Below are 57,671 nucleotides of genomic sequence, written 5' to 3'. Positions count from 1 at the left end.
GGTACAGGCCGTTCGCTTGACCACATTCACTTGTTCAAAAAAGGCGGATCTTCCCGCTCAAAACGATAATAGAACCAGAGCGGTTAGGATATGGAACGGGCAGGTGATTAAAACTGTTTAAGCTGCTAAGAAATAAGCGGTTGTTTATGCTTATGATCGGATTGATCCTTTTCATTGCGGTTATCGGCTTCTCACTAAGCGACCGCAAGGAGCTGACTTGGCCCGAGAAATTTCTCGGCGATTCTGTTGGATTCGCGCAGCAATGGTTCTACAAGCCCGCTGGATTAGTAGCGGGCTTCTTTGAGGACATTCGCGAACTCAAGACACTGCATGAGGAGAACGAACAGCTAAAGTTGACGGCTGCTGCTTATGCGCGGGACAAGATTAATTATAATTTTGTTCAGAAGGAGAATGAGCGGCTTCAAAAAGAGCTTCACTTTACGGAACGTCAGAAGAATATGTACAAATACAATTATTTGATTGCTCAAGTTATTGCAATTGATAACGATCCTTACAATCATACGATGGTTATTAACCTAGGTTCAAAGAACGGAATCAAACCCAATATGGCCGTAACGACAATTGACGGACTTGTTGGACTTGTGAGCAATGTCCGTCCGTACACGGCAACAGTAACTCCGCTTACGGAACTGGATGATACCTCGCCAACGTCAAACGGCATTGCGGCAACGGTTCTCGGCAGGGAGAACGAGTCATTTGGTATTGTCGGCAGCTATGATAAGGAAACAGATCGTCTCATTATGACCAAAATTGCCGAGAACGACAAAATGATCGTTGACGATACGGTTATTACTTCCGGTCTTGGCAATGTCTATCCGCGTGGTCTCGTGATCGGTACGGTAGAAACAAGACAGGTCGGCGATTTTGGCCTTACCCATACCGCTACGATTAAAATGGCAGCCAAATTCGATCACCTGACCGAAGTTTTTGTCGTTCAGCCATCGGAATCGGGAGATGAATAGGATGGGCGATAAAGGCATCAACCGTCTTATTCTAGTCATGCTGCTCTTGTTTATCGTAGAGGGCGCCATAATGCCTTGGCTTATTCCGTTTGAGTTGACTGGAAGACTCGTTCCTCACTTTATGTTCGTTTTTGTTGTTTTTGCCGCATTGTACAGCGGACGGCATCGGGCTTTATTTTTCGGGATAAGCTTTGGCTTTCTGCAGGATGTCGTCTACTTCGGACATTTAATGGGCGTTAACGCGTTTGCCATGGGACTTATCGGATACTATGCCGGCGTACTGCTGGAACGCCGGCGCAGCACGCTGCTCACGGCGTTGTCCGTGGTTGGCCTTGGCTCTATTCTGTATGACACGATTGTATATTTTGTTAACATGGTCTTCCGGATTACGAATGAAACGTATGCCTGGGCGCTGATGGATCATATTTTGCCAAGCCTGTTCCTTCAGCTGGTCTTTGCTCTGGCGGTTTACGTACCGGCAAGGCGTCTTTTTGATAGCCATTTGAGGCCGAATGCGGAAGAAGAATAATTTATAGGCAGGAAGCAGGAATTTGCACACCGCGAAAAGAATGGATTACGTTGGGGAGGGACAGACGTGACCGAGAAGCAGCATATTATGATAAAAGGTGTCAAGGAAGGTCTCGTGTTCCTTCTCGACGATAAGTGCGAATTTGCGGTTTTGCTTGACGAGCTGCAGTATAAGCTGGAGAAAACGCATCAGCAGCTGCTGACCGGCCCGCTGGTTCACGTGCATGTGAAATTGGGGACAAGGCAGCTTGGCGAGGATGATAAGGAACGGATCAAATCGGTTATTCGCTCGCAGGGCAATTTAATGGTTCAGTCGATTGAATCTTCCTCTTCGGTGCAGGATGGGACCAATGCGGCTCCTGCCGGTCCTCATGTTATAACGGGAATTGTCCGTTCCGGTCAAACAATCGAGCATGACGGTGACCTGCTGCTTGCCGGGGATGTCAATCCGGGCGGTACAATTTTGTGCAGCGGTGATATATACGTAATGGGCGCACTGAGAGGTGTCGCCCATGCAGGCGTAAACGGCCGGACGGATGTCATTATCGCCGCTTCGCTTATGCGTCCAACCCAGCTTCGAATTGCCGATGTCATCAGCCGTCCGCCGGAGGAGTGGATGTCCGGAGATGCAGCGATGGAATTCGCTTATTTGTATGAGGGAAGCATGCAGATTGACAAAATGACGCAATTATTCCGTTTACGCAATAATCCGATTAAGGTATAAGGGGTGTTCATGCATGGGAGAGGCGATTGTTGTAACATCAGGCAAAGGTGGAGTCGGTAAAACGACGACCTCGGCTAATTTAGGTACGGCACTTGCTTTGCTTGGCAAAAAGGTTTGTATGGTCGATACCGACATCGGATTGCGTAATTTGGATGTTGTAATGGGACTTGAGAATCGAATCATATATGATCTGATTGACGTAGCTGAAGGACGCTGCCGCCTTAACCAGGCTTTAATTAAAGACAAGCGCTTTGAAGAACTATATATGCTGCCTGCTGCCCAAACAAAGGATAAGCAGGATGTATCCCCGGAGCAGGTCCGGGATATGGTGCTCGAGCTTAAGAAGGATTTCGATTATGTAATCATTGACTGCCCGGCAGGCATTGAGCATGGCTTCCGCAATGCGATTGCGGGCGCGGACCGCGCGATCGTTGTAACTACGCCGGAAAATGCGGCCGTTCGGGATGCGGACCGTGTTATCGGATTGCTCGAGAAGGAACAGATCCCATCCAAAATTATTATTAACCGGATTCGCCAGAATATGGTGAAGAGCGGTGAAATGCTTGATATTGATGAAATTTGCCAGGTGCTTGCCGTTGATTTGCTTGGTATTGTCCCTGATGACGAGAAGGTCATAAAGGCTGCCAATTCCGGCGAACCAACCGTAATGGATCCGTCCTCGCGAGCGGCTATTGCTTACCGCAATATTGCGCGCCGGATTCTTGGCGATATGGTTCCGCTTATGCTGCTCGATGAGAAGGCCGGTGCCTTCAAACGCTTTCGCAAGTTTCTTGGAATAGGATGATTGCCTTGTGCTAAACAAGCTGAAAAAGATAGACTGGGGCATCGTGGCTATTCTGGTCTGCCTGATGGGGATTAGCACCATTCTGGTCAGGAGCGCTACGCATAACAACCCGCTTTATCACAACTATGATTTGAAAACAGTCGTATTTTTCGTAGCCGGTTTTTTTGTAGCTATAATAGCAACCGTATTCGACTATCGTATCCTTCTGAAAAGCTGGTATGTCATATACGGTATCGGAAATGCGCTGTTAATAGCGGTCTTCTTCTTTGGAGCTAATATTAACGGCGCGTCCGGTTGGTTCAAACTGCCGGGAGGCTTCTTGTTTCAGCCTGCAGAGTTTATGAAAATTATTATTATAATCGGTATCGCTTATATTATGGGCCGTCGGCAGGGTGAACGACTGACCTTAATCGAGGATTTGCTCCCGATTGCAGCCTTTGCGTTCCTGCCGTTCCTGCTCGTCATGATCCAGCCTGACCTTGGCAATGCGATTATTTACATCGTTATCGTTCTTGGAATGCTCTGGATCGGCAACGTCAAGTATACCCATGTAATGGTTGGTCTGACGGTCGTTGTTGCGGCGGTCGTATTGGCGATCTCCTTGTTTTCGATGTTTAACACCGAGATTGAGACATACCTGAAAGATCATCACAAGGAACACTGGTACAAACGGATCAACACGTTTCTCGATCCCAGCCAAGCATCAGCCGACGACAAGCATCAATCCGAAAATGCCAAGATAGCGATTGGTTCAGGCGGTCTCAGCGGCGATGGCTATATGAAGGGCGATATGCTTAACGGAAAGTTTATTCCGTATCCTTATTCCGATTCGATCTTTGTCGTAATCGGGGAGGAGTTTGGCTTCCAGGGCTCGGCGATCCTGCTGCTCCTGTACTTCCTATTGATATACAGGATGATACTTATAGCCTTCCGATGTTATGATAACCGGGCTGCGTTTATCGTGATCGGGATCGCTTCCATGTACGTCTTTCAGATCTTCCAAAATATCGGGATGATGATCGGGCTAATGCCGATTACCGGCATTACGCTGCCATTCATCAGCTACGGCGGTACATCGCTGCTGCTCAACATGCTGTGTATCGGTATTTTGTTTAGTATTAACGCCCACCAAGAGAAGTACGAGCTGGCCGAGTAGGCCAGCTTTTTTGTTTTACAGGTTAATTGGTCGCGCGCTGCGCCTCAAATGTTCTTCCGATCGCCATTGCTCTGGGATTCCTTCGGAACTATTCCAATAGGATTGGAATCCCCTCACAAAAGCGACCGCTTAAAAGCTTTCTGAAAGAAAGCTGCTTCGTAAGCATAAGCTAACGTTTCTCCAGAATCATTTGATGCTCCGCCCTTGCCCTCAACCTGCAACTCAAAAAGAGCTGAAGCCTTTCGCCCAGCTCGTGAAGAAACCGCCATGTCCGAGCAGACATAAACCTGCTCGGTCTTTTTTTTCGCCCTCAAGCCAAAACGGAGCAGTTGAATGATTCTGAAGAAGCGGTAGCGTTCGCCTTTGTTCTCCGGATTCCAACCATCGACCAGTAAATTCAAGGAATCCGGGAACAACAGCGATCGAAGAACATTCAACTGCGCAGTTTCTGGCGCAGCATACTTGTCGGCTTGGCCACATATTTATGTAGAAAGGAAATGTGGGCTGCGCCAATGGCAGCCGGCTTGTCTTGCGAGAGGGAGGCTATTCGATGAGTAAAAAAGACGGTATCAGAGAGCGGCGTCAGGAAAAAATCAGGCAGCTGCTGGAGCAGCAGGAGAAGCAAGCCAAGCTGTGGCAGCAGCAGGAGCGTATGCAAGAGCAGAAGCATCAGGCGATGCCGGCAAAAAAAAGGCCAGTCCAGGAGAAGCAGAATGCGAGATACGAGGAGGAGTCCTTTTTGCCTGTGCCGTATCACATGGATACGGGCGGAGGGGACGAGCTCGACCCGGAGAAGCTTTGGAAAACGAATCCGCATCCGTGGCTGGGCTGGGAGTCCGGAGATGGAAAGGCCGGACGCTTTGGAGGAGACTTTGCCTCGATATACGAGTCGGATAACGAAGGCGGAGGGCGCAGGCCCTTTTTCCGCAGTGAACTGAAATGGAAAACAATCATAGCCGCCCTTCTGTTTGCCGCGATCTGGGGTGTCTTTCATAGTGAGTCGCCGCTGGCGCAAAAAGGACAAACTATCGTCAAAAATGCGTTAACGGACCAAATGGATTTTACGGCTGTCGCGACCTGGTACAAGGAGACCTTTTCCGGCGCGCCGTCTTTTATTCCGATCTTTAACCATAATACCAAGGAAGCGGAATCCGCTAACGGTTCGGTGAAGCTGCCTGTTGTATCGCCGCTTCCGGATGGAGCAATCGTCCGTACCTTCGCTGAATTATTGAACGGAATTGAGCTGGCGGGCACCTCCAAGGAAGAGGTAACGGCCATCGAGACGGGCAGAGTACTTGTTGTATCGGAGGCGGAGAACGGAAGCGGCTTTACGGTTGTGATCGCGCATGCGAACGGCCGCGATTCGGTATACGGAAAGCTGGGGACTGCAACCGTTAAACAAAATGATTGGGTCGAAGCGGGCGACGGGATCGGGACGCTGAAAGAAACGTCAAATGAGGAGCCAAGTCTTCTTTATTTCGCTGTGCGGCAAAATAACCAATACGTCGATCCCGTGGGCGTGATTCCGATTGATTAAATGGAAGGGCATCCGCTGGTCCGTTCATCCGTTGTTTGTGCTTGTCATGATTGGTTCTGTTGCGACCGGTTATTTCGCCGAGCTCTTCACTTTGTTTTTGATCGTTCTGGTCCACGAGATTGGACATGTTGTAGTTGCTAGAGGCTTTGGTCTGACGGTCCGCGAAGTAAAGCTGCTTCCCTTTGGCGGCGTCGCGGAGATCGAAGATGCCGGCAGCATTCCGGCAAGGCAGGATGCGCTAATTGCCATTGCCGGGCCTCTGCAAAACGTTTGGATGGGGCTTGCCGCTTGGGGGTGCGGCCAGCTTGGCTGGTGGGACCCGGAATGGGCCGCTTATGTGTGGCAGGCGAATCTCATGATCGGCCTATTTAACCTGCTGCCTATTTATCCGCTGGACGGAGGCAAGCTGATGCAGGCGGCATTCAGCTATGGCTTTAATTATTATTCCATGATGAAATGGACCTCGCGGATTAGCCTGGTCCTAAGTTTTCTGATGATAGGCTATGCCTTGTCCGCGGCGTTCCGCCCGGATGCGGGCATCCAGCTTAATCTGCTGGTAGTTGGCTTGTTCCTGCTCATGACGAACTGGACTTATTACCGCAACATTCCGTACTTGTTTGTCCGATTCCTGATGCACCGCGACCGGGTTGCGGTCCGTGCCATTGCCCGTGGCACGCTGGCTCGCCCAATAATTGTAAGTTTGAAGCAACCAATTATTGGTGTTGTTCGTCTATTATGGCGTGAACAGTACCATCTCTTTTATTTGATGGAACTGGAAGGACGTGTCGTCAAGGTTGTTCCCGAGAAAGAAATCGTTGACCGCTATTTGACCGAGCCTGATCCGAACCGGGCTGTTATCGAGCTTTTTCGATAGAGGTAAAATAGACCACTTTTTCACTTAGAAGCCTTGGTGTAGAATAGAGTAGATGACAAAAAGTAAGGCGGTTGATATTCGGGAATGAAGCGGATGTTAATGCACGGACACGGCGAGCTGCTGCAGACCGCCGTGCTGATGGGCGGTCGGCTTATTGATTTTTTTATGGAGCAGTCGGAGAGCAGCGGTTTAGTCGGTAATGTATACAAGGGACGAGTAGTTAATGTTCTGCCAGGCATGCAGGCCGCTTTCGTAGATATTGGCCTCGGAAAAAACGCGTTTCTATACATAGATGATCTGCTGCATCCGCATTTGGAGAAACAGCCGGAGCACAAACCCTCCATTACGGAGCTGGTTAAGCCCGGACAAGAGCTTATTGTACAAGTGATGAAAGAACCGATGGGCAGCAAAGGCGCCCGGGTAACGACGCATTTTACGCTGCCTGGCCGTTGGCTCGTCTATATGCCAATCGCCGGTTATGTCGGAGTATCGAAGAAAATTATGGCCGAAAGCGAACGTTCGCGGATTCGGATGATTGGCGAGCGGCTAAGGCAAGGCGAAGAAGGCATTATTATGCGTACTGCAGCCGAAGGCGAATGCGAGGAATCGCTTGGAGCCGACGTTGATCAGCTGCGGCAGCTGTGGACAAGCGTGCTGCAGCGCTCCGAACATGCCAAGGCGCCTGCGGAGCTGCACCGCGAAGCGGGGCTGCTGCGGCGGGCGGTAAGAGATACGCTGACGGACGATATGGATGAGGTGTGGCTGGACGATCCTTCCCGTTACAGCGAAGCAGTGTCCCTACTGAAAGAGATGACACCGCATCTTGCCGGGCGGCTGAAGCTGTTTGACCCACGGAAGGAAAAAGCTTCTTTATTCGACCGATTCGGGGTTAGCGATCAGATTGAGACAGCCTTCTCGTCCCGCATCCGGCTGGAAAGCGGCGGCTCTCTCGTCTGGGATGAGACGGAGGCTTTAACCGTAATCGACGTAAATACGGCAAAGTACATTGGAGCTACAGGACTTGAGGATACGGTTTTCAAGACAAACATGGAAGCGGCGGACGAGATCGCAAGGCTGCTTCGGATTCGTGACGTAGGCGGCATTATCGTTATCGATTTTATTGATATGGAAAATGAGTCCAACCGGGAGAAGGTTATGGCCAGACTGTCGGAATGGGCGAAAAAGGACCGGACCAAATGCACGGTGTTCGGCTGGACAAGACTTGGACTTCTTGAATTGACGAGACGGAAAGCCCGGGACAATGCCGCGCGGCAGTTAACCGAGCGATGCCCGGCATGCGGAGGCACGGGAAAGAAATCTTCGATTCATTCCTAGGTAATAGTTGATTGGTTAGGCATAGTGTGATAGAATGTTCTAGTATGTCTCATCCTATAACTGTGTGGACATGCATGAACCGCTCCAATCGGGTATAAGTGCCGCGGCTTTTTGCTGCAGCCACCTGGATTAGGCGAGTCTTCGACAATAAGGAGGTGCAACTCATGTTCGCAATTATCGAAACTGGCGGCAAGCAATACAAAGTTCAAGAGGGCGATGTAATCTACATCGAAAAACTGAACGTAACTGAAGGCGAAAGCGTAACGTTTGATCGTGTATTGGCAGTATCTAACGGCGAAGGTCTCGTAACTGGTACTCCAGTTGTTTCCGGCGCTACGGTTTCCGGCAAAGTCGAGAAACAAGGTAAAGGCCAAAAGATCATCGTTTACAAATACAAAGCCAAAAAGAACTACCGCCGCAAGCAAGGTCATCGTCAACCGTTCACTAAAGTAACAATCGAGAAAATCCAAGCGTAAGAGGACTTTCTTATGATTTCCGTTACAGTGAAACGTAGAGCCGCTGACAGACGGATTGTATCTTTCGCGATCTCCGGACACGCTAAATATGCAGACCGCGGCAAGGATATTATCTGCGCCGGGGTGTCGGCCGTTTCGGTCGGAACCGTCAACGCTATCGAGGCTTTGGCGACAGTGGAATTACCCGCTAAGATGAAGAATGGCTGGCTATCGTCGGACATTCCGGAGCAGCCGGATAAGGAAACTGACGACAAAGTGCAGCTTTTGCTCGAATCGATGGTCGTTATGCTCGGCACAATCGAAAAAACTTACGGCAAATACGTCGTAATTCATGAACAACTTCTTTAACGAAGGAGGGAAACACCATGTTGAAATTAGATCTTCAGCTTTTCGCATCGAAGAAAGGTGTAGGTTCTACTAAGAACGGCCGCGACAGCCATTCGAAACGTCTTGGCGCTAAACGCGCTGACGGTCAAGTCGTATCCGCTGGCAGCATCTTGTTCCGCCAACGCGGTACGAAGATTCACCCAGGTACTAACGTGGGTATCGGTAAAGACGACACGCTGTTCGCACTGGTTGAAGGCGTAGTGAAGTTCGAACGTCTGGGACGCGATCGCAAAAAAGTGAGCGTGTACCCTGTTGATCTGGCTCCGGTAGCCGCAGCAGTAGAAGCTTAATAGCACCAAGTGCCCCGGCCTGATGAACAGGCCGGGGTTTTTGTTTTAAGAGCTTGATAAGTTTTTTCTTATCGCGCTATCCGCCCAAGGGTAGCGAAGATGTTTTACCTTGGTTTTAGATCTTTCGGCTACCGAATTCGCATGCTATACTGGTTTAGCTAGGAATCAAGCAGAAAGTGGGAACGATCAGGATGGATCGCATTAGAATGGCGAGACAGTCGGCAGCGGCTTCCGTTGTGCTGCCCGGTGCGGCTGTGCTCATTTGGCCTTCTTCGGTATGGCTGGTTGCACTTTTTCTCTTATGGACAATAGCGGCTGCGGTATTTTGGATCAGGACAGAACGCAAGGAGCAGGAACAAAGACTGGCACGGACCGTGTATATGCTGCAGTCGGCCAGCGTAAAGACGCTGAATCACCACCGGCATGATTGGATGAACGATCTTCAGGTATTGTTTGGTTACATACGGATGAACAAGCTGGATAAAACCGTGGAATACGTGGAGAAAATAAGGGTTAGAATGACGGAAGAGAGCCAAATCGCAAAGCTTGGCGTTCCGTCGCTGATCAGCTATATACAATCCTTCCGTACCCTCACCAATGCCATGCAGCTTGAGGTGAAGCTGGACGAAGGAATTTATCTGAACGAACTGGAAGACGGGGGCAAGCCGATTGCGGAATCCTTGATCAATTTGATCAACGCCTATAGATTTTCGGTGAAGACGGGATACGGCGATCCGGCAGTGCTTACTGTGAAGCTCTCCCGCGAAGAGGAGATGCTGATTGCAGCTTTTTATTACGAGGGCGACTTAACCAGCGAGCAGCAGCTTGCGGATAAAATAAAACAGCAGTTGGAAGGCGCGTCTTTATTGCCGGTCGATGTGGAGCATCCGCAGCGGAAATTGGTATTAAAAGCGGAATGGCGCGCTTGAACGGGGGCAAAACATGTTTGTCGATAAAGCGAAAATATTTGTAAAAGGCGGCAACGGGGGCAACGGGATCGTGTCTTACCGCCGCGAGAAATACGTACCTGAAGGCGGACCTGCGGGCGGCGACGGCGGAAATGGCGGAGACGTTATTTTCCGGGTGGACGAGGGCCTCAGAACGCTGATGGACTTCCGTTACCAGAAGCATTTCAAAGGACCGGCAGGCGAGCGCGGCAAAGTAAAATCGATGCACGGCGCAAGCGCGGACGACATGATCATCCGCATCCCTCCGGGTACTGTCATTGTGGATGACGATACGCAGGAAATTATCGCCGACATGACGCGCCACGGGCAAGAAGTTGTCGTGGCGCGCGGCGGTCGCGGCGGCCGCGGCAACATCCGGTTCGCAACGATTAACAATCCTGCCCCGGATATTTGCGAGAATGGGGAAGAAGGACAAGAGCGCTGGGTAACGCTGGAGCTCAAAGTGATGGCGGACGTTGGTCTTGTGGGCTTTCCGAGCGTAGGCAAATCGACGCTTCTCTCGGTTGTGTCCGGTGCCAAGCCCAAGATTGGCGCGTACCATTTCACAACGATTACGCCCAACCTTGGCGTCGTAGACGTTGGTGACGGACGCAGCTTTGTAATGGCCGATTTGCCGGGCTTGATCGAAGGCGCGCATGAGGGCGTAGGACTTGGCCATGAGTTTTTGCGACACGTAGAACGCACAAGAGTTATTGTGCATGTCGTGGACATGGCGGGTACGGAAGGCCGCGATCCGTTCGAGGATTGGGTCAAAATCAACGAAGAGCTCGTGAAATACAACGAGAAGCTGTCGGAACGTCCGCAGATCATTGCGGCAAATAAGATGGACATGCCGGAAGCGGCCGATAATCTGGAGCTGTTCAAGCAGCAGCTGGATGAGGTTCGCGGTGACCGGGAATATCTTATCGTCCCGATCTCCTCGCTGACGAAGCAAGGCGTGCAGGAGCTGCTGTACAAAGCGGCGGATACGCTCGATTCCGTTCCGGAGGAAGTATCGGTTGAAGAAGTGAAGGATGTCGCAGAACGCAAAGTATTCACGTACGAGAAGCGTGAGGACGACAGCTTTACGATTCACCGCGAAGACGAGATCTTTGTGGTGCAGGGCGCAAGAATCGAGAATTATCTGAAGCGCATGAACATGAACTCGTACGACGCGATTATGCGTTTTGCGCAAATGATGCGCAAAATGGGCGTTGACGCCGCGCTTCGCCGTGAAGGCGCAAGGGATGGGGATACGGTTCAGATTGCCGACTTTACATTCGAATTCTTCGAGGGCAGCGACTATAACGGTTGATGAAATAAAGCAAAAAAGCGGAAAGACGGCCATTGGCCGTCTTTTTTCATTGAAAAGCATCGCAGTTACCTATTGCCGCATTTCTATTCTTCCGATATAATGTCCATTATAGAAGAACATCTGTCTTTGTAGGGAGGACGAAATAGTGACGCAACGTTATTATGTCGTTCGCGAGGATATGCTCCCGGAAGCGATCGTGAAGACGATCCAGGTCAAAGAGATGCTTGGCCGGGGCGAGGCGTCCACGGTGCATGAGGCGGTGGAGAAGGTAGGACTCAGCCGAAGCGCCTTTTATAAGTATAAAGATGGCGTCTATGCGCTTCAGGAGCTGGAAAGAGAACGGATCGTGACGATATCGATGGATTTGGAGCATCGATCCGGTGTATTATCTAAGGTATTGGCTCTTGTGGCAAGCCTTGAGGGAAATGTGCTGACGATGAATCAGAGCATTCCTCTGCAGGGGTTAGCCAATGTCGTTATATCCGTAGATATTTCACAGCTGAATGAGGAACTGACAACGCTGATTGAAGTCATTCGCAGCCAGGAAGGCGTGCGTAAAGCTGCCGTTATCGGACAAGGTTGATTAGATGGAGGGAAATGTATGAAGCCAGTAAAGGTAGGTTTGCTTGGTCTCGGCACAGTCGGGACTGGCGTAGTGCGTATTGTTGAAGGACATCAGGAAGATTTGCAAAGCCAGGTCGGTTCCCCGATCGTTATCGAGAAAATTCTCGTGCAAAATAAAAGCAAAGCCCGCAGCATTTCGATTGACGCAAGCAAGCTGACGGAAGATCCTTGGGAAATTATCGGCAATCCGGATATCGACGTTATCGTGGAAGTGATGGGCGGTATTGGATCTACAAAAGAATACATCATGGAAGCTCTCTCCCGCGGTAAGCATGTCGTAACCGCGAATAAGGATCTAATGGCGCTGCACGGCCCGGAGATTCTGGCAAAAGCGCAGGAGCATGGCTGCGACGTCCTGTACGAAGCAAGCGTTGCCGGCGGTATTCCGATTATCCGTACGCTGGTGGAAGGTTTCTCTTCCGACCGGATTACGAAGATTATGGGTATCGTAAACGGTACGACGAACTACATTTTGTCCAAGATGAGCCTTGAAGGCGCGTCTTATGACGACGTGCTCAAAGAAGCGCAGGAGCTTGGTTACGCAGAAGCGGATCCAACCTCCGACGTAGAAGGCCTGGATGCAGCGCGCAAGATGACGATTCTCGCAACGCTTGGCTTCCGCGCGAAGGTAGCGCTCGACGATGTGTCCGTACAAGGCATGTCAAAGGTATCGAAAGAAGATATCCTGTATGCGAAGCGTCTTGGCTACGAAGTGAAGCTGCTTGGCATCGCCGAGCGTCAAGATGACCAGTTCAGCATCAGCGTACAGCCGACAATGGTGAAGAAATCGCATCCTATCGCATCGGTTAACGGCGTATATAACGCGGTTTACGTGTATGGCGAAGCGGTAGGCGAGACCATGTTCTACGGCCCTGGCGCAGGCGAGCTGCCAACTGCCACTTCGATCGTGTCCGATCTTGTAGCGGTAGTGAAAAACCTGAAGCTTGGCGTTAACGGCAAGCAAGGCGTGCTTACTTACAAAGAGAAAAAGCTCAAATCCGACGAGCAGATCTCTTCGAAATATTTCCTGCTGCTGCATGTGGATGACCGCGCAGGCGTACTCGCGCAAATTACGCAAATTTTCGCCGAGTATGAAGTCAGCCTGGAATCGGTGCTTCAGCAGCCAAATCCGAATAATCCGGATGCCGAAATTATCGTGATTACGCATGATGCGAATAAAGCTGCAATCCAAAAAGTTCTGCAGAAGTTTGAGTCGCTGGACGTTATTCGCAAGGTGAAGAGCGTATACCGCGTAGAAGGCTAAGCCGCCCGTACTTAAGCAGGATTTATTGCAAAAGCAAACAAAGGAGCTTTATCCGTCATGAATAATCGTCGAGTAATTGTGAAAGTGCCGGCCAGCACGGCGAATTTGGGTCCTGGCTTCGATACGCTTGGCATGGCGCTTTCGCTCTATGCATGGATCGAGATGTCGGCAGCGGAGACTACAACCTTCCGGCTGTACGGCGATCAAATGCAGGGCATACCAACCGATAAATCGAACCTGTTGTACAAAGTGGCTCAGCTTGTATTTGAAGAAGCGGGCGTGAGCGTTCCGGAGCTGGATGTTGCCATGTACAGCGACATTCCCCTTGCGAGAGGCCTCGGCAGCAGCGCGTCCGCTATTGTTGCAGCATTGGTTGCGGCAAACGCGCTGATTGGCAGTCCGCTGTCCGATCATAAGCTGTTCCAGCTTGCGACGAAGCTCGAGGGACATCCGGACAATGTCGGAGCCTCCTTGTTTGGCGGCATCGTTGTATCCGCTTGGGACGGTGAGCGTGCGGATTACGTGAGACTGGAGCCGCATGCAAAGCTTCAGACGCTTGTTGCGATCCCGGCATTCCAGCTGGCCACGGAAAAAGCACGTCATGCCTTGCCATCTGAGATCAGCATGGCTGACGCCGTATTTAATGTCGGACGCAGCTCCCTTCTTGTTGCGGCGCTGGCTAGCGGCGAGCTTGGCTTGATCCGCCATGCGATGCGCGACCGGCTTCATCAGCCATACCGGGCACCTCTTATTCCCGGCATGTCGACGATTCTGGAGCGGGCCGTCGAATACGGCGCGCTTGGAGCTGCGCTTAGCGGAGCGGGTCCTACGCTTATCGCGTTTGTTGACGCTGACAGCAAGAGCAAATCCGAACTGGAGCAATTCCTGCTTGCCACATTGAAGCAGGAGGGTATCGAAGCGGAGACCATGTGGCTCAAGCCAGGCGGAGAAGGCCCGGCAGTTACGGTCGAGGATGCGGCAGCCCCTGCACCGGGTCTAATGGAACGGATCAAAGGAGAAGTTGTTCGATGAAGACAATTGCAGTCCTTCCGGCCGGTTCCGTATCGGACGAAGCAGTGAAACGGCTATTTGCCGGAGAATCCATGAATTGGAAGCATCACCGCCTGATTGCGGACGTGTTCATGTCGACCGTAAACGGTGTTAGCGATTATAGCGTTGTTCCCATAGAAAATACGATTGAAGGCTCCGTTAATCTGCATGTGGATTGGCTTGTTCATGAGGTGGATTTGCCCATCCGGGCGGAATGGGTATACCCTTCGATCCAGAATTTGATCGGACGCAGCTCCGAAGCGGCCGGTGAAGACGGTAAGGTTGATTTCAGCAAGATCAACAAAGTGATCAGCCATCCCGTTGCGATTGCGCAATGCCTCCAGTTTTTGCGGAGCGAGCTTCCGCACGCAGAGATTGAGACGGCTGGCAGCACGTCGGAGGGCGTCAAGATCGTGAAGGAAAATCCCGGCCAAGGCTGGGCGGCGATTGGCACGATGACCGCTGCGGGCAATAACGGGCTTGATGTGCTGAGCCAGGGGATTACAGACCACGATAATAACTTTACCCGTTTCCTGCTGGTTGGGAGCGAGCCGTTTACGGCACGGCAATCGGATAAGCAGAAGACGAGCATTCTGATTACGCTGCCTGAAGACTACCCGGGCGCCCTGCATCAAGTGCTTGCCGCGTTTGCTTGGCGGAAGATCAACCTGTCGAAGATCGAATCCCGCCCGACGAAGAAAAAGCTGGGCAATTATTATTTTTATATCGATATCGACATGGCGCTGGATACGGTGCTATTGCCTTCGGCGCTGGAAGAAATTGAAGCGCTTGGTTGCCAGGTGCGGATTCTCGGCAGCTATCCTAGCTTTACTTACGAGCAGCTTTTGTAACGAAATCATCAGCCATAGCGTTGCCCTTTTGCGGGCAGCGCTATTTTTTTTGCGTGAAGGTGGAGACACCAGCCTAGGTTCTGCATAGGATGTAATGATTGATAGCAGGCATTCGCCGTGCCGTTACACAAAGAACGTGACAGGAGGTTTTTTGCTAGTGAAAATTCATGTTGTTAAGAAAGGCGATACATTGTACTTCATTGCCCAAAAACATAATGTATCGATTGAAGACATTTTAAAGCTGAACCCTTCCATTACGAATCCGGATCTGCTGGATGTTGGAATGAAGCTGAAGGTTCCATCGGCAAATGAGGTTGGCGGCGGAACAGGAGGGATGGACATTATGCATCAGCATGTAGTGAAACAAGGGGATACGCTCTGGAAGCTGTCGAAAGCTTGGGGAGTGCCTCTGGCAGACATGATTAAAGCGAACCCGCAGCTTAAAAACCCTAATGTGCTCCTGACCGGCGAAATTGTCAACATTCCGAAAACAGCTACTCCCACAGAGGTACAGGGTGACGGCGGCTTTACCGCACAGGGCACGGGACATGGGCATCATACGGGACATGGGCATCATACGGGACATGGGCATCATCCGCTTCATCCGATGTCGCTGATGCACGGCGTGCAAAACTGGGTTGGAAAAAAGCCAACCGGCCAAATGCCGGCAGCTCAAGCACCGGTTCAAAAAACGCCAACCGCTCCAATAGCTCCGGTAGCCCCGATCGAGAAAACGCCAACGGCGCCGATTGTTACTCCCGTAGCTCCGGCAGCGAAAGAGCAGCCTGCGAAGAAGGCTCTGCCTGTTCAAAAATCGCCGGGCAAAAAAGAGAAGCATGCTGAGGAAGCAGCAAACGTGAAGCCGAATATGAAGCCAAATACGAAGCCTGCTATGGAAGCTAACGTTCAACCTAATATGAAGCCGAATGTAGCGCCGATTACGCAATCCAAAGCGGAGAATGCGAACCTGCAGCCAAGCGTAGATTTGTTTAAGCAATTTGGCATTCCAGCGGTAGAAGCGGCTTCCCATCAGCACCATGGCTATGGCAACATGGCGCCAATGGTGTCGCCGATGCAGGTTGGCCCTGGTTTCGGTTACGGTCATGGCGGTTGGCCGGGATCGAATGTAAGCCCTGCAAGCGAAGGACCGTGGTGTCCTCCTGGAACAATGCCAATCGCGGCTGGTCCTGGCTACGGTTACGGCATGGGTAACGTATCGCCGGCTGTATTTGGTTCCGAAAATGCGTCTCCGGTATTTGGCGCGGAAAATGTAAGTCCGGCAGCCGTAGGGAATAATGCCGCTCCTGCTGCGCTAGGCAACAATGCTGCTCCAACTAATGTAAGCCCTGCTGCAGTTGGCCCAACGCAAGGCTACGGCTTTGTATCTCCTGCTAATATCGGTCCAGAGCATGGTTACGGCTACGGTCCAACAGCCGTATCGCCAGCAGAGATGGGACCTGGTTACGGTTGGCCAGGGGCAGTATCCCCGGCAGAAATGGGACCTAGTCACGGCGGTTACGGCTGGCCGGGGGCAGTGTCCCCGGCAGAGATGGGACCTAGTCACGGCGGTTACGGTTGGCCAGGGGCAGTATCCCCGGCAGAAATGGGACCTAGTCACGGCGGTTACGGCTGGCCAGGGGCAGTATCCCCGGCAGAAATGGGACCTAGTCACGGCGGTTACGGCTGGCCGGGGGCAGTGTCACCGGCAGAAATGGGACCTAGTCACGGCGGTTACGGATGGCCGGGGGCAGTATCCCCGGCAGAGATGGGACCTGGTTACGGCTACGGCCCAACGGCAGTGTCCCCGGCAGAGATGGGACCTGGTTACGGCTACGGCCCAACGGCAGTGTCCCCGGCAGAGATGGGACCTGGTTACGGCTACGGCCCAACGGGAGTGTCCCCAGCAGAGATGGGACCTGGTCACGGCTGGCCAGGGGCAGTGTCCCCGGCAGAGATGGGACCTGGTCACGGCTGGCCAGGGGCAGTGTCCCCGGCAGAGATGGGACCTGGTCACGGCTGGCCAGGGGCAGTGTCCCCGGCAGAGATGGGACCTGGTTACGGCTGGCCAGGAGCGGTATCTCCCGCAAGCTTTGGTCCCGAGAACGTATCTCCTGCCGCTCTGGGAGAAAATAGTGCCCCAACGGCCGTCAGCCCTGAAATGACAGGACCTGCTGGTGGTTACGGACACGGCTGGCCGGGAGCTGTATCACCGGCAAGCATGGGCCCGGAATATGGATACGGCTATGGCGGAATGGTGTCGCCGGTTAACGTTGGCCCGGAATATGGTTATGGCTACGGTCATCCAGGCATGGTTTCTCCGGCTGCAATGGGACCTAACGTATCTCCTGCAGCGTTAGGCTCCAATGTATCTCCAACTGCGCTTGGATCTAATGTATCGCCTGAAGCATTTGGTTCGAACGTATCGCCGCTTGCGCTTGGATCTAATGTATCGCCTGAAGCATTTGGTTCGAACGTATCGCCGCTTGCCCTTGGACCAAATGCAGCCCCGGCAGCGTTAGGCTCGAATGTATCCCCGGTCAGCATGGGACCTGGCGGTTACGGCTATTACGGCAACCAAGTAGCAGGCGCTCAAGGCTTCACTCCTTATTCCTACTGGCCTGGCCAAACGGCCGGTGCGCAGAATGATCCATGCGGCTGCGGCGGTAAACGCACGGAAGAAGAGTTGATTGAAGCGGTTACCGAAGCGGTAATCAAAAAAACAAAGCCTCGCAAAGTAGCCAAAATCCGTTCGGTTGCTCCAAAATCGTCGAAAAAAACAGACCGGAACAGCAAACCTTGGATTAATCGCTAATGCATAAATCAATGACAGCCTTTTGCCTTTCATAAGGGCAGGAGGCTGTCTGCTTTTTCTAATAAATTTGCGGCAAAGGCCATTTCGCTTTATCCATACATATTTATGGAAGCAATGAGTTAAACTAGGTCAAAAAGAAATACAAGGGGCTATTATTATGATGATGAAGTTCAGCTTATGGAAGCAATTGAAAAAAAGACTGCGACGAGGACGTCGTCCGATGTGGACCTTAGGATCATTCCTGATTGGAGTTGCTGCGCTTGGCCAAGCGGTTTGCGGCATGCCGGCTGCCGCCGCGGCGGGAGCTGCCGTTATGGAGCCGGGAGAAGGAACTCCCGGGCTGATTCGTATTTTACAGGAGCATAAGGAGCCGCTGGCCGTACAGCTGCACCGCCAGTACATTTGCGGAGAAGAGACGCAGCCGCTTGGCCAGTTGACCTCCGCCGAGGTCATCCGCATGCTGATGTCTCACCCGGAATGGACGGCTATGCTGTCGCAGGATGGACAAACCGTTCTGCTTGAGCAGAACATTGAAGATTTCTCGCAATCTTGCAAAGGCAACATATATATCGGTCTCGATAAGCAAGGTTACCTCTCTCTCTTTGAAGGAGCTCCAAAGAAAGAGAAGGTCGTAAAAACTTTCTTCCAGCTGGATGTGAAATATATGGAGAGCAGCCTGCCGCAGGACAAAGTAGACCGTCTATCGGAAGGAATTAAAGTAACCGATATGGATGAATACAATAGCGTTCTGTCTACTTACAGCGATTTTGCCTTACCTGCCAACCAAAAAGTGATGAAGCCGACGTATTGACCGGGTATCAGCCTTCCGCTTTCAGCGGAAGGCTTTTTTATGTAATGGCGATTACCTGCAGCCACTCGGCGATCTCGGGGATCTCAAACGCGTGTTCTCATACGGTCCATCTTTTGCTATAATGGACGGATAAGAAGCGGTAACGACTGCCGCAAAGGAGTTGGCGGATTGCGCGTTCTTGGTATAGACCCCGGCATTGCGATCGCGGGATTTGGTTTTATTGATAAGGATGGCCATAAGCTGAAGCCGGTGCAATACGGCTGTATTCAGACGGCTGCCCATACGCCTCAGGAAGAGAGGCTAGTGCAGATTTACGACTCCGCGGCTGCGCTGATGGATAAGTATAAGCCGGATACCGTTGCCGTTGAGAAGCTGTTCTTCAACCGCAACGTAACCACGGCATTTGCCGTAGGGCAGGCGAGAGGGGTTATTATTCTGGCCGCTGCCCAGCGGGGACTGCCGGTAGCGGAGTATACGCCGCTTCAGGTAAAGCAGGCCGTTGTAGGTTACGGCAAAGCAGAGAAGCGCCAGGTGCAGGAAATGGTCAAAATGTTTCTTAAGCTGTCGGCCATACCGAAGCCGGATGATGTCGCGGATGCGCTTGCGGTAGCGATCTGTCATGCCCATTCTTCGGGAATGTCGCAAAAAATTAACGAGGTGCTTCGATGATCGATTTTTTACGCGGACTTATTTCTCATGTAGAATCCGAATATGTCGTATTGGATGTCAGAGATGTCGGCTACCGGGTGTTTACGCCTAATCCTTATGCCTTCGCGGGCAAGGAAGGTACCGTTACCATTTATATTCACCATCATGTCCGCGAGGATGCGATCCTTCTGTACGGCTTCGAGTCGAGGGAGGAGCAGACCTTGTTCCGCAAGCTGCTGGAGGTGTCGGGCATCGGTCCGAGAGTGGCGCTTGGCATTCTGGCCGGCGGGCGTCCGGATGCCGTTATCGGCGCGATTCAGCAGGAGAATATCGCGTTCCTGACGAGACTTCCGGGCATTGGCAAAAAGACGGCCCAGCGCATGATTCTTGACCTTAAGGATAAGCTGGCCGGCTTTGCCACGGATGCCGGGCTTCTGGCCGCAGCGGGGCTTGCGCCTCATCAGCCTGTTTCCGCGGCAAGCGCCCAGCAAGGCGCCGGAACAGCCTGGGAAGAAGCGCGCGACGGGCTTGCCGCGCTTGGTTATACGGCTGCCGAGCTGGATAAGGCGTGGAATACTCTCGCTCCGTCGGTAACCGCGGACGAAACGGTAGATTCATTAATGAAACGTGCCTTGCAGCAGCTGTTTAAAGGCTAACATAAAGGAGCTGAGCGAGGGTGGAAGATCGGATTATATCCGCTAACCTGATGATGGATGAGCAGGCGATGGAATTAAGCCTGCGCCCCCGGTATTTGGCCGAATATATCGGGCAGTCCAAAGCAAAGGAAAATTTGAAGATTTATATAGACGCGGCCAAGATGCGGAAGGAAGCGCTGGATCACGTTCTGCTGTACGGCCCTCCCGGCCTCGGGAAAACAACGCTGTCGAACATTATCGCCAATGAGCTTGGCGTTAATTTGCGCACAACGTCGGGCCCGGCAATCGAACGTCCCGGCGACCTTGCCGCCCTGCTGACCAATCTGCAGGAGGGCGATGTGCTGTTCATTGACGAAATCCACCGCCTTCATCGGACGGTTGAGGAAGTGCTCTATCCGGCGATGGAGGATTTCGCGCTGGACATTATGATCGGCAAAGGGCCCAGCGCGCGTTCTGTGCGTCTCGACCTGCCGCCGTTCACGTTAATTGGCGCTACGACAAGAGCGGGTCTTCTGTCGGCGCCGCTGCGCGACCGGTTTGGCGTAATCAGCCGATTGGAGTTTTATACGGTGGATGAGCTGGCTTACATCGTATCCCGCTCGGCCGAAATTTTTGACATTGCTATAATCGGCGAAGCATCGGAAGAAATCGCCATGCGTTCCCGGGGAACGCCGCGTATTGCGAACCGCCTCTTGAAGCGGGTACGCGATTATGCGCAGGTGCGAGGAGACGGCATTATTACGCATGAGATTGCAAAGTCTGCGCTGGAGCTGCAGCAGGTCGATCCGATGGGACTCGATAGTATCGACCATAAGATGCTGCTGGCGATGATGACGACGTTTGCCGGCCGTCCTGTCGGCCTGGATACGATTGCCGCATCCATCGGCGAAGAGAGCCAGACGATTGAGGATGTGTACGAGCCTTATTTGATGCAGATCGGCTTCCTGCAGCGGACGCCGCGGGGCCGGATCGCTACGGATCAGGCTTACCGTCATCTCGGGATGCCTATACCGGAAAGGTGAGGACAATGAAGAGCGAGCGGGAGAAGCTGTATGTCGTATATGACGGAACCTGCAATCTGTGTACGGGGACGGTGAGCAAGCTGAAAGAGCTGCGTTCCAACGCGGATCTGATTTTTGTTCCCATTCAATCGCTTGATGGGGCAGGTAACCATGTTCCGGGAATTGAAAAGGCCGCAGAGACGGACCTATACGAGAAGATGCATGTCGCGGACGAAAAGGGCCGGCTGTATGCCGGCGCTGACGGCGTTGTCCGGATTTTGCGCACCATAAAAGGCTTCCGCCTGCTTGCTTCGCTTTACCGATTGCCCGGTTTAAGCCGGGTTGGCGACTTGTTGTACCGTTATATTGCGAAACGAAGATATGACTGGTTTGGACGTACGGAGCAAAGCTGTTCCGTGAATGGCTGCACCTTGCCGCCGCAACATGAGAGGGAAAAGGGGAATCTTTGATGAATTTTCAACGCTGGTCGTTCAAGCGGTTATCCCTGCTTACGATCGCCGGACTTTTGTTTGTATCGACTTGGTCGGTGAGGCCGTCGCTTGGCGCCGTTCCGCAGCTTGATACGATTCGTGTTGCTATCTATCTGCAGCTGCCGGGGAAATATCAGGCAAACACGGCTGCGGCTACATTTTCTTCCGCCGGCGGTTTGACAATTGGCATGAGCGATCCTTCGGGTACGGTACCGTGGATCAATGCCGGGGCGAATGTGCAGTCCCGCATTGCTAAGGACGACTACAAGGTAAAAGTTATCGAGACGGAAAGCTTCGATACGGCTCTTGCCGTTTATAAAAGGCTGCAGGCTTTGTCGGGCAGCGGGTTTATTACATCCCTGAAGAAAAAAGGCAAGACGGTTTATCAGGTAGCGGAAGGTACATACGGCAATGCGGCAGATGCAACGGCTGCCATGACCAAATGGACGGCGGACAGCACGATCAGCAAGCTGATCGGCAGTGCCACAGCGGCCATTCAAGGGCCGTTCCACTTGGAGAGCGCGACGGCTTATGCTTCCGAAGCAGAGGCGGTTAAAGCTTCCGAAGCCTTTAGCGCAGCCGGAGTGGATGCATTCGTAGGCGTACGCAAAGCTAACGGCAGCGCTAATGCGCGCTATTCCGTGTTTGTTGGCGCCGCAGCCAGCACGGCTGAGCTTAATGTAGTCAAGACGGCTGCCGGCGCAGCGGGCAGCGGGCTGAAGACAGCGGATGATTCCGCTTATCTTCTGGAACGCAATGACCATACGTTAAGCGGCAAAGCGGACAGCCCGGTTACGCTTTACGCGTTCCCTGTCAACAATGCAAAGGTACGGATTATGCCGGCCGGCGACAGCACGATCAAGCTGACGGAGCGCAGCGGCCGGACTTACCGGGGGCAATTCGAGGTTAGCGAATTTAATGGCAAGCTCGCCGTTGTTAACGAGCTGCCGTTCGAGCAATATTTGTACTCGGTAGTTGGCGGGGAGATGATCGCGTCATGGCCGCTTGAAGCGCTTAAAGCACAGGCGGTAGCAGCGCGCACGTATGCGTTGTATCAGGGTGCCGGCTTCCAAATCGCCAACGTGGTGGATACCGTAAGCAGCCAGGAATATCAGGGCACTGTAACCGAGAAGCCTTCTACTATTCAAGCGGTAGACGAGACGGCCGGCGAAGTGATGCTGTACAAAGGCAAACTGATTGAGGCGCTGTTCTCGTCGAGCGGCGGCGGCAAAACAGCCGATGCTTCAGAGGTTTGGGGTAATTCCGTTGCCTATCTGAAGAGCGTTTCCAGTCCGACGGACAACTCCTCGGAGAAGGGCTTGTATTCCTGGTATCGCGTTGTTCTTCCGAACAATGAGACCGGTTATATCCGCGAGGATCTGCTGACCGATTCGGGTCAGACGAATGCGGCGGGCGTAAAGCTTATGACCGTAAACACGGACGGCTCGAAGGTCCGGAAAAATCCGAAGGTGGAAGATTCCGTCGCGTTGGTGGGACAAGCGAACAAAGGGACGGTTGTTGCCGTTCTGGACAAAGCGGTCGAGAATAATGCGATGTCGTGGGTGAAAGGACCGTTTACGTCTTCGGAGCTTCTCGCTACGATGACAAAGCAGGCGAGCGTTACGGGTCCGATAACTTCCTTGCAGGTCGGAACAACAGGTCCTTCCGGCCGTGTTACGCAATTGCTTGTCAATGGACAGTCCTACAATGTAAAATATCCAGATGTGCTTCGTTCGGCGCTTGGCGGTTTGCCTAGCACGCTGTTTAAGGTAGACGAGACGGGGAAGGTGACCATGCTTGGCGCTAACGGTTCGACCCGCACGAAGACTTCTTCCGCGCAGCGCGTGTATATGATTCAGGCCGGCGGTCAAGTCACGCAGGCGGACGGCAATGTTGTTGTCATGAACGGGGACAGCCAGATCCGCGCGACAACCAAGGATCCTTCCTTCCGGTTTGCCGGATCGGGTTACGGCCACGGAATCGGATTATCCCAATATGGAGCATTAGGTCTCGCTCAGCAAGGGTATGACTACTCTTATATCTTGCAATACTACTATAAAGATGTAACCATCGCTAAGGAATGATTGATTCATGAACGTAGATTGGTTTGATTTTGAACTGCCCGAGCATCTGATCGCCCAAACGCCTCTTGCGGAACGTACGGCATCGAGACTTCTCGCGCTTAACAAAAAGACGGGCGAAATCGCGCACCGTACCTTTACGGATCTTGCCGAGTATTTGAAAGAGGGCGATGTGCTTGTTCTGAACAACACGCGCGTTATCCCGGCCCGTCTCACAGGCGTAAAGCCCGATACAGGCGGGAAGATTGAGCTCTTGCTTCTGAAACAGCTGGAGGGAGACCGCTGGGAGACTTTGGCCAAGCCGGCTAAACGTCTAAAGGCAGGCTCGGAGCTGTGGTTCGGCGACAACGGCAGCGGCGAGCCGCTGCTCCGCGCGGTCGTCGAGGATGAAGGAGATATGGGCTCGCGGACGATCCGCTTCCAGTATGAAGGCATCTTCCAGGAGCTGCTTGACCGTCTCGGGGAAATGCCTCTGCCTCCTTATATCAAGGAGCGACTGGAGGAGCGGGAACGCTACCAGACCGTGTATGCCAAGCATGAAGGCTCGGCGGCAGCTCCTACGGCAGGGCTTCATTTTACGAAGGAGTTTCTGCAGAAGCTGGTCGACAAAGGGGTTAAGCTTGCCTACATTACCCTGCATGTCGGGCTTGGCACGTTCCGGCCTATGTCCGTTGATAAGGTTGAAGAGCATGAGATGCATTCGGAGTATTACGAGCTGGATGAACAAAATGCCGCAATAATAAATGAAGCCAAATCGTCGGGAGCCCGTATAATAGCTGTGGGCACAACATCTTCGAGAACGCTCGAGACGGTAGCGGCAAGATTTGAAGGCGGACCTATTGAGGCATGCAACGGGTGGACGGATATTTTTATTTTCCCGGGATACAACTTTAAGCTGGTAGACGCCTTGCTGACAAACTTCCATTTGCCGAAATCGACGCTTGTTATGCTGGTCAGCGCACTGGCCGGACGGGATGCGATTATGAAGGCTTACGGGGAAGCTGTCCGCGAAGAATACCGGTTCTTCAGCTTCGGCGACGCCATGTTTATCTATTAGCACCAGCTTGCGCAAGCACGATAATTCCAAGTAGACAGGAAGAATGACTAGTGGCTGTAAAATACGAATTAATTAAAGTTTGCAAGCAGTCCGGCGCGCGTCTTGGACGGGTCCACACTCCGCACGGCGTTATCGAGACGCCAACGTTTATGCCGGTAGGGACTCAGGCAACCGTTAAGACGATGAGTCCGGAAGAATTAAAAACGATGGACGCTCAAATTATTTTGAGCAACACGTACCATTTGTTCCTTCGCCCTGGCCATGACATTGTCGGCCGGGCAGGAGGCCTTCACAAATTCATGAACTGGGACCGTCCGATTCTTACCGACAGCGGCGGCTTCCAAGTATTCAGCTTAAGCGACATGCGCAAAATTACGGAAGAGGGCGTTCAATTCCGCTCCCATCTGAACGGGGACAGGCTGTTTATCTCTCCGGAGAAGGCGATGGAGATCCAGAACGCGCTTGGCTCGGATATTATGATGGCCTTTGACGAATGCCCGCCGTATCCGGCTGATTATGATTACGTGAAGCAATCTCTTGAGCGCACTACGCGTTGGGCGGAGAGATGCCTTAACTCCCATGCCCGCAAACATGACCAAGGATTGTTTGCAATCGTCCAGGGCGGCATGTATAAAGACCTGCGGATCCAAAGCGCTAAGGATTTGACTTCCATGGATTTCCCGGGGTATGCTATTGGTGGACTGAGTGTAGGCGAGCCTAAGCATTTGATGTATGAAGTGCTTGATTACACGGTACCTGAGCTGCCAACAACCAAACCAAGATATTTGATGGGCGTTGGTTCGCCGGACGCATTGATTGAGGGCTCGATCCGCGGTGTGGATATGTTCGACTGCGTATTGCCGACGCGTATTGCCCGTAACGGGACAACAATGACAAGCCAAGGCCGTCTCGTTGTACGCAACGCGAAATTCGCCGAGGATTTTGGGCCGCTTGATCCGGAATGCTCCTGCTACACTTGCCAAAACTACTCGAGAGCGTATATCCGTCATTTGCTCAAAGCAGACGAAACGTTCGGCATCCGGCTTACGACCTATCACAACTTGCATTTCTTATTACAGCTCATGCGTGATGTGCGTCAGGCGATTATGGAAGACAGGCTTCTTGATTTCCGCGACGAATTTTTCACCAAGTATGGACTGTTTGATAACGAGAAGGGCTTTTAAGCTTAGATTTTAGGGAAAGGGGGGAATTTCCATGACGACATTTTTAGCAGCAGGCGATGCAGGCAGCACGAATATTTTCCAAATGATTTGGCCTTTTATTCTGATGTTTGCGGTGTTCTATTTCTTGCTTATCCGTCCGCAACAGAAGAAAACGAAACAGCGGAACTCGCTTCTCAGCCAGCTGAAGAAGGGCGATAAAATTCAAACGATTGGCGGCCTTCACGGCACGATCGTTGAGCTGACGGACGACACTGTTGTTCTTCGCGTGAATGATACAACAAAGATGACGTTCGACCGCAGCGCAATCAGCTCCGTACTGAACAGCGCACCGGCAGCAACGGAATAACTTCAAATGGAAAGAAGCTGAACCTTATGGTCAGCTTCTTTTTTGCTTGTATGTAGTATGTGCAGCGGCAAGGTCGTTCATTACCGTTATTTTTTAAGATTAACCCCGATCATTCCGCCGAATGCTCCAGCCAGCATGGCGGCAAGCAGCATAATGGCGCTTTTGCCGGACAATCCGCTGTTGGCTGCAAGGAAACCGATGGTCAGAACGGTAATGCCGTAAATTAAACCAAGCATGGCGCCATAATACCAGCCTTTCATGCCGGAGCGTTTGCCCGATACAAAACCGCCGGCTAACGCGGAGAAGCCATGAACGGTAAGCGCGTATTGAGGAAGGTTGTTTTCCTTCATACTGCTGAAATACAGCAGAAACGAAAGCAATAGCGCGCCTATCGCAAGCCAAATAATCGAATACATAACGCCTGCAATAAGCGGAGAGCCGATACGCGGCGGCCGGGCGATCGATTTAATCGAATTCATTTTATCCCCCCTTGTACAAGACTATTAGTACACCTTATGGTCAAGCTGGCCCGATTAGACCTAACGTTTGGATTAGACTGGACGTTATTTACAGTTTTTTTGTATAATGTGCATTGCTGTTTGAATTGCTTAAACAAGGAGTTGTTGGTTTGGAACCGATATACCATCCTGCCGCCTGGCAGGTTACTGCGGCTGTCGTTATTTTCCTCGTGACGTATGCCATCATTATTACGGAGAAAATAAACCGTACCGTCATCGCTTTATTTGGCGCGGTCATTATGATTGTGCTTGGCGTACTGGATATGAAGCTTGCCTTCACCGAGCACATCGAATGGGGAACGATCTTCTTGTTAATCGGGATGATGATCCTGGTTGGCATAACGAATAAGACGGGCGTGTTTCAGTATGCGGCAGTTAAAGCGGCACAGACCGCAAAAGGCGATCCGGTTAAGATTTTTATCATCTTGTCTTTGCTTACGGGGATTGGCTCTGCTTTTCTCGATAATGTTACGACCGTGCTTCTGATCGTTCCGATTACGTTTTCAATTACCCGGATACTGAAGATCACGCCGATTCCTTTCCTCTTGGCTGAAATTTTATCATGCAATATTGGAGGAACGGCTACTTTGATTGGAGATCCGCCCAACATTATGATTGGTTCGGCCAACGAAAATTTAACGTTCAACGATTTTCTCGTCAATCTCGCTCCGGTTATTATCGTTATCCTTGTCGTTACAATCGCCTTGCTTGTCTGGATTTACCGGAAGAAGCTGATCGTGACGGATGAATCCAAAAAGGAGCTTATGAATTTAAAAGCGGAGGATAACATCAAAGATCGTGTTTTGATGATCAAGTCCTTGACGATCCTGCTGCTTACGATTGCCGGTTTTGCTCTACACTCGGTTATCCGAATAGAACCGGCGGTTATCGCGCTTGGCGGTGCCACTCTTCTTATGTTGATTGGGGTGAAGCGGGAAGACGCGGAAGCAGCTTTCGATATGGTGGAGTGGGAAACGATCTTTTTCTTTATCGGATTGTTTATGCTTGTTGGCGGGCTGGTGGAGACAAACATTATTTCCGATCTTGCGAATGTCACGCTGCAGATTACTTCCGGGGATACAACAAAAACCTCCATGCTCATTTTGTGGGTGTCCGGTATTGCTTCCGCGACAATTGACAATATCCCGTTTGTGGCCACGATGATTCCGCTTATTCAAGATCTGGGCGTGCAGATGAATATTGCGAATCCCGATGATCTGAATCCGCTATGGTGGTCGTTGTCGCTTGGCGCATGCCTCGGCGGAAACGGGACGCTGATCGGAGCATCGGCCAATGTTGTCGTTGCCGGTCTAGCCATGCGGGAAGGCAAAGGCTTCAGCTACTTGGATTACTTGAAAATCGGAGCGCCGTTGACGCTGCTTGCTCTTGTTATTTCAACCATATATATCTATTTTATTATACTGCCATAGGTTATAAACCCATATATTCGTTACTCCTTCGTTCGCATGATGTGTCATGTCAAAGGCTAGAATAGCTGTACGGGCTGTTCCGATGTTGGCATGACAAAAACGAGGAGGCGGTTAGGATGGAATATGGGAGCATGCTGCTCCGAACCGTATTGATTTACTTCGTCGTATTTCTGATCATGCGTTTTATGGGGAAAAGGGAAATTGGCAAACTTTCCGTATTTGACCTGGTGATTTCCGTAATGATCGCCGAAATTGCCGTTATCGTAATCGAAGATGTGGAACGTTCGATGTGGGAAGGCATTTTGCCCATGGTCGTGCTGCTTATTATTCAGGTAGCAATTGCGTTTATTGCCTTAAAAAATCGCAAGCTGAGGTTATGGTTTGACGGAAAACCAAGCGTCATAATAGCAAAAGGGAAGCTGAACCGCGATGTCATGCGGAAACAGCGCTATAATCTGGACGATCTGCTGCTCCAATTAAGGGAGAACAAGATCAGTACGGTTGCCGATGTTGAGTTTGCCATTCTCGAGACAACAGGGAAATTATCGGTTTTAGAGAAAGAAAAAGAAGCAAACAAGGCACAGGAGGAACCAAAGGACCAAAAGGCCGATGCGGAAGAGAAGACAATCCTAAAACCGCAGTCTCAGACGCAGGGGCGCTTCCGGTTCGAAATGGTTCCGATTCCGCTCATTATGGACGGAAAGGTGCAGGATGAGAATTTGGCCAAAATGGACAAAACCAGATTCTGGTTGAAAAATGTGCTGCAGGAACAGGGCGTGCACGATTTCAAGGAAGTCTTTCTATGCACGATTGACCATAAAGGAAAGCTGTTTATCGATACCGACAGAAAGCCGCGCTTCTAGCCGGGAACGAACCCCTGTAACCGATGCAGGGGTTCGCTTCCGGACAAGGAAGCACGGCTTTTTGATGCTTATTTTTTATTTAAACCATTGTCCAAGAACCGGGATGCGGGCGATATCGTAGCGGTCAATGATTTTCATCCACACCATTAAGAGCAGATACAGGATTACGCTGATCATGCAAGCCAGCATCAGATTGATCCACTCCAGCGATAATGGCTTGGCGTTCATCAACCATCTTGCGGCGGCGCCCATTATCACCATGGCTGCTCCAACCTTTACAAAATCCAGCACTTGCATATGGAAGCCAATAAAGCGCAATACGCTGATGCCATGGAGGACCGTAACGAGCACGATATTGACGTTAATGGCAATAAGCGCTCCGTATATGCCAAGCTCGGGCTTTGAGGCGAGCATAACGATTAGTACAAGTTTGACGGCAGCTCCGATAAAGGTGTTCATTAGCGCTGTCCCAGGCTTGTTCAACGCTTGAAGCGCGGCTTGCAGGGGAGCTTGCAAATAAATAAAAATGCCGATCGGAGCAATCAACTGAAGCATCGGAGCGATATCTGCCTGATTGTAGAGCAAACGGCAGATCGGTTCGGCAAACAGCCACATCACAACAACAAACGGAGCTCCCGCGACAAGAGCAAGCCGCATCGATTGATGCATTCGGATATGGATCATCGCTTTATCACCCTTGGCCGCCGCTTCGGACAAAGAAGGAACGAGGGAAGAAGCAAGCGAGAAGGTTAACGCTGTTGGCAATAGCAGCAGCGGAATGATCATCCCTTGAAGGGCGCCGTATTGGGCAGTGGCGGCACCGGTTGCAATTCCCGCGGCAGCAAGGCTTCGGGCGGTCAGAATCGATTCCAGCAAATAGGACAAGGAGCCGACCATGCGGCTTCCGGTTACCGGAATGGACAAGCCAAGCAGGCGGCGAAGCACAGGGGTGTTTTCTTCTGGCAAAGCATCGGATGTGCGTTTGGGAGAGGGTTTTTGCTTACCGCGTTCTTGAGCATACGTCCAGAGCAGAACGGCAAGAGCGCCAATCTCTCCCGCAACAACCCCTAGCATGGCACCGGCGGCAGCCCATTCGATCCCTTTAGGAAGCAGCATGGAAGCAAAGGCCAGGGAGCCGATAATTCGGATGATGGTTTCAATGATTTGCGAGGCTGCGGACGGTATCATATTTTGCATGCCCTGGAAATAACCCCGATAGACCGAAGAAATTCCTATGATAAGCATCAAAGGCGTCATGACCATAAACGTCTGATAGACTCTGGAGTCGGTAAGCAAATGGGTCGTAATCCATTTCGCAAAGAGGAGCAGCGCAGCGGTCATTAAGACAGCTAGTACGATTGTAAGGCCCATGGCCGTCCGAAAAATCTGTTTGACCCGCTTAGAGTCGCCGCGGGATACGGCTTCCGCCGTCCATTTGGTAATGGCGAGCGGAATGCCGCCTGTAATAACGGTCAGCATAACGGTCAGGAACGGGTAGCTGAGCTGATACAGCCCGACGCCTTCCGCTCCGATAATTCTCGGAAGAGCAATACGCGGAACAAAACCGAGCAGCCGGTTGATGATGCCGGCAGCCAGCAGAATCATAGCCCCTTTTATAAACGTTTGCTTCGTCATTCTTCGCCCTCATCTCTTCAATAATCCCACCTACTGTATCCTTACATCTTTATGCGCGGCATGTCCGAATCATGAATCATCCAAATTTATCAATTCGAAAGTTTCGGCAGGAAAAGCGACGGGCAGTAGCGAATAGGTAAGAGGACAGTTACCGCTATCGGGGATAGGGCATTTGCAAGGCCAGAAGGAGGAGACAGCCGTGGGAGATGAGGATCTGAACAACGCGATCGAACAGTTATGCAACAGCAAGGCGGAAGAATTTCATCTCATCGGATATGAACATGTAACGGGAAAAGAAATTTGGGAATGCGTAAGCGAGAAATACAACAAGACCGGTCAGCCGGAGCTACATCAGATCGTAAACGATATCTTGTCCTTAAAAGTGACAAAATTTATGAATTTTATGACGCTGAGCGCTTTTCGGGGAAACCATTTCTAACGGAAGGGTTTTCTTTTTTTTTCGCGCAATTTTACACGCAAGTACAACCTAAGTATAATAGGAATATTGAGATCTTAAGGGGGACTATGTACGTATGAACTGGAAGAGATTAACTGCCTTCCTTGCGGTCGTTGTCATCATGTTTGGCGCTATCGCATGGACGAGCCCGGCTCTTGTCAAAGATATCCGGCTCGGTCTTGATTTGAAAGGCGGGTTCGAGGTTTTGTACGAAGCCTCGCCACTTGAAGGCGGCGAACAGGTAACGCCTGAATCGCTCAAGGAAACGGCAAAAAGCCTGGAGCAGCGGATTGACGCGAACGGGATTGCCGAGCCTGAAATTACGCGTGAAGGCAGCAACCGGATTCGCGTAAAGATCGCTGGCGTTACGGATGAAACGGCAATCAGAGAAATGCTGAAAAAGCCGGTTAATCTGACATTCCGCGGTCCGGACGGCACGGTCGAGCTGCAAGGCAATGACTTCGTGCAAAATGGTGCAAAGGTCGAGTTTGACCAATTGGGTAAACCGATGATCACCATTAAATTGAAAGACGCTAAGAAATTCGAAGACGTTACGACAAAGCTGACAGGCAAAACGTTGTCGATTTACCTTGACGACAAATTGTTGTCCAGCCCATCGGTCAACTATCCAATCACAGGCGGTACGGCACAAATCTCGGGTAACTATTCCCTTGACGAGGCTAATAACCTAAAAGACACGATCAACCTCGGCGCATTGCCGCTGAAGCTGACGGAGAAATATACGCAAAGCGTAGGCGCAAAGCTTGGTCAAAAATCTCTTGAGGATACAGTAGGCGCTGGCGTTATCGGCACAATTATCATTTTGATTTTGCTAGTCGTCTTGTTCCGTGTTCCTGGCTTTGTGGCCGGTATTACGGTTATTTCCTACACTTGGCTGCTCGTTGTGGTGTTTGAGCTGATGAACGCTACGCTAACCTTGCCGGGCATCGCGGCGTTTGTGCTCGGTATAGGCATGGCGGTTGACGCCAACATCATTATGTACGAGCGGATCAAGGAAGAGATCCGCAGCGGCAAGAGCCTGCTGTCTTCCCTGAAGGCCGGTTCGAAAAACTCGTTCCGTACCATAATGGACGCGAACGTAACGAATATCATTTCTTGTGCGGTCCTTTACTTCATCGGTAACGGCGCAATCCGCGGCTTCGCCCTGACGATGATCTTCAGTATTCTCGTAAGTATCGTGACCAACATCTTCTTGGCGCGTCTGCTGATTCAATTGCTGATCCGCAGTAACCTCTTTACTAAACCTGGCTACTACGGCGTGAAGGAGGCAGAAATCCGTGCTCTATAATGCAAAGGTTCGGTTCGACTTTATTAAACACCGCAACAAGTTTTTCTTGTTCTCGGCTATTTTGACTGTTGTCGGCATCTTGATGCTCAGCATCTTCCATATGAACTTCGGGGTTGACTTCAAGGCCGGTACCAACATGGATATTCTCGTAGGCAAGAAGATTACCCAGGCGGAAGCCAAAGATATTTTGTCCCAACAAGGCTATACCAATGTTACGCCTACGGTAGGCGGCACTAACGGCGACCGCGTATCGGCCCGTTTCGACGACGTCCTCGAACAGGCGAAGGTTAAAGCGATCGAGGATGCTTTCAAAGAAAAATACGGCGATAAAGTATCTTCCGAGGTTAACGTTGTATCGCCGGATATGGCGCAGGAGCTTGGCGTTAAAGCAATTTATGCGGTTATTATCGCGAGCGTGGCGATTATGCTCTACGTTATGATCCGTTTCGAATGGCGTATGGCGCTTGCCGCGAACATTGCGATTTTGTATGATGCCTTTGTCGTTATTACCATGTTCTCGATTTTCCGTCTTCAGGTTGACCTGCCGTTTATCGCGGCCGTACTGACAACGATTGGTTACTCGATTAACGATAAGATCGTTATCTTTGACCGGATCCGCGAAAATCTTCGTTTTGCGAAAACGAAAAATGCAGACCAGATTGGCGACCTTGTTAACCAAAGCTTGTGGCAGACTATGGCGCGTAATATCTATACGGTACTCGCCGTTCTCATTATCGCAACCTGTCTCTTTATCTTCGGAAGCGAATCGATCAAGCTGTTCGCACTCGCGAAGATGATTGGTCTTGCAAGCGGCGCTTACTCTTCGATCTGTATCGCGGCTCCGCTGTGGATGGTCATGAAGAGCAAGCAAAAGCCGTCTACGAAAGCAGCGGCTAAAAAAGCGGTATAAGCATTAACGTCATATATAGAAAAATACTCTATGAGAAGTGGAATGGGAGCTGGGCTTGTTCCATAACCGGCGGTCCATTCCACGCTGGAGGCATAAATGTCAACCGAACAACGATTTGCGAAGGCAAAGCCGGCTGAACAGGCAGGCTTATGGGGAACTGCGGCGCTGGCGTTGTTTAAAGGCATAGTAGGCGGACTCGCGGGCAGCAAATCGCTGCTCGCCGATGCCTTCCGTACGGCGGCAGAATGTGCCGCCGCTTTTGCTTTGCTGCCTGGTAAGCAGGACGGAAGCAAGAAAACGGCTGCAGTGCTGCGGACAGAAGCACTGACGAATGTTTTCCTGGCCGTGTTTTTTCTGATTACGAGCCTGGAGATTGGCATTTCCGCCATTCGTTCCATTGCGGAAGGAGTAGATAAACCGCCGCACTGGACCGCGCTTGCCGCCATTCTCCTAAGTTTGCTCGTACGCGAGATGTTCTTCTCCCAGAAAGAACGAGGCTCAAGCCTGTATTGCTCGCTTGCGGCGCTTGTTGGAGCGGGGGGAGCTATGCTTGGGAAGGCTGCTGCGCTGCCGGCACTGTATTATTTGGACCCTGCGGCTGCAATTGTGATTGCAGTTATTGTCATGTTAAGCGGTTATCGTACGATAGCCGGTTTTGTAAGAAAAGATGCAAAGGCCGAAACCCAAAACGAGGACACGGAAATACTGATGCAGCTGATTCAGCGGGTAGAAGGGGTTATTACCGTAGAATCGATTCAGGCCAAGGAACTGGGGCATTACGTTGTTGCCGATATTGTAATTAGCGTAAATCCGCGTATTTCCGTATTGGAAGGCCATGAAATTGCAAAGCGGGTTAAGCAGCTGCTGCTTACGCGGTTTGGTCATGTTACGGACGTGACGATCCATGTAGAGCCTTACGATCCTGGTTATCCGTACAAATCGAATCATGACCCGAACCAGGAGCATATGCCAACGCTTCTGCAATAGAATGGAAAGGGGTTGAAACTTTAGCGTGATACAGGCAAAAACACGCTGGAATTTGGCGCCTTGGAATGAAGAGGACGAACAGCAGGCGGAACAGCTGTCAGCTCAGCTTGGTATTCCTCCTCTTGTTGCCAAGCTTCTTGTCCAGAGAGGCTATAAGGATAAGGAAGCGGCGGAGACCTTCCTGCGGGGAGGGGAAGAGCGGCTGCACGACCCGTATCTGTTGATTGGAATGAAGGAAGCCGTTGCCCGGATTAGGCAAGCGGCAGATAACGGCGAATTCATTCGCATTTACGGGGACTATGATGCCGACGGGGTTTCCAGCACATCGCTGCTTATCCATGTTTTCCGCGAACTTGGTTATACCTTTGATTATTATATTCCGCATCGCGCTTTGGAAGGCTACGGCCTTAATAACGGGGCGATCGATTTGGCCGCGGCGGACGGCGTTCGTCTTATCGTTACGGTTGACACGGGCATCAGCGCTTTCGAGCAGGTAGAATACGCGAAGTCGCTGGGCATTGATATCGTCGTAACCGATCACCATGAACCGCCGGAGCGGATTCCGGGTGCCGTTGCCGTCGTTAATCCGAAGCGGGAGGACTGTCCCTATCCGTTCAAAGGCTTGGCCGGCGTTGGCGTAGCCTTCAAGTTAGCGACGGCCCTGATGGGGCGTCCGCCCATGGAATGGACGGATATTGTCAGCCTTGGCACGATTGCAGACATTATGCCGCTGACGGACGAGAACCGGGTATTGGTTCGGGCGGGACTCGCCCGGCTGCAAAATACCGGCAATATCGGCTTCCGCGCTTTATCGGAAGCCTGCGGGATTGAGCTGGATCAAGTTACGTCGACGACCGTTGCTTTCGGCATGGCACCCCGCATTAATGCTGCGGGCCGGTTGGATCATGCGAAGCGCGCGGTAGAGCTGCTGACGACCGGCGATTACGATGAGGCAATTCGAGCTGCATCTTCTCTGGATGTGCTCAACAAGGAAAGACAACGAATCGTGGACGGCATTGTGAAGGAAGCCGAGCAGCAGTGGCAGGGGAAAAGGGACGCTGCTCAGGCGGCTGCGAGACCCGAGCCTGCCGTCATCGTGCTCGCCGGCGAAGGGTGGAACGTCGGGGTAATCGGTATCGTTGCCTCCAAGATCCTGGAGCGTTATTACAAGCCGGTTATTATCCTTGGCATCGATCCGGACAGCGGCATGTGCAAAGGTTCGGCCAGATCCATTGAAGGTTATGATCTTCACGCCGCGTTAACCGAATGCCACGAACTGCTGGACCATTACGGCGGTCATCAGGCGGCTGCAGGCATGAGCCTTCACCGCGATCAGCTGCAAGCTTTCGAAGAGAGGCTTGGAGAGCTGGCGATGGAATGGCTGACGGAGCAGGATTGGATTCCGAGGACTGCGATTGACCTTGTCTGTTCGGTTGGAGACGCAAGTGTCCATACGATTGGTCAGCTTGCCCTGCTTGAGCCGTTTGGAGCGGGCAATCCGTCTCCTAGGCTGCTGCTGCAATCCGCCGAGCTGTCGGACTATAGAACGATGGGCAAGGATGCCAGGCATTTGAAGCTGTCGCTCCGCAGCGGACGTGCTTCTCTCGATGCGGTAGGCTTCGGATTGGGAGAGCTCTCCAATCAGCTTCAGGCTGGTCTTCCTGTTGATCTCGTAGGCGAGCTGTCGATCAACGAATGGAACGGCCAGCGCAAAGCCCAGCTGCATATTCATGATCTGCATTTCGGAGGAGCGCTTGCCAGATTCCCTGAACGGGAGCACTTCGGACAGGTCTACCAGCTGCTTAGAAGGAAGCAGCGCATCCCGGCAAAAGGGATTGAAACATATCTGTCCGAGCAATGCGGCTGGCCGGAGCAGATGATAACCGTCATGCTGGAGGTCTTCCTCGAGCTTGGCTTTATTGCGGTAGACGGTACTCATTTCGTCATTGTCGAAGCACCACAAAAGCGTGATCTTGGTACATCGCAGAGGTATCAAGAGGCCAAACGCGAAGCCGAAAGGCTGCGTTCGCCGTATGTTCCAAACGAAGTAATGGCATAATTGATATGGGAAGTAGAGAAAGGATTGAACAAAAGAATGAGCGAAATTAATTTCAAAGACTACATCCGGGTGATTCCCGATTTTCCGCAACCAGGCATTAGATTCAAGGATATTACAACCCTTCTGAAGGATGGCGACGTTTACCGCGCTGCTATCGAAGATATCCGTAAAGCGGTTGAGCATCTGAAAATCGACATTATCGCCGGACCGGAAGCGCGCGGCTTTGTGGTTGGCGCTCCGCTCGCTACGGCGCTGGGCGTTGGCTTTGCGCCAATCCGCAAAAGCGGCAAGCTGCCTGGCGAGACCATCCAGGCAAGCTACGACCTGGAATACGGCAATGACAGCCTGGCGATGCATAAGGACGCGATCTCTCCAGGCCAGCGCGTACTTATTGCGGATGACCTGCTTGCTACAGGCGGTACAATCGCGACTTCGATGAACCTTGTCCGCCAGCTGGGCGGCGAAGTAGTTGGCGCTGCATTCCTGATCGAGCTGTCCTACCTGACTGGCCGCGAGAAGCTGGAAGGCGTGGAAGTGTTCTCCCTCGTAACGTACTAAGATTACCTTTGACCTTGACTGCCCCTGACGCGTAAGCGAAAGGGGCAGTTTTTTTGTTTTCATGCCCCTTTCAAACGATGTGAGGTGGAAACGGATTCATTTCTCATCTCCAAAATGCAACCGCATACATCGGAATTCAATGTTATTAATATTGACATGATTCAATTGAAATGTATCATTTTTCGTTGGTCTGGCAAATAGTAACGAACCCTCTCCGATTCTAAAATAAAAGCAAGGCACTCGCTTCTAGCTGAAGTTTACGAAGTAAGAATCGCAACCAAAAACGTGTTGTTATTCTTTTTAGGGGGACAACGAATGACAGAAATCACCGTAACCGTTGCAAAGAAAGAACAAGCGCTAAAGCGCAAATCCAAGCTTACACGGTTGCTAAAACAGTGGGATTTGCAGCTGATGGTTATTCCGGCGCTTCTGCTCATTTTCGTATTCAGTTACATACCGATGTACGGCGTCCTGACCGCTTTCCAGGATTACAGCATTTTTAAAGGATTTTTGGATAGTCCATGGGTGGGGCTTAAGCATTTCGAAATGTTCTTCCATGCACCGGAGTTTGAGCGGGTGATGCGCAATACGATTATCATCAGCGTATTGAAGCTGTTATTTGGCTTTCCTGCACCAATCATTCTCGCGCTTATGCTCAACGAAGTGAAAAACATGTATTTCAAGCGCATTGTACAGACAGTGAGCTATTTGCCGCATTTCTTGTCATGGGTTATCGTGTCGGGCTTTGCGATGTCGATCCTGTCGGTGGAGAACGGCAGCTTGAATATTCTCCTCCAGTCTATCCAACTCATAAAAGAACCGATCAGCTTCCTGTCCATTCCGGAATACTTCTGGACGATTATCGTAACGACGGGAGTCTGGAAGGAGATCGGCTTCAGCTCTATCGTCTACCTGGCCGCAATTGCCGGCATTGACCCTAACATGTACGAAGCCGCTTCCATCGACGGAGCAAGCCGGTTCAAGCAAATCTTTATGATTACGATTCCAACGATTATGCCCGTGGTCATCATCTTCCTCATTCTCGCAATCGGCAACCTGCTTAGCGCAGGCTTTGAGGATCTGCTCCTGCTCGGCGTTAATCCGGTGCTGAGAGACGTATCGGATGTGCTGGATACGTACGTGTACAGAACGGGGATAACCGGACAGCGCTTCTCCTATGCGACGGCAGTTGGTTTGTTTAAGGCCGTTATCAGCGTTGGCTTGCTCACCTTTGCCAATCTGCTGGCAAGAAGAACCGGCAACAGCTTATGGTAAGGCAAGCACATAATCGCACAAGGAGGACCGCCCGCGTATGAGAATCAAATCCAGCTTAAGCGATAGAAGCTTATCGATCTTCGTTTATATCAGCCTGACCGTTATCGCCTTCTTTACCTTTTATCCGTTCTGGAACGCCGCGGTAATCTCGTTTAACAAGGGGATGGACACGGCGCTTGGCGGCGTGACCTTTTGGCCGAGGGCTTTTACAGTCGATAACTACGAAATCGTTTTCCAGGACAAACGGATTATCAACGGATTTTATATCTCAGTAATGCGGACGGTGATTGGCACAGCCTGCTCTATTCTGTTTACCGCCATATTTGCTTACGGCATGACCAAGCGCGAGCTGATCGGACGCAAGTTTTATATGATCGCCTGCATTGTTACGCTCTACTTCAGCGGCGGCATTATCCCAACATTCTTGTTAATCCGCGGTCTCGGCCTTATGGATAACTTCCTTGTCTTTATCATTCCGGGTTTGATCAGCGTATGGAACATGATTATATTCCGGACCTTCTTCCAGGGACTTCCCAAAGGTCTCGAGGAATCGGCGCAAATCGACGGCTGCGGCTATTGGGCAACGTTCTTCCGCATTATTCTGCCGCTATCCGGTCCCGTTATCGCTACTCTCGCCTTATTTACGGCGGTGGGGCACTGGAACGACTGGTTTTACCCAAGTCTCTACATTACGAAGGAAAAGCTTATTCCCATTCAGACGATGCTTCAGCAGATTCTGAATTCCAATATTATGAGCGAGCAGTTCTCGCAGCTGGATTCCGCATCCCAGAGCAGGCTCAGCTCGATGAAAAGCGTGACCAGCAAGTCGCTTTCGATGGCTACCATGATGGTGGCGACCATTCCGATTATCGCCGTGTATCCGTTCGTGCAGAAGTATTTCGTAAAAGGGGTGTTGGTAGGCTCTTTGAAGGAATAGGGAGCTTGCGTCCAACCAGCGTTTTCAACGTGAAACGGATACGCTTGCCCGGCAGCATGGATCGACAAATCCGCTTCCGCTGAACATAATTAAAAGCATGGGAGAGAGGGGTATTATGAAGATGAGCAGATGGAGGAAATCGGCAACGATTGGACTAGCAAGCGTAATGGCGATCACTTTAGCAATGACGGGATGTTCCAGCGGTAACGGAAACAAGACAAATAACGAACCGGCAGCGACAAACAGCCAAAAGCCGGCTGAAAGCGAGTCGCCCGCGAACACGGCTGGCGATTCGGGAGCATGGAAGCTTGGCAGCGAGCCGCTGAAGTTCTCTTTTTACGGGCATTACGACTGGTATTCGATGCCAGCCTGGGGCGGGGATGAAGCAACCAAATGGATTAAGGACAATATGAAGGTCGATATTACGCCGGTTCAATCGGGCGGCAATGCCGCACAGAAGCTGAACACCATGATTGCTTCGGGAGACCTGCCTGATGTCATCTGGATGGACCGCGGAGCGGATGTCGAGAAGCTGCGCGAAGCGGGCATGCTGGTTCCTTTTGACGATTATCTCGATAAATATCCGAACTTCAAGAAGTGGGTTGGCGAAGAGGCGATCAACATGCTGCGTTCGAAGGACGGCAAGATCTATCAGTTCCCGAACTGGTATACGTCCCAGCCTAACGGCAACGCCGGGTATCTTTTGAATAAAAAGATCTATGAGGAGCTCGGCAAACCGGCACTCGAAACAACGGACGATTTCTACAACTATCTGAAAATGGTCAAAGAGAAATATCCGAACGTAACGCCGTTTAACCCGGATTTGGCGATTGACGGCCAAGGACTCGACGTGTTGTATTCGGCCTTCGGTGAGGATTACTCGCCGGCTTACGTATCTAACCGTGCCGTGCCAAGCGGCGACAAGCTAACTTCGCTGTTCCTTGATCCGGTCTTCCGCGAGTCGATGCAGTTCGCAAGCAAGCTGTTCCGCGAGAAGCTGATGTCTCCGGATGCCCTGACGCAAACGAAGGATCAAGTGAAGGAGCAGGCCTTTAACGGCACGGCCGCGGTATTTGCCGGCGCCAGCCCAACGGAATACGGCGCAGTTGGCGATGCCGAGCTGAAGAAGAAGGATCCGAATTCGGGTTACATGATGGTATGGCCGGTTCATAAAGCAGGACTCGATAAGAATAAAATTTGGGCAGGCACTTACACGCAGCTGGGCTGGAACGTAAGCGTCATTACCAAATCGGCTAAAGATCCGGAGAAAATTTTCGCCTTCCTCGATTATTTGACTGGTCCTGAAGGCACGCGCACCTTGTTCTGGGGACCTGAAGGCATCTATTGGAAAGGCACGGACGCGGACGGTTCCCCAATCTTTACGGATGCTTACACCTCCGACGTGGAAGGCCGCACGAAAATGATGGATGCAACGGTTAACTTCCAATGGAACGGCAATACCGTCTTTATCGATACGTCCAAAATGAAATTCGAGCTGACCTTGCCTGAAGAGCAGCAGTCGTGGGAAGCGCGCTGGCAAAATGCGATTACGTGGAAAACGCAGAAGAACGCTACGGAATTCATCAACCTTGCGCCGGCTCCGGATTCCGAGGAAGGCATTATCGCTCAAACCTTCGAAGAGCTGTACAAGGAAGCAAGAGCAAAAGCGCTGTACGCGAAGAGCGATGAAGAGGTTCTTGCGATCCTCGATAAAGCGCAGAAGGATGCCGAAGCAATTGGATACGACAAGCTGCTAGCTTACAAGACGGCTAGATGGCAGGAAAATTTAAAAAGCATGAAAGGCAATTAACATCCAGACTATTGGTGGAGTATAATTTGGTCAAGCGGTCAGCGCCGTCCCTATGCATAGGGGCGGTTCTGCCGTTTCACGGCTTAAGCTTAACCATTCTGCGAGAACGGGAGAAGATGCCTCATGTATAAGGTGTTGATTGCGGATGATGAAGTGCTTGACCTGGAAGGCATGCGTTTGTTTATTCCCTGGACAGAGCTCGGCCTTGAGGTTGTGGCAGCCGTCAACAACGGCTTTGATGCTTATGAGGTGTTAAAGGACGGGAAGGTTGACATTCTCGTTACGGATGTACATATGCCCAGCATGTCCGGATTGGAGCTTGCCCGCAAGGCGCAGGAGACCGAAAGCTGCTCGGGTCTTAGAGTGATTTTCGTCAGCGGGTATCAGGATTTCCATTACGTCAAGCAGGCTTTGTCGCTACGGGCATACAGCTACGTGCTGAAGCCGATGGACGACTCCGAGCTGGTTAACGCGCTCGTTCGCGTAACCAAGGAGCTGGACGAGGTCACTAGAAGGCAGGAGGAAGAAAGGCAGTGGCGGGAGGCTGCAAACCGTACGGGTCCCCGTTATCAGCAGCTGAGTGAGACGTCCTCTATTGAACCGGGCAAGCATACGAAGCTCATTCAAGAAGTCATCGCTTATATGAAGCTGCATCTGAACCGTTCCCTGACGCTGAAGGAAGTGGCGGACCGGTTTGCTTTTTCCCCTAATTATTTAGGTCTTATGTTTAAGGAAGCGATGGGCGTCGGCTTCAGCGAATACGTCATTACGATGCGAATGGAGAGGGCGGGAGAGCTTCTGAAGGATCCGAAGGTGAAAATTTACGAGGTGGCTGACCAGGTGGGGTACCGCTACATGCCTTATTTCAGCCGGCAGTTTAAAGAGACATTCGGCATGACGCCAATCGAATTCAGGAGACACCGCTAAATATGACGCATTCGCCGCTCACAGGCACTAATCATCCCCGCAAGTTTATTCCGTTTGGCATCAAGCTGCTGATCTCGTATATGATGCTGATCATTATACCGATCTTTCTGTTTGGCTACTTTGCCAGCGGCATCATGACGGATTCAATCCGTTCGAACACGACGAACACCATTAAAGGAACGTTGAAGCAAATCGAAGATAACGTCGTCTATAAATTGGAAGATACGGTCCGTCTATCCGATCTTCTCTATTATGATACAACCTTGTCGAAGCAGCTGCTCCATTACGAAGAGGGCTGGGTGAGCTATGAAGCAACAACCAAGCTGCTGCTTCCGAAGTTCAGGCAGACCATCGAATCGACGAACCGCAGCATGTGGCTGACCGTTTATTTGCGCAATGAGACTTTGCCTGAAATTTATTACGATACCAAAAATATCGACCCTCTTGCCATGAAGGGCAAGTTTTTTGACCTGCTTCATTTGAACCGGATTACGCAGAAGCCCTGGTACAAATCATACCCGGCCGAGCAATACGGAGAGACGCAAGAGTGGGAGCAGATTGAGGATGACGGCCGCTATAACCGGATATCGCTGCTCCGGCGGTTAGTTGATCTGGAATCGGCAAAACCGAAAGAGATTGGCTTTATGCGGATCAGCGTGTATTTGTCCGATTTGTTCCAAAGCGTGGATTCCCGCAAAATCGGCGCAGGCAGCACACTGTTCATTACCGACGGCAACCGTAATATTCTGTATGCTTCGGGAGCAACCGCGCAGTCGACCGAGCAGCTGTGGGATGAGGGGAGCGGCAAAAATTATCTCGTTATCCGGCAGCCGATTCCCGGTCTGAACTGGAGTCTCACGGCGATGGTTCCGTACTCAGTGCTTGAGAAGGATACGGAGAAGGTTAAACGGCTGACGCTGGTCATTTGCAGTGCGAGCTGCGTGCTGATTCTGCTGGTCGCGACATTTGTCTCGAGAACGTTCTCACGGCGGGTATTCAAGGTGATGTCCGTTCTTCAATCCTTCCGCCAGGGAGACTTTCAGCGGCGGATTCATTACAGCGGCAACGATGAATTTACGACGATTGCGTCCTCGCTTAACGAGCTGGGCAAACGAACGCAAAACCTGATCGATGAGGTCTATACGACAAATTTGAAAAAGAAAGAGGCGGAGCTGGAGACGCTTCAAGCGCAGATCAATCCGCATTTTTTATATAATACGCTTTCCTCGATCAGCCGGCTGGCCAAATTCGGGCAGGTCGAGAAGCAGCATCAGATGGTCATGAACCTCGCCAAGTTTTACCGGTTGTCCTTAAATGAAGGGCAGACTATTATTCCGATCGGCAAGGAAATCGAGCAGGTCCGGGCTTATATGGACATCCAGCAGATTAAATACGGCGACCGGGTCCGAATCGACTATAATATTTCCCCGGAAATTGTCGAACTCGCAACCGTAAAGCTGATCGTCCAGCCTTTTGTCGAGAATGTGCTCGAGCATGCCTGGCGCGGAGACCGAATTGAAATACTTGTGAGCGGGTATCTGGAAGGGGGAGTAGTCCATTTGCTCGTTGAGGATAACGGCAACGGCATGCCTCAAGAGACGATTTTCCATATATTTAGCGGCGACGGGATGCAACGCGTAGGCTACGGAATCCGTAATGTACATGAGAGGATCCAGCTTTATTACGGCAAAGATTTTGGCGTGGCGATTGAGAGCGCGGAAGGTGAAGGTACGCGTGTTCATATTCGCATTCCGGCCGAATCCGCTTAGCTTCCTTATGCGAAATTTGGTGAGGGATGCAGGTTGACGCGGATGCCTACTTCCAGCATAATATTAAGAAAACTCGGAAAATGCGCGAATCGGAGTAAAGCGTTCGGAAAGGACAATTCATGGGCATAGAGCAGTTAATCGAAAAGGCGTCGGCCTATATAAAAGAACAGGATCTTGTACGCATCAGGGAAGCCTATGAATTTGCGGACCAAGCCCACCACGGACAAGTGCGCAAATCGGGGGAACCTTACATTCTTCACCCTGTTGCCGTTGCGGAAATCATCGTGGATATGCAAATGGACGTACTGTCGATTATCGCGGCATTACTGCATGACGTTGTTGAGGATACGACAGTTGACCTTGAGGTCATCCGCGCGAAATTTGGCGAAACCTGCGCAATGCTCGTCGACGGGTTGACCAAGCTCGAGAAGATCAAGTTCCGTTCGAAGGAAGAGCAGCAGAATGAGAACTACCGGAAAATGTTCCTGGCGATGGCGCAGGATATCCGGGTTATTCTGATCAAGCTGGCGGACCGCCTTCATAATATGCGCACGCTGAAGTTCCAGTCCGAGGAAGCACAGCGGCGCATCGCCTACGAGACTCTGGAAATCTTTTGCCCGATTGCTCACCGGCTTGGTATTTCCGCGATTAAATGGGAGATGGAAGATATCGCTCTGCGGTATTTGAATCCTCAGCAATACTACCGTATCGCGAATCTGATGAAGAAGAAGCGGGCGGAGCGCGAGCTGTTTATCTCCGATGTAATCGGCCGGATTAAAGAGAAGCTCGAAGAGATGGGCATCGATGGGGATATTTCGGGCCGTCCGAAGCATATATACAGCATTTACAAGAAAATGACCGTCAAGAACAAGCAGTTTAACGAGATCTACGATTTGATGGCGATCCGGATTATCGTAGACAACATTAAAGACTGTTATGCCACATTGGGCATCATTCATACGCTGTGGAAGCCGATGCCGGGGCGGTTCAAGGACTATATTGCGATGCCGAAGGCCAACATGTACCAGTCCTTGCATACGACGGTAATCGGACCTAACGGGGATCCGACGGAAGTGCAGATCCGTACCTGGGATATGCACCGCACCTCCGAATACGGTATCGCGGCCCATTGGGCTTACAAGGAAGGCACGATTGTGCCAAACAATAATTTCGAGGACAAAATGTCTTGGCTCCGCGAAATTATGGAGCTCCAGAACGAAGCGCGCGACGCCTCGGAATTTATGGAATCGCTCAAGATGGACTTTTTCTCCGATCTCGTATTTGTGTTTACGCCAAGCGGGGAAGTCATTGAGCTGCCTGCCGGCTCCGTTCCGCTGGACTTTGCATACCGGATCCATACGGAGGTCGGCAACCGGACGATCGGCGCGAAGGTCAACGGGCGGATTGTACCGCTTGACCATAAGCTGAAGACGGGCGACATTATCGAGATTTTAACGTCGAAGCATTCCTATGGTCCTAGCCAGGACTGGGTGAAGATCGCGCAATCGTCCCATGCCCGCAGCAAGATCCGCCAATGGTTCAAGCGCGAGAAGCGGGAAGAGAACGTGGCCAAAGGCCGCGATCTGCTCGAGCGCGAGCTGAAGCGCCTGGGCGTTGAGCCGTCCGCCTGGATGAGCGACGACAAGCTGCAGGAAGTGGCGAACAAGTTCAATTTCAACGATATTGAAGATATGATGTCGGCCATCGGGTTTGGCGGTATTACGGCCGCGCAGATTTGTACGCGTCTGACGGAGAAGCTGCGCAAGGAAGCGGAGAAATCCAATCTGATCGAGCTGACCTCCGAGCCGAAGGAAATGAAATCCCCCGGCCACCGCAAGAACCGGCCGACCAATGGCGTAACGGTAAAGGGAATCGACAATTTGCTGGTTCGTTTCGCACGCTGCTGCAATCCGGTGCCGGGCGATACGATTATCGGTTATATTACGCGCGGCAGAGGCGTGTCCGTTCACAGGATGGACTGCCAGAACATTCCGTTTAACGCGGATGGTGAAGAGGCGGACCGCGTCATCGAAGTGGAATGGGAGGATTCGATTGAATCCAACTATAGCGTAGATATCGAGATTACCGGCCATGACCGGTCGGGGCTTCTCAACGAGGTTCTGCAGGCTGTGTCCGAGAGCAAGACGAATATTTCGGCGGTTACGGGCCGCTCGGTGAAGAACAAAATGGCGATGATTCATATGACCGTGCTTATCCGTAATATTGATCATTTATCCTCTGTAGTAGAGAAAATCAAACGAGTTCAGGACGTATACTCCGTTCAGCGCATTATGAACAGTTAGTTGGAGGTTTACCCGCAGTGAAGGTAGTTGTACAACGAAGCAAGCAGGCAAGCGTAACAATCGACAGTGAAGTCGTAGGGGCGATCGATCACGGCCTTGTGCTTCTCGTCGGGATCACGCATGAGGATACGGAAGACGATATCCGCTGGATGGCGGATAAAGTAGCGAGTCTGCGGATCTTCGAGGACGAGAATGAGAAGATGAACTTCTCCGTCGTTGACGTCGGCGGACAGATTCTATCGATTTCGCAGTTCACGTTATACGGGGACAGCAGGAAAGGGCGGCGTCCGAACTTTATGGCTGCCGCACGTCCGGAGCTGGCGGAACCCCTCTACAACCGGTTCAACGAGCTGCTCCGTGCAGCGGGCCTTGTCGTAGAGACAGGCCGGTTCGGCGCGATGATGGACGTCGCTCTCGTGAACTCCGGACCTGTGACATTAATTATCGACAGCAAGCAGTAAATGGCGGGTAAGATAAGCTTCGGCTGGAAACAATAGAGACAGGCATGGCTAAATCGGCCTCAAGTATCTGTTGGCAGAAGGAGCTTATCTTATGCATCAATCCCGCAAGGAACAAGGCGTGGAGCGGGCTTCCCGCCGGCTTCTTCATACGGACCGCCGCGAAGCGATCGTGATGTCGAGGCTGGAGGAGCAGGTGGAGACGGCGGAGGAATTTCTCGCCTTCCCTTCGAATCGGCGTGAGCCCGGCGGACGCATGTAACTCAAACATCAAGCTAAGCAAAAGCCGCTCTTCGGGCGGCTTTTCTGCTTCAAAAGCCGAATGTTCGTAAATGAACCGCTTACTATTTTGTAATATTACTGTAATGAGTTTATAACGGTTTTTTAACATCGCTATCCTATAATAAATCTCGACCCCCTTTTTAAAAATATAAATTCTGGACCTGCAACGATGGCTGCAGGTTTTTTTTTGCCCGCAAAGAGGCATACTGAAGAAATGTGATTGACTATTGACTTATTATGTCGACACGGTTAGAATTAGGACTCAGTATATAAATTTTCTGATTCGTTGATGGAACACAGTAATCCCGTACACGTACCCAGAGAGAGGCGCCTAGGCTGCAAGCGTCTTTATGGTGACAGGATGAATAGACCTTCCGGAGAACAGACGGTGAACGGGTGATTCGAAAGAACCATCGTTATTAGCCGATCTGCGTGTAACGGGCGTTAACCGTTAATGAGCGGACAGGATTGTCCGGAATATGGGTGGCACCACGGGAGATCAACTCTCGTCCCTAACGATTGGCCTTTAACGGCATATCGTTAGGGGCGGGAGTTTTTTGCGTGATTAAAAGTCGTTAAGTTACGCTTACGAAGCAAGAATTACCGCAAAAGACGCGACAATTCTTTTGGATTATGCTTACGAAGTAAGAATCATCGCAAAAGACGCGACAATTCTTTTGGATTATGCTTACGAAGTAAGAATCATCGCAAAAGACGCGACAATTCTTTTTAGGAGGGTTTGCAATGGCTTTTCAAAAGTCACCGGGCACGCAGGATATACTGCCTGGAGTAGTTGAGCGATGGCAGTATGCGGAGCAGAAAGCCCGCGATATTTGCCGGCGCTTTAATTTCCGTGAAATTCGCACGCCGATCTTTGAATCGACGGAGTTGTTCCAACGCGGCGTAGGCGAAACGACGGATATTGTGGAGAAAGAGATGTACACCTTCACCGATCGCGGCAACCGCAGCATCACCCTTCGTCCGGAAGGAACGGCGGGCGTTGTCCGTTCTTATGTGGAGAACAAGCTTTACGGCGAGCCGGATGTATCGAAGCTTTATTATATCGGACCGATGTTCCGTTATGAGCGTCAGCAGGCCGGCCGTTACCGCCAGTTCCACCAATTCGGAATCGAAGCGCTTGGATCGGTCGATCCGGCGATTGACGCAGAGGTTATCGCGCTGGGGTATACCTACTACACGGAGGTAGGATTGAAGGGCGTCCGCGTGGAGATCAACTCCGTTGGTACGCCGGCGGTTCGCGCAGCCTTCCGGGAGAAGCTGCTTGCCTTCCTTATGCCAAAACGCGAGCTGCTTTGCAAGGACTGCCAGTCCCGCATGGAGCGCAATCCGCTTCGCGTGCTGGACTGCAAGGTGGATCAGGCTCATTTCGAAGGCGCGCCATCGATTCTGGACAGCCTGGACGAGGAATGCAATACCCACTTTGATAAGGTAAAAACGTACCTGTCGGATATGGGTATTCCGTACTCGATTAATCCGAGGCTTGTTCGCGGCCTGGATTATTACACCCATACCGCTTTCGAATACAAAGCGGAAGGGATCGGTGCTATCGATACGATTGGCGGCGGCGGCCGTTACAACGGGCTTGTAGCCGAAATCGGCGGACCGGATCAACCAGGCGTAGGTCTCGGACTTGGCCTGGAACGCACGATTATGCTGCTTGAGCATCAACAAGCCGAGCTGGACAATGCGCATCAGGTAGACGTCTATGTGGTCGCGCTTGGCGAAGCGGCAGACCGGGAAGTAACAAGACTGGTCTACGAGCTCCGTACCTCCGGTATCCGCGCGGAGCGCGATTATCTGGGCCGTAAAATGAAGGCGCAGATGAAGTCGGCAGACCGTCTGCAAGCCCGTTATACGGCAATTCTCGGCGATGACGAACTGGCGCGCGGCGAGATTGCCTTGAAGGAAATGGCGACTGGCGAGCAGCGCGTAGTGGCGCTTGCAAGTCTTGCCTCAGAACTGAAATCCAACTAATTATAAAGGGGAGTTACATCCATTATGATGCTGAAAACTCATCAGTGCGGCACCTTAACAAAAGCCAACATTGGCGAAGAAGTAACATTGAACGGCTGGGTACAACGCCGTCGTGACCTTGGCGGCGTATTATTCATCGACCTGCGCGACCGTACAGGTATCGTGCAAACCGTATTTAACCCTGATTTCTCCGGCGAAGCGTTGGCAATTGCCGACCGCGCTCGTAACGAATACGTACTGGCTGTTAAAGGTACGGTTGTAGAACGTGATGCTGAAACGGTTAACAAAAACCTGGCGACAGGCGAAATCGAGATTCGCGTGACGGAAATCGAAGTAATCAACGCTGCGAAGACGCCTCCATTCCCAATCGAAGACGGCGTTGAAGTAGACGAATCGCTTCGCCTGAAATACCGTTACCTCGACCTGCGCCGTCCGGAAATGCACAAAACGCTTTTGCTTCGTTCGAAAGCGGCAAAAGTATTCCGCGACTTCCTTGACGGAGAAGGCTTTATCGACGTTGAAACGCCAATCCTGACGAAGAGCTCGCCGGAAGGCGCTCGCGATTACCTGGTACCAAGCCGCGTACACGAAGGCGAATTTTTCGCTCTGCCGCAATCGCCGCAAATCTTCAAGCAATTGCTGATGGTCGGCGGGATTGAGCGCTACTATCAAATCGCTCGCTGCTTCCGTGACGAAGACCTTCGCGCGGACCGTCAACCGGAATTCACGCAGGTCGACATCGAGACTTCGTTCCTGACGCAAGATCAATTGCTCGGCATGATGGAGCAGTTGATTGCACGCTTGTTCCGCGAAACGATTGGCGTAGAGGTTGAGCTTCCGATCCAGCGCATTACTTATGCGGATGCGATGAACAAATACGGCTCCGACAAGCCGGACCTTCGTTTCGGCATGGAAATCGAAGACATTACCGATATCGTTGCGACAAGCGACGTTAAAGTATTCGCAAGCGTTGCGGCAGGCGGCGGCGTCGTGAAGGCGTTCAACGCAAAAGGCTGCGGCCATTGGTCCCGCAAAGAGCTTGACGATCTGCAGCCGTTCGCTGCCCGTTACGGCGGTAAAGGCCTGGCATGGATCACGATTAAAGACGGCGAGTGGAAGGGTCCAATCGTTAAATTCTTGAAGCCGGAAGAAATCGCGGCTCTGACTGAGCGTCTGAACGTTGAAGAGGGCGACCTCCTGACATTCTCCGCCGACAAAGCGAAAGTTGTTGCCGACGTTCTGGGCAACCTGCGTCTGAAAGTCGGCCGTGAGCTGGGGCTGATCGACGACTCCAAGTTCAAGTTTGCATGGGTTGTTGACTTCCCTATGCTGGAATGGGACGAAGAAGCAAAACGTTATGTAGCGGTTCACCATCCGTTCACACGCCCGAAAGACGAAGACCTGCACCTGTTCGAAACAGATCCTGGTCAAATCCGCGCGCAAGCGTACGATATCGTACTGAACGGCTACGAAGTAGGCGGCGGCTCGATGCGTATTTACCGACGTGAAATTCAGGAAAAAATGTTTAGTGCACTTGGATTCTCCAATGAACAAGCGTATGAGAGCTTTGGCTACCTGCTTGACGCATTTGAATATGGTACGCCTCCACACGGCGGTATCGCATTTGGTTTTGACCGTCTCGTTATGCTGATGTCGGGCCGCACGAACCTGCGCGAAACCATTGCATTCCCGAAAACGGCAAGCGCAACCGACCTGCTATGCGATGCACCGTCTCCGGTCGAGCTGTCGCAGCTTGAGCAGCTCCATATCCGTACTGTACTGAAGCCTAAGCCAGAAGCGGCTGCTGCAGGCAACAAGCAAGCTTAAGCTTATGCTTTCGATGTAAGAATCATCACGAACAGCCATAAGGCTGTTTAGGTGACAATTCTTTTTAGGGGGCGGCAACGAATTATGCTGCATCAATTTTCTCGTACCGAGCTTGCGATTGGCCCGGAAGGCCTCGACGCGATGAGAGGGAGTACCGTCGCCGTGCTTGGCATCGGCGGCGTAGGCTCCATCGCGGCCGAAGCTCTTGCCCGGACCGGCGTAGGCCGGATCATCCTGATCGATAAGGATGTTGTGGATATTACAAACGTGAACCGCCAGATTCATGCGCTTACGACGACAGTAGGACAGCCGAAGGCGGATCTGATGCGCGACCGGATTAAGCTGATTAATCCGGAATGCGATGTCATCTCTCTGCGGATGTTCTATACGGAAGAAACGTATGAGCAGCTGTTTGCTTATGAGCTTGATTATGTGGTGGATGCTTCCGACACCATCTCGTACAAGGTCCATCTGATCAAGGAATGCTTGGAGCGGAAAATTCCGATCATCTCCAGCATGGGTGCCGCCAACAAGATGGATCCGACTAGATTCACGGTTGCGGACATCTCGAAGACGCATACCGATCCCATTGCGCGCGTTGTCCGTACAAAGCTGCGCAAGGATGGCATTAAAAAAGGCGTGAAGGTTGTATTTTCCGACGAGCTGCCGAAGAAGCCTCGCGAGGACGTGACGCAGCGTATCGTGCCGGAGAATGCTCCGGAGATCCGCAAAGCGAAGCAGCCGCCCGCGAGCAACGCCTTTGTGCCGCCTGTTGCCGGGCTTATCATGGTAAGTGTAGTGGTGCAGGATCTTTTGGCGAAGCATGGCATAGAAGTATAGAGGGAAGGCTGTCCTTTTGGGCGGCCTTTCTTTTTTTGTATCGTGGGGATGATGGATTTACAGGAAAGTATCTCCTTCCGGTACACCGAATTACAATAGGATGGCTACTCCTATTGTAATTCGGTGTTGCTGTTGCTTGTGCTTTGCATGAACAATATTCAATGGTGGCAAAGCACAAGCAAAGGCAAGCGCTGCGCTCCTCCAGGAAATACTTACCTTCCAATCCATTCCCACACGAACCAAAACAATAGCAAGCACAATGCCAATAGATCCTGCGTGGGGGAGGAGGAAAAAGAACCGCAAGCGGGGATTCGCTTGCGGTTCTTTTTGGGATTAGAGGGAGGAGCGTTGGTCGGAGAAGGCACGAAGATATTGAATGCTGTCTTCTTTTATGAATCTGCAGCCGGGAACAATCGGATTCTTCATGAGCTGCGCGGATAACGCGTGGAGAACGCGGGTTAACGGCGTTCGTTCATGGTCGCTCATCTGGAATTCCAAGCCGTATTGATAAATGCCGGGTTCCAGCTCCTTTAGCCAGACAACCTTGCCGTAGAGCTTAAAGGTTTTGCAGAGAAGCTGAGCTTCTATCTCTAACAGAATTCCGGGATGGACGGCAAGCTGAATGGAAGACAAGAATCGCAAGCCTCCGGCTCCTACATTTTCGATGACGATTTCCGTTTTGCCAAGCTCAATGCTTCTTCCGTTTATCTCGATGACGGTCATTAAAGCACTGATAGGGTGAGGGAGATGAACCCGGAAATAAGCCCGTCTATTCTCGAATGGGGCATCGACTCCTTTAATAAGGGGAGTCAGGAATCTGAGCTTTAGCAATTCGGCAAACGCTTCGGCTTGCACGGGTCTGCTGAACAGATAGCCTTGAACCAGATCGCATTTCAAAAGCTTGAGAATATGAAGCTGTTCCTCGGTCTCTACCCCTTCCGCGACAACCGACATGTTCATATGCTGGGCGAGTTGAATAATCGTGCTAATAATAGCATTATCGTCGCTGCCTTGATGCAGGTCATGAATAAACGACCGGTCAATCTTCAGAATGTTGATCGCATGCTTGAATCGTTTCAGATAGGATAAGGAAGAGTAGCCCGTTCCAAAGTCGTCAAGCGAGATGGTAACGCCAAGCTTGTTCAGCGCATCAAGGGTATGCATGACCGTTTCCGCATTTTCAAGCAGCGAGGATTCCGTAATTTCAATCTCCAGGTAACGGGGTTCCAGTTCGGTCTCGGCCAAAATCTGCCGGGTGGCATCCAAAATATCTTTGGATAGAAACCGTTTTGCCGTTACATTAATCGAGATCGGAATAGGTTTTAGACCCGCAAGCTGCCACTCTTTGTTTTGCCGGCATACCGTACGCTTAACCCAATTGCCAAGCGACACGATTAATCCGGTTTCTTCGGATATCGGTATAAACTCATTTGGAGATATCAGTCCCCACTCAGGATGATTCCACCTGATTAACGCCTCCGCGCCAACGATTTCGCCCGTATGGATATTCACCTTGGGCTGATAATACATCTCCAGCTCGTCACGCTGAATAGCCTTGCGGAGATCCTTCTCGAGCGTAAAGATTTTGTAGGTCTGCACGTTCATCGAGGAGGTGAAAATCTGATAACCGTTTTTACCAAGGTCTTTAGCCCGATAAAGAGCGGAGTCGGCGTTTTTCATCAGAGTGGAAGAATCGTCCCCGTCGTTAGGATAGATGCTGATTCCTATGCTCGTTGTAATAAAGAGCTCGTGATCCTCGATATAAAAGGGCTCTCGGGTCCTCTCGATAATACGCCTCGCGACCTCGATCGCGCTGTTATTGTCCCGGATATGCGGAAGAATAACGGTAAATTCATCCCCGCCCATTCTTGCCGCAAAATCGTTCTCCCTGATCTGCTCCTGCAGCCGTTTGGCAAAGGCAATCAACAGCTGGTCTCCAACGGCATGCCCTAATGAGTCATTGATATATTTGAAGCGGTCCATGTCGAGATACATGACCGCGAAATGACGGCGGGTTATCTTGGCTGTCTCCAAGGTATTCTCCAGTATCTCTTCGAACTTTCTACGGTTGGGCAGCTCGGTTAAGGAGTCGTGATAGGCGAGAAAAGCATTCAATTCCTCGGCCCGTTTCCGCTCCGTTACATCAAGGATGGTACCAATGACGGCAGGGGAGCCTTGATACATGATCCGGTTGGAATACATCTCGACATCAAGCATTTTCCCTTCCGCCGTTAACACGCGGAGAGGATGTCGGATGGCATCCGATTCGTTATACAGGATTTGAATGTTTTGTTTTACAAACGAGTAGTCGTCCGGATACACAATGTCCCAAATGCTCATTCCGATAATCGCTTCTTTATAACCAAGCATGTCTATCAGATGGGGATTGGCATACAAAATGATATTTTTTTGAATAATATAGACGCCAACAATCGATTTTTCCACCAGGCTGCGGTATTTGGATTCGGCTTCGATGAGGGCATTCTCGGCTTGTTTTCTTGTTGTGACATCTTTGGCGATGGAATAAATCCCGACAATACGGTTGTCAACCGTGATAGGAAGCTTTGTCAGTTTCATGTAAACGAGATGACCTTGCTTATGCAGGCATTCCAGTTCGTAACTCTGGACCGTGCCCTGCAGCGCCTGATCGAAATAGTATTGGGCTTTATCCCTTTCATATTCGGCAATCAAGTGACTATAGTTGGAATACAATAATTCCTCTCTGGAATAGCCTAATATATTTTCAAGCGCTGAGTTGCAATCCATAAAGTTGCCGTTCAAATCAAAATAAGAGATCGCATCGGGGTTCTGTTCAAACAGGGATTCGTAGCGTTGTTTGTTAATCTGAAATAATTGCTTGTTTTTTGTTTCGTCCGAGATATCGTTGCTTATTCCGATGATGCCCGTAATCTGCTCATGCATAAAGACCGGGGAGAGGGTAGTCATGACATCAACGCTATGACCGTGTTTATGAAGAATCGTTATTTGAAAAGACAGAGTTTCGCCTTCAAGAGCCCTCTGGTTATAAGCCATCGCTTGCTCAAGGTCCCCAGGCTTAATGAATTGACTAAAGTGGACATGCTCCTCTTTGCCGTAGCCGGTTAATTTAACGGCCGCATCGTTCACGTCAAGGATGTTGCCTTGCAAATCGATGATAAAGGCAGCGCTGAACATATTTTTTAACAGGGAAATGTATCTCTGCTCCATTAATTTGATATTCGACAGATCCTTCGCAATGGCGTAGAAACCATCGATTTCATCGTTCATCTTTCTTGGGAAAGCGGTAACCGTCAAGTCGATGAATTGGCCCGTTTTATGAAGAACGCGGATTTCGAAAATTTGAATTTCGCCAAGCAGCAGCTTTTGTAAGTGCTCCTTCGCACGCTGCCGTTGATTCTCGGGTAAAAGCGAGCCGTAAGTCAGCTGCTTGAACTCCTCCAAAGAGTAACCTAATGTATTCGTAAAGGCCTGGTTCGCTTCGGTCAGCCGTCCGTTATGATCGAATAGCAGAAAGATGTCTGACCGATGATCAAACAAGGACGTATTAAACAACTCGGAAAGAATCGGAATATCCTCTTGTCTCTTATTTTTCTTCAAGAAATCCAGCTTAAATAAACTCATATAAGTATTCCGCCCACCTGCAACTATGTATGTTGAATCATTATATCAAGCTTTGTATTTTTTTGTCGATTTACTATGAGAAGTCATTAATGGACGGAGCTGTTAATCGAACAAAACCGCAAGCGGAATCCGCTTGCGGTTTGTCGTCGTTCACGTTATTTGGTTGTGGGCTCGACCAATTGCTTAAGCTCGGAAATTAGGATATCCAGCTGTCCGTAGCCTTCCACAAGATGGCCGATCTTTACATCCTGGGTTTCCATGCTGGCGCATACCTCTTGTACAGAAGCCATATTCTGCTCGGTTATGGCGGCCATACCCGTCATTTCGCCCGAGATAGAGGAGTACTGGTCATACAGCTGTTTGGAGGATTCGCCAACGGTATCGGACTGCTGCTTGACCTGCTCGGTATTGCTGTTGATCCGCTTGATGATGCCTTCGACCCTTTGCGATGCCTCGTAGCTGGTATCTACGGCCTGCTGACCGAGATGTACCTGCTCGCTTACGGCTGTAATGGATGCATGGATGGTGCTTAGAATGCTCGTAATCTCGCCGGCTGCAATATTCGCATTATCAGCTAGCTTGCGGACCTCACCGGCAACTACCGCAAAACCACGTCCATGCTCTCCGGCACGGGCAGCTTCAATTGCGGCATTCAGGGACAGAAGATTCGTCTGTTCGGAAATCTCCCGGATCGAACCAACAATCGAGCTTACTTGTTCGTTCTGTTCAATCAACTGCTCCATCAGGGAAACGGTCTGGGCGATAATCGCCTTGACGCTGTTCACATCCGTCGTTAAGGTTTGAATCAGCTCATTGCCTTCCACGGTCAGCACGGCCGTATCCGCGGAATACTGCTGCAATTGCGTTGATCCTTCACGAAGCTGGGAGACGGCCGATTCAATCGTGTGGGCAGAATCGCTAACGTTAAGCACCATGCTTGTCTGCTTCTCAATGGAAGCGGACATTTCCGCAAAGGTAGTAGTAACCTCGCGCGAGATCTGACCTGTCGATTCGACGGTGCCTTTCTGAACGCTGCTGAATTCGCCAAGAATATGAATCATCGATTTGAGCTTCTCTACAACCTTCTCGGTAAGCTCCTTTGCTTCCAGCGCTTCGCGCCGTTCGTTCGTCACATCGGACTGCAGGCGTTGACTGAATTTTGCGGAGAAGGAGAGCGCGACCGTCGCAAAGATCAGATATAAGAACAGGTAGAGCAGGGAATCATTCGGGAACAACTGCTGCTGCAAATCGGGATCCAGAAAGATGTACGTGCTGATACCCATGCCGAGAATGCCGGTGAAGATGATAGGCTTGTAATCCGCATAGAGCGTCATGACGGCAATATTGACGTAGACGAGGAAGTATGTGCTTATAATCGGATGCGGATCGGATACGATCAGCAGCACCGTTAAGGCGGTTAGAATGACCGGGACGACATACATAATGTATTGGACCATAATCCGTTTGTAAGTCATAAAGGTTGCCAGGCCGCAGCTGATAAGGCCAACGACGGCCAGCAAGACAATCATATCCGTCCCGAGACCTGCGCCTGCATCGGCGAGAAGGCCTAGGGCAAGCAGTCCCCATAAAATTTTTACAAATAAACGATTCCGTTTGTCGAGTATAAGCTGATCTTTGTTCATAGTCGTAATCTCTACCTTTACACAGTGGTTTTATAATGCCTAAATAGCTCTGCTGGCAGATCTGGTGTGCGATGCGGCCGGATAGACCAGCCAGTTGTATGCCTCTTTATTGCGGTAGATGGACTCCATGTCGAAGATTACGGGAATCACGTCATCTCCCTTGTAGAACGTTTTGCCCCCGACCTTTTCCATCGGAACACGGAAGGTAATTCGTAGAGCACGGTAGAATACGGGCTCCAGCAGCGATATAAAGTAGCGGAAATTGTACTTCTCGGCACAGTATACGGCGGAAGATAGTAAATCCGAGATCGGCTGTTGTCCTCTATAATGCTGCAAGACTGCGATTTTATCGATTTCCGCTACGCGGGTAGGATCTTCGATGATTTTGATATGCTGTTGGAAAGGAGCGACCGTATCGATCTCGTTAAGGCCGGGCAGGTAAGGCTTTATTTCGGACGTTCCTACGCATTGTCCATCCTCGGCTACAGCCAGGTACCGTTCGACGACCTGTGCCGCATGCTCGAGCTCGTAGCCCTTTTCCTCCCATACAGAGACCCAAATGCTGTTGAACACCGCTAATTCCCAATCGCTCTTCACAGATTTGAACAAAACACAACTCTCCTTATCCTCTCTCTCTGTCTAATGTTTTTTATCTCTTTAAGTTCCCTCTCATGGCTTGCCCTTCGCTTAGTGCGGCATGGCAAAGGAAATATATTCCTGTAATGTATATCGGCTTTTTAGTAGTAAAATATTATAGTAATACCTACAAATTAACTAGGTTTTAACAAAAAAATATGGCATCAGTCCCATTTCCGGACGGTAGCGAACGTATGTGCGAGTATGCTATCATCATAGTATCTTATTTAAGCAGGTAAAAAGGTTGTGACTTCATAATGGATTTATTCTCCTATCAGGAGGCGGAGACGCCGCGGGCAAGACTGCTTGCCGACCGGATGCGGCCGGAGACGCTGGATGACTATATCGGGCAAGAACATATCATTGGAGCGGGCAAGCTGCTGCGCAGG

The 57,671-nt window shown here is 51.2% G+C and carries 54 protein-coding genes and 1 other annotated feature (2 of these 55 cut by a window edge); of the genes, 48 read left to right on the top strand and 6 right to left on the bottom strand.

The genetic code is table 11. The annotated features are described in order from the left end of the window. The 6 genes from WFK81_RS00530 to WFK81_RS00505 all read left to right on the top strand — a co-directional run. Positions 1-69: the 3' end of a rod shape-determining protein gene (locus WFK81_RS00530; RefSeq protein ID WP_127494594.1), read on the top strand. The gene continues 960 nt to the left of window position 1, outside the view; the window shows 69 of its 1,029 coding nt (coding positions 961-1,029); its start codon lies off the left edge, out of view; the stop codon is at positions 67-69. A gap of 77 nt (positions 70-146) precedes the next feature. Beyond that, positions 147-983 (top strand): rod shape-determining protein MreC, encoded by an 837-nt coding sequence (gene mreC, locus WFK81_RS00525; protein WP_336784517.1) that lies wholly within the window; start codon positions 147-149, stop codon positions 981-983. Between the two features lies 1 nt (position 984). Then, positions 985-1,512 carry a rod shape-determining protein MreD gene (gene mreD / locus WFK81_RS00520; protein WP_336784516.1) on the top strand — a complete coding sequence of 176 codons (528 nt, stop codon included), beginning with the start codon at positions 985-987 and terminating at the stop codon, positions 1,510-1,512. 66 nt (positions 1,513-1,578) lie between these two features. Next, positions 1,579-2,235, top strand: a complete 657-nt coding sequence (locus tag WFK81_RS00515) for a septum site-determining protein MinC (protein WP_442956014.1) — start codon at positions 1,579-1,581, stop codon at positions 2,233-2,235. Positions 2,236-2,248: 13 nt separating this feature from the next. Continuing rightward, positions 2,249-3,040 carry a septum site-determining protein MinD gene (gene minD, locus WFK81_RS00510; protein ID WP_336784515.1) on the top strand — a complete coding sequence of 264 codons (792 nt, stop codon included), beginning with the start codon at positions 2,249-2,251 and terminating at the stop codon, positions 3,038-3,040. Positions 3,041-3,047: 7 nt separating this feature from the next. Beyond that, positions 3,048-4,196 (top strand): FtsW/RodA/SpoVE family cell cycle protein, encoded by a 1,149-nt coding sequence (locus WFK81_RS00505; protein ID WP_336784514.1) that lies wholly within the window; start codon positions 3,048-3,050, stop codon positions 4,194-4,196. A 113-nt stretch (positions 4,197-4,309) separates the two neighbouring features. On the opposite strand, the gene WFK81_RS00500 is transcribed toward WFK81_RS00505, so the two are convergent. Further along, positions 4,310-4,597: a hypothetical protein gene (locus WFK81_RS00500; RefSeq protein WP_336784513.1), complete on the bottom strand. Its 288-nt coding sequence runs from the start codon at positions 4,595-4,597 to the stop codon at positions 4,310-4,312. 149 nt (positions 4,598-4,746) lie between these two features. Between WFK81_RS00500 and WFK81_RS00495 the strand changes: the two genes are divergently transcribed. The 22 genes from WFK81_RS00495 to yajC all read left to right on the top strand — a co-directional run bounded on the left by WFK81_RS00495 (position 4,747) and on the right by yajC (position 26,233). Beyond that, on the top strand, positions 4,747-5,733 hold the full coding sequence (locus WFK81_RS00495; RefSeq protein WP_336784512.1) for a M23 family metallopeptidase: 987 nt from the start codon (positions 4,747-4,749) through the stop codon (positions 5,731-5,733). Continuing rightward, a complete protein-coding gene (locus WFK81_RS00490) occupies positions 5,726-6,607 on the top strand; it encodes a M50 family metallopeptidase (protein WP_336784511.1) in 882 nt (293 codons plus the stop codon). The genes WFK81_RS00495 and WFK81_RS00490 overlap by 8 nt, the downstream gene beginning before the upstream one ends. 84 nt (positions 6,608-6,691) lie before the next feature. Then, positions 6,692-7,942: an Rne/Rng family ribonuclease gene (locus WFK81_RS00485; protein WP_336784510.1), complete on the top strand. Its 1,251-nt coding sequence runs from the start codon at positions 6,692-6,694 to the stop codon at positions 7,940-7,942. 67 nt (positions 7,943-8,009) lie between these two features. Next, positions 8,010-8,093, top strand: a sequence feature (ribosomal protein L21 leader region). Positions 8,094-8,106: 13 nt separating this feature from the next. After that, entirely contained in the window at positions 8,107-8,418 is a 312-nt protein-coding gene (rplU, locus tag WFK81_RS00480) for a 50S ribosomal protein L21 (protein WP_015845974.1), read from the top strand. Between the two features lie 12 nt (positions 8,419-8,430). Further along, complete coding sequence (locus WFK81_RS00475) at positions 8,431-8,766, top strand: ribosomal-processing cysteine protease Prp (RefSeq protein WP_336784509.1); 336 nt, start codon at positions 8,431-8,433, stop codon at positions 8,764-8,766. Between the two features lie 17 nt (positions 8,767-8,783). Further along, entirely contained in the window at positions 8,784-9,095 is a 312-nt protein-coding gene (gene rpmA, locus WFK81_RS00470) for a 50S ribosomal protein L27 (protein ID WP_015845972.1), read from the top strand. 191 nt (positions 9,096-9,286) lie between these two features. Continuing rightward, positions 9,287-10,024 carry a Spo0B domain-containing protein gene (locus WFK81_RS00465; protein WP_336784508.1) on the top strand — a complete coding sequence of 246 codons (738 nt, stop codon included), beginning with the start codon at positions 9,287-9,289 and terminating at the stop codon, positions 10,022-10,024. 13 nt (positions 10,025-10,037) lie between these two features. Continuing rightward, complete coding sequence (obgE, locus tag WFK81_RS00460; protein ID WP_336784507.1) at positions 10,038-11,357, top strand: GTPase ObgE; 1,320 nt, start codon at positions 10,038-10,040, stop codon at positions 11,355-11,357. A gap of 145 nt (positions 11,358-11,502) precedes the next feature. After that, a complete protein-coding gene (locus WFK81_RS00455; protein WP_336774410.1) occupies positions 11,503-11,940 on the top strand; it encodes an ACT domain-containing protein in 438 nt (145 codons plus the stop codon). 18 nt (positions 11,941-11,958) lie between these two features. Then, the gene (locus WFK81_RS00450) at positions 11,959-13,245 is read left to right on the top strand and encodes a homoserine dehydrogenase (protein ID WP_336784506.1); all 1,287 of its coding nucleotides are present in this window, start codon (positions 11,959-11,961) and stop codon (positions 13,243-13,245) included. A gap of 57 nt (positions 13,246-13,302) precedes the next feature. Then, entirely contained in the window at positions 13,303-14,277 is a 975-nt protein-coding gene (gene thrB / locus WFK81_RS00445; RefSeq protein WP_336784505.1) for a homoserine kinase, read from the top strand. After that, positions 14,274-15,146: a prephenate dehydratase gene (pheA, locus tag WFK81_RS00440; protein WP_336784504.1), complete on the top strand. Its 873-nt coding sequence runs from the start codon at positions 14,274-14,276 to the stop codon at positions 15,144-15,146. The genes thrB and pheA overlap by 4 nt, the downstream gene beginning before the upstream one ends. A gap of 157 nt (positions 15,147-15,303) precedes the next feature. Continuing rightward, positions 15,304-17,958 (top strand): LysM peptidoglycan-binding domain-containing protein, encoded by a 2,655-nt coding sequence (locus WFK81_RS00435; RefSeq protein WP_336784503.1) that lies wholly within the window; start codon positions 15,304-15,306, stop codon positions 17,956-17,958. A gap of 220 nt (positions 17,959-18,178) precedes the next feature. Then, positions 18,179-18,769 (top strand): BofC C-terminal domain-containing protein, encoded by a 591-nt coding sequence (locus WFK81_RS00430; protein ID WP_336784502.1) that lies wholly within the window; start codon positions 18,179-18,181, stop codon positions 18,767-18,769. Between the two features lie 168 nt (positions 18,770-18,937). After that, the gene (gene ruvC / locus WFK81_RS00425; RefSeq protein ID WP_336784501.1) at positions 18,938-19,438 is read left to right on the top strand and encodes a crossover junction endodeoxyribonuclease RuvC; all 501 of its coding nucleotides are present in this window, start codon (positions 18,938-18,940) and stop codon (positions 19,436-19,438) included. Then, positions 19,435-20,073, top strand: coding sequence for a Holliday junction branch migration protein RuvA (gene ruvA, locus WFK81_RS00420; RefSeq protein WP_336784500.1), 639 nt, complete (start codon positions 19,435-19,437; stop codon positions 20,071-20,073). Before ruvC ends, ruvA begins: the two co-directional genes overlap by 4 nt. 20 nt (positions 20,074-20,093) lie before the next feature. Next, positions 20,094-21,095: a Holliday junction branch migration DNA helicase RuvB gene (ruvB, locus tag WFK81_RS00415; protein WP_336784499.1), complete on the top strand. Its 1,002-nt coding sequence runs from the start codon at positions 20,094-20,096 to the stop codon at positions 21,093-21,095. Positions 21,096-21,100: 5 nt separating this feature from the next. Next, positions 21,101-21,544, top strand: coding sequence for a thiol-disulfide oxidoreductase DCC family protein (locus tag WFK81_RS00410; RefSeq protein WP_336785452.1), 444 nt, complete (start codon positions 21,101-21,103; stop codon positions 21,542-21,544). Then, positions 21,544-23,649, top strand: coding sequence for a SpoIID/LytB domain-containing protein (locus WFK81_RS00405; protein WP_336784498.1), 2,106 nt, complete (start codon positions 21,544-21,546; stop codon positions 23,647-23,649). The genes WFK81_RS00410 and WFK81_RS00405 overlap by 1 nt, the downstream gene beginning before the upstream one ends. Positions 23,650-23,656: 7 nt before the next feature. Continuing rightward, positions 23,657-24,703, top strand: coding sequence for a tRNA preQ1(34) S-adenosylmethionine ribosyltransferase-isomerase QueA (gene queA, locus WFK81_RS00400; RefSeq protein ID WP_336784497.1), 1,047 nt, complete (start codon positions 23,657-23,659; stop codon positions 24,701-24,703). Between the two features lie 50 nt (positions 24,704-24,753). Continuing rightward, entirely contained in the window at positions 24,754-25,887 is a 1,134-nt protein-coding gene (gene tgt / locus WFK81_RS00395) for a tRNA guanosine(34) transglycosylase Tgt (protein WP_336784496.1), read from the top strand. 31 nt (positions 25,888-25,918) lie between these two features. After that, positions 25,919-26,233, top strand: coding sequence for a preprotein translocase subunit YajC (gene yajC, locus WFK81_RS00390; RefSeq protein ID WP_336784495.1), 315 nt, complete (start codon positions 25,919-25,921; stop codon positions 26,231-26,233). Between the two features lie 86 nt (positions 26,234-26,319). Here the strand turns inward: yajC and WFK81_RS00385 are convergent, their stop codons facing one another. Next, positions 26,320-26,712, bottom strand: coding sequence for a TIGR04086 family membrane protein (locus tag WFK81_RS00385; protein ID WP_336784494.1), 393 nt, complete (start codon positions 26,710-26,712; stop codon positions 26,320-26,322). 149 nt (positions 26,713-26,861) lie between these two features. Between WFK81_RS00385 and WFK81_RS00380 the strand changes: the two genes are divergently transcribed. Together WFK81_RS00380 and WFK81_RS00375 are read left to right on the top strand one after the other, a co-directional pair. Continuing rightward, complete coding sequence (locus tag WFK81_RS00380) at positions 26,862-28,181, top strand: ArsB/NhaD family transporter (protein WP_336784493.1); 1,320 nt, start codon at positions 26,862-26,864, stop codon at positions 28,179-28,181. Positions 28,182-28,297: 116 nt separating this feature from the next. After that, a complete protein-coding gene (locus WFK81_RS00375; protein ID WP_336784492.1) occupies positions 28,298-29,044 on the top strand; it encodes a DUF421 domain-containing protein in 747 nt (248 codons plus the stop codon). Positions 29,045-29,119: 75 nt separating this feature from the next. Here the strand turns inward: WFK81_RS00375 and spoVB are convergent, their stop codons facing one another. Continuing rightward, positions 29,120-30,679, bottom strand: coding sequence for a stage V sporulation protein B (gene spoVB, locus WFK81_RS00370; RefSeq protein ID WP_336784491.1), 1,560 nt, complete (start codon positions 30,677-30,679; stop codon positions 29,120-29,122). 199 nt (positions 30,680-30,878) lie between these two features. Here spoVB and WFK81_RS00365 point away from each other — a divergent pair, with 199 nt between their 5' ends. From WFK81_RS00365 to WFK81_RS00285, 17 genes are all read left to right on the top strand, one after another. Continuing rightward, positions 30,879-31,118, top strand: a complete 240-nt coding sequence (locus WFK81_RS00365) for a post-transcriptional regulator (RefSeq protein WP_336784490.1) — start codon at positions 30,879-30,881, stop codon at positions 31,116-31,118. 94 nt (positions 31,119-31,212) lie between these two features. Beyond that, on the top strand, positions 31,213-32,445 hold the full coding sequence (gene secD, locus WFK81_RS00360) for a protein translocase subunit SecD (protein WP_336784489.1): 1,233 nt from the start codon (positions 31,213-31,215) through the stop codon (positions 32,443-32,445). After that, positions 32,435-33,355 (top strand): protein translocase subunit SecF, encoded by a 921-nt coding sequence (secF, locus tag WFK81_RS00355; RefSeq protein WP_336784488.1) that lies wholly within the window; start codon positions 32,435-32,437, stop codon positions 33,353-33,355. Before secD ends, secF begins: the two co-directional genes overlap by 11 nt. A gap of 96 nt (positions 33,356-33,451) precedes the next feature. Beyond that, positions 33,452-34,342, top strand: coding sequence for a cation diffusion facilitator family transporter (locus WFK81_RS00350; RefSeq protein WP_336784487.1), 891 nt, complete (start codon positions 33,452-33,454; stop codon positions 34,340-34,342). A gap of 25 nt (positions 34,343-34,367) precedes the next feature. Next, positions 34,368-36,401, top strand: a complete 2,034-nt coding sequence (gene recJ / locus WFK81_RS00345) for a single-stranded-DNA-specific exonuclease RecJ (RefSeq protein WP_336784486.1) — start codon at positions 34,368-34,370, stop codon at positions 36,399-36,401. Between the two features lie 45 nt (positions 36,402-36,446). Continuing rightward, complete coding sequence (locus tag WFK81_RS00340) at positions 36,447-36,959, top strand: adenine phosphoribosyltransferase (RefSeq protein WP_127494695.1); 513 nt, start codon at positions 36,447-36,449, stop codon at positions 36,957-36,959. A 315-nt stretch (positions 36,960-37,274) separates the two neighbouring features. Next, positions 37,275-38,234 (top strand): ABC transporter permease, encoded by a 960-nt coding sequence (locus WFK81_RS00335; protein ID WP_336784485.1) that lies wholly within the window; start codon positions 37,275-37,277, stop codon positions 38,232-38,234. Between the two features lie 37 nt (positions 38,235-38,271). Continuing rightward, positions 38,272-39,171: a carbohydrate ABC transporter permease gene (locus WFK81_RS00330; protein WP_127494525.1), complete on the top strand. Its 900-nt coding sequence runs from the start codon at positions 38,272-38,274 to the stop codon at positions 39,169-39,171. A gap of 115 nt (positions 39,172-39,286) precedes the next feature. Beyond that, a complete protein-coding gene (locus tag WFK81_RS00325; RefSeq protein ID WP_336784484.1) occupies positions 39,287-40,981 on the top strand; it encodes an extracellular solute-binding protein in 1,695 nt (564 codons plus the stop codon). A 123-nt stretch (positions 40,982-41,104) separates the two neighbouring features. Next, positions 41,105-41,908 (top strand): response regulator transcription factor, encoded by an 804-nt coding sequence (locus tag WFK81_RS00320; RefSeq protein WP_336784483.1) that lies wholly within the window; start codon positions 41,105-41,107, stop codon positions 41,906-41,908. Between the two features lie 2 nt (positions 41,909-41,910). Continuing rightward, complete coding sequence (locus WFK81_RS00315) at positions 41,911-43,677, top strand: sensor histidine kinase (RefSeq protein ID WP_336784482.1); 1,767 nt, start codon at positions 41,911-41,913, stop codon at positions 43,675-43,677. A gap of 119 nt (positions 43,678-43,796) precedes the next feature. Next, positions 43,797-45,980, top strand: a complete 2,184-nt coding sequence (locus WFK81_RS00310) for a RelA/SpoT family protein (RefSeq protein WP_336784481.1) — start codon at positions 43,797-43,799, stop codon at positions 45,978-45,980. Between the two features lie 17 nt (positions 45,981-45,997). Beyond that, complete coding sequence (gene dtd, locus WFK81_RS00305) at positions 45,998-46,441, top strand: D-aminoacyl-tRNA deacylase (protein WP_336784480.1); 444 nt, start codon at positions 45,998-46,000, stop codon at positions 46,439-46,441. Between the two features lie 91 nt (positions 46,442-46,532). Beyond that, on the top strand, positions 46,533-46,700 hold the full coding sequence (locus tag WFK81_RS00300; protein WP_336784479.1) for a hypothetical protein: 168 nt from the start codon (positions 46,533-46,535) through the stop codon (positions 46,698-46,700). A 764-nt stretch (positions 46,701-47,464) separates the two neighbouring features. Then, entirely contained in the window at positions 47,465-48,715 is a 1,251-nt protein-coding gene (hisS, locus tag WFK81_RS00295; RefSeq protein ID WP_336784478.1) for a histidine--tRNA ligase, read from the top strand. 24 nt (positions 48,716-48,739) lie between these two features. After that, positions 48,740-50,542: an aspartate--tRNA ligase gene (aspS, locus tag WFK81_RS00290; RefSeq protein ID WP_336784477.1), complete on the top strand. Its 1,803-nt coding sequence runs from the start codon at positions 48,740-48,742 to the stop codon at positions 50,540-50,542. Between the two features lie 84 nt (positions 50,543-50,626). After that, positions 50,627-51,382 (top strand): tRNA threonylcarbamoyladenosine dehydratase, encoded by a 756-nt coding sequence (locus WFK81_RS00285; protein WP_336784476.1) that lies wholly within the window; start codon positions 50,627-50,629, stop codon positions 51,380-51,382. Positions 51,383-51,715: 333 nt separating this feature from the next. On the opposite strand, the gene WFK81_RS00280 is transcribed toward WFK81_RS00285, so the two are convergent. From WFK81_RS00280 to WFK81_RS00270, 3 genes are all read right to left on the bottom strand, one after another. Then, positions 51,716-55,003: a PAS domain S-box protein gene (locus tag WFK81_RS00280; protein ID WP_336784475.1), complete on the bottom strand. Its 3,288-nt coding sequence runs from the start codon at positions 55,001-55,003 to the stop codon at positions 51,716-51,718. A gap of 155 nt (positions 55,004-55,158) precedes the next feature. Further along, entirely contained in the window at positions 55,159-56,646 is a 1,488-nt protein-coding gene (locus tag WFK81_RS00275; protein WP_336784474.1) for a methyl-accepting chemotaxis protein, read from the bottom strand. Positions 56,647-56,685: 39 nt separating this feature from the next. Further along, complete coding sequence (locus WFK81_RS00270) at positions 56,686-57,255, bottom strand: GNAT family N-acetyltransferase (RefSeq protein ID WP_336784473.1); 570 nt, start codon at positions 57,253-57,255, stop codon at positions 56,686-56,688. Positions 57,256-57,539: 284 nt separating this feature from the next. On the opposite strand from WFK81_RS00270, the gene WFK81_RS00265 reads away from it, so the two are divergent. After that, positions 57,540-57,671, top strand: the beginning of a protein-coding gene (locus WFK81_RS00265; protein ID WP_336784472.1) for a replication-associated recombination protein A. 1,179 nt of this gene lie beyond the right edge of the window; only the first 132 of its 1,311 coding nucleotides appear in the window; its start codon is at positions 57,540-57,542; the stop codon falls past the right edge of the window.

The organism is Paenibacillus sp. MMO-177 (assembly GCF_037147795.1).
Lineage (GTDB): Bacteria > Bacillota > Bacilli > Paenibacillales > Paenibacillaceae > Pristimantibacillus.
Note: the sequence above shows the minus strand (reverse complement) of the source record. Positions and strands in the feature narration are given on the sequence as shown.

Excerpts from the sequence above, each read along its gene's own strand:
- mreC (WP_336784517.1), top strand. The coding sequence starts at position 147 with ATGCTTATGATCGGATTGATCCTTTTCATTGCGGTTATCGGCTTCTCA.
- mreD (WP_336784516.1), top strand. The coding sequence starts at position 985 with ATGGGCGATAAAGGCATCAACCGTCTTATTCTAGTCATGCTGCTCTTG.
- minD (WP_336784515.1), top strand. The coding sequence starts at position 2,249 with ATGGGAGAGGCGATTGTTGTAACATCAGGCAAAGGTGGAGTCGGTAAA.
- WFK81_RS00495 (WP_336784512.1), top strand. The coding sequence starts at position 4,747 with ATGAGTAAAAAAGACGGTATCAGAGAGCGGCGTCAGGAAAAAATCAGG.
- WFK81_RS00485 (WP_336784510.1), top strand. The coding sequence starts at position 6,692 with ATGAAGCGGATGTTAATGCACGGACACGGCGAGCTGCTGCAGACCGCC.
- rplU (WP_015845974.1), top strand. The coding sequence starts at position 8,107 with ATGTTCGCAATTATCGAAACTGGCGGCAAGCAATACAAAGTTCAAGAG.
- WFK81_RS00475 (WP_336784509.1), top strand. The coding sequence starts at position 8,431 with ATGATTTCCGTTACAGTGAAACGTAGAGCCGCTGACAGACGGATTGTA.
- rpmA (WP_015845972.1), top strand. The coding sequence starts at position 8,784 with ATGTTGAAATTAGATCTTCAGCTTTTCGCATCGAAGAAAGGTGTAGGT.
- WFK81_RS00465 (WP_336784508.1), top strand. The coding sequence starts at position 9,287 with ATGGATCGCATTAGAATGGCGAGACAGTCGGCAGCGGCTTCCGTTGTG.
- obgE (WP_336784507.1), top strand. The coding sequence starts at position 10,038 with ATGTTTGTCGATAAAGCGAAAATATTTGTAAAAGGCGGCAACGGGGGC.
- WFK81_RS00450 (WP_336784506.1), top strand. The coding sequence starts at position 11,959 with ATGAAGCCAGTAAAGGTAGGTTTGCTTGGTCTCGGCACAGTCGGGACT.
- thrB (WP_336784505.1), top strand. The coding sequence starts at position 13,303 with ATGAATAATCGTCGAGTAATTGTGAAAGTGCCGGCCAGCACGGCGAAT.
- pheA (WP_336784504.1), top strand. The coding sequence starts at position 14,274 with ATGAAGACAATTGCAGTCCTTCCGGCCGGTTCCGTATCGGACGAAGCA.
- WFK81_RS00430 (WP_336784502.1), top strand. The coding sequence starts at position 18,179 with ATGTGGACCTTAGGATCATTCCTGATTGGAGTTGCTGCGCTTGGCCAA.
- ruvA (WP_336784500.1), top strand. The coding sequence starts at position 19,435 with ATGATCGATTTTTTACGCGGACTTATTTCTCATGTAGAATCCGAATAT.
- WFK81_RS00410 (WP_336785452.1), top strand. The coding sequence starts at position 21,101 with ATGAAGAGCGAGCGGGAGAAGCTGTATGTCGTATATGACGGAACCTGC.
- WFK81_RS00405 (WP_336784498.1), top strand. The coding sequence starts at position 21,544 with ATGAATTTTCAACGCTGGTCGTTCAAGCGGTTATCCCTGCTTACGATC.
- queA (WP_336784497.1), top strand. The coding sequence starts at position 23,657 with ATGAACGTAGATTGGTTTGATTTTGAACTGCCCGAGCATCTGATCGCC.
- yajC (WP_336784495.1), top strand. The coding sequence starts at position 25,919 with ATGACGACATTTTTAGCAGCAGGCGATGCAGGCAGCACGAATATTTTC.
- WFK81_RS00385 (WP_336784494.1), bottom strand. The coding sequence starts at position 26,712 with ATGAATTCGATTAAATCGATCGCCCGGCCGCCGCGTATCGGCTCTCCG.
- WFK81_RS00375 (WP_336784492.1), top strand. The coding sequence starts at position 28,298 with ATGGAATATGGGAGCATGCTGCTCCGAACCGTATTGATTTACTTCGTC.
- spoVB (WP_336784491.1), bottom strand. The coding sequence starts at position 30,679 with ATGACGAAGCAAACGTTTATAAAAGGGGCTATGATTCTGCTGGCTGCC.
- secD (WP_336784489.1), top strand. The coding sequence starts at position 31,213 with ATGAACTGGAAGAGATTAACTGCCTTCCTTGCGGTCGTTGTCATCATG.
- WFK81_RS00350 (WP_336784487.1), top strand. The coding sequence starts at position 33,452 with ATGTCAACCGAACAACGATTTGCGAAGGCAAAGCCGGCTGAACAGGCA.
- WFK81_RS00335 (WP_336784485.1), top strand. The coding sequence starts at position 37,275 with ATGACAGAAATCACCGTAACCGTTGCAAAGAAAGAACAAGCGCTAAAG.
- WFK81_RS00330 (WP_127494525.1), top strand. The coding sequence starts at position 38,272 with ATGAGAATCAAATCCAGCTTAAGCGATAGAAGCTTATCGATCTTCGTT.
- WFK81_RS00325 (WP_336784484.1), top strand. The coding sequence starts at position 39,287 with ATGAAGATGAGCAGATGGAGGAAATCGGCAACGATTGGACTAGCAAGC.
- WFK81_RS00320 (WP_336784483.1), top strand. The coding sequence starts at position 41,105 with ATGTATAAGGTGTTGATTGCGGATGATGAAGTGCTTGACCTGGAAGGC.
- WFK81_RS00315 (WP_336784482.1), top strand. The coding sequence starts at position 41,911 with ATGACGCATTCGCCGCTCACAGGCACTAATCATCCCCGCAAGTTTATT.
- WFK81_RS00310 (WP_336784481.1), top strand. The coding sequence starts at position 43,797 with ATGGGCATAGAGCAGTTAATCGAAAAGGCGTCGGCCTATATAAAAGAA.
- WFK81_RS00300 (WP_336784479.1), top strand. The coding sequence starts at position 46,533 with ATGCATCAATCCCGCAAGGAACAAGGCGTGGAGCGGGCTTCCCGCCGG.
- hisS (WP_336784478.1), top strand. The coding sequence starts at position 47,465 with ATGGCTTTTCAAAAGTCACCGGGCACGCAGGATATACTGCCTGGAGTA.
- aspS (WP_336784477.1), top strand. The coding sequence starts at position 48,740 with ATGATGCTGAAAACTCATCAGTGCGGCACCTTAACAAAAGCCAACATT.
- WFK81_RS00285 (WP_336784476.1), top strand. The coding sequence starts at position 50,627 with ATGCTGCATCAATTTTCTCGTACCGAGCTTGCGATTGGCCCGGAAGGC.
- WFK81_RS00280 (WP_336784475.1), bottom strand. The coding sequence starts at position 55,003 with ATGAGTTTATTTAAGCTGGATTTCTTGAAGAAAAATAAGAGACAAGAG.
- WFK81_RS00275 (WP_336784474.1), bottom strand. The coding sequence starts at position 56,646 with ATGAACAAAGATCAGCTTATACTCGACAAACGGAATCGTTTATTTGTA.